The sequence below is a fragment of the Bacteroides sp. HPS0048 genome, assembly GCF_964240755.1.
Taxonomy (GTDB): domain Bacteria; phylum Bacteroidota; class Bacteroidia; order Bacteroidales; family Bacteroidaceae; genus Bacteroides; species Bacteroides nordii.
The window spans coordinates 1-57,671 of record NZ_CAXSVC010000030.1 but is presented as its reverse complement, the minus strand read 5'-3'; the positions used below and the strand labels follow the sequence as shown (position 1 = coordinate 57,671).

The following is a 57,671-nucleotide window of genomic DNA, read 5'->3' as shown; positions in this document are numbered from 1 at the left end:
TGTAGCCTAAAACTTGGTTGGATTGGTTTAGGAACAAGACTTTAAAATATTCCTTGTAACAGATTGTACCCTCCTTATAGGTAGGAAGCAAGTATTTATAAGCATCCTCTGAACTGACTACCTTATATATATTCTTGAATTTGGGTTTGTAGGATAGTTCCACTTCACCCACAGTATAATCTATATTCATAATGTCAAGTATTAGAATGGTCTATCTCCGTATTCATAAACGAGAATAGAATTACAAACTCTGTCATAGAATGAGAATCCACAGCAAGTATGGAAGTAGCTTTCATAAACTGTCGCATATTCACCATGCTGTCTGCTGTTCCTATCCAAAAATGAATCAAACTTATGTAGCCAATGTTTCAATGCTTGTAATCTCTTTATATATTGCAGATTGTTTTCTGCACAACATAATCTCTCCTGTAAAGTGGTTATGTGGTTAATTGCGTTCTCAATATCTTTAGTGTTCATAATGTATAATCTTTAGTAGTTAGTAGAAATAAAGAAAGGACACCAACTTAATGATGTCCCTTCCTCTTTCAATCAACAATCCACTCAGCCCAAGAACCAAGCGTATTCACTATCTCCTAATTTGGCACGTTGAATGCCTTGTACAAACTCTGTACAGTTAAGATTCCTCTCCAAAAAGTTATCTATGTAACTTGACTTTACAGAACCATTGAGCAGGTTTAAGAGCTGCCAACCAGTAATGCTGTCCCCTGTACTCTTGAAGTTCGCATCAGAAACGAATGCTCTGCAAGCTGCATTAATCTGACTGTCTCCTAATAATAGACGAGGTAAGCGTTTCTGTTGGTTGGGTGTAAGAGCTTGATATAATCTCATCCTGCCTATTATCTGACAAAACTCGCTTGTGTAGATTGACATCTGCCCAAGTGTTCTTAACAGGTGCAGGTCTTTGGATGGGTTGTAAGCGTGGAACAGATTCAATGCTGCTGCATATAGTTCCTGTACGCTTAGGACTTCTATCTTATCCTGTAAACCGTCAGTAGTAAGCATTAAATTTGAGCACACACGATTACGAAAGCCTATGAAGATTTTAAATCTCTCCACAGATTTCTTACTGTACAGATTAATCTCGTTATATGCTCTCACTCCACCAATGGATAATGCTAAACGATTACCGTATTCATCGTGTACAATGGATGGAATTTCAAAGCAGAAGCACATTCTCTGATAGAACAAAGTTTTCTCTTCATCAGTCAGTTCAGAAGCCTTCTTACCTAATGCACTTGGTATTCTACCATTGATAGGGTGTGAGATTCTAATCTCTGGCATATCAAACTGCTCTCCATGAAAGTAATCTTTAGCTGCATCCACTACTGCACCTATAAAGGATTGGTGGCTAATGGTTTCTTCCATTGATGCAAAACTTGGAATGATGCAGTCTTGTTGTAGATGCTGCAAGGTTACTTCCTGTGTATTTGCTTCAATGAAATGATTTACTCTTTTGGGTGCTGCAACTTCTTCTACAATGATTGCTTCTTCTGCAAACTCACCCATGTTTAATGATTCTCTACGCTGTGCCATAGCTGGCATAATTACTAAATCTCTCATAATGAAATTGAATTAAATGGTTATTGATTGAATGGATTTAACAAGAACAAACCCAAAACACAAGTGAATTACTTCGCTTGCATCTTAGGCTGTTCTATGTCTTTCCCTAAAGATTCTTTCAAAGGAAATGAGGAGCATTAGTAAATTAATGGTTGGCTATGGTAATAGTGCATCGTGCCTGCTCTCAGATTAAAAAGAATGCTTATTTCTGTCAGCAGTCAGACTGCATTGTTAAAGCATTCTTTTTTATTTAAGAGCTATAAGGGGGTGTTTATGTGGGTAGGGGTATCTCGCTTATAATTCAGTTAGATTAATTGGAGATATTATCTTTAAAGAACGAATCGTACTTTTCATTACCCATGTTTAGAATGAATAGATTGACTTGTGCCCTTGTTATTGCAGTGTATATGAGTTCTACAGATTCATTGTTACTATTTGATTTATCTTCTGGTTCTATGATAAGAATTACAGTATGAGATTCCCAACCTTTGTAACTATGGATAGATGATAGTTTAACAGTTCCTGTTTTCATCCAGAAATGATTCTTCTTATTGCGTCTGATATTTTCAATCTTTGTTTTAAACTCTAAATCGTTTTCTTGATAGGATGCCTTACATTTTTCATATTCTTCTTTTGTCTCAAAGGTGGTAGTTGTATTTTCTTTTAGTTGAGTGTTGATGTGATATTCAATATCTCTTAGAATTTCAATTTTAGATGATAGGAAAGTTACATCTGAAGGATGAATGTTGAATTTTCTAACACTTTCTACATATATTTTATATATTGAAAGGGCATTAGAATTAGCCCCTATATTTGCATATTTAATATGTTCTTGTTCAAAATTTAATGTAGGATTTTCTAGAATTTGCATTTCGTCTATCGTGTATTTTTGTTCTAAAAAATAGTGTTGAAAACTCATTGCTAAACGTCCTATTTTATTTGTAAATCTTCTGGATGTATTCAGTGACTTATTCCATTTTCCTTTAATGCCAATAGTCTTAGGTTCTTTATCATCATCCAATGGTCTGTTATATATATTTTGTTTCTCATCTCCAAAAACAACAAATTCTCCATTCTCTTCAAGGAAGTATGTGTGAATTATCTCCAACCACTCGGTTTTATAGTCTTGCACTTCATCAATAAGGATGACTTTGTATCTTTTTATTTGTCTTTTCACAGGCTCAAAGAATTTGGTATCAATGAAAGGTAATAGGCTCTTAACTTCCAGTCCATAATTATTTGCTTCTGCTTTAAAGAATTGGTGATAATTGGTGATATAGAATTTATCCCAAGGATAGTTCTCTCTGACATCATTTATTCTGTCATGTATATAATTTTTCAAGGAAAGGTTGTAGGTGAGAATTAATATAGTACTTTCAGTTCTTAAATAAGCATTAACAGCTCTTCTTGCTAAAACCAAAGTCTTGCCACTTCCTGCTATTCCTTTGATTTTTCTTCTTGGATTACTTTCACTTCTGATTAATTCAGTTTGTTCTTTTGAATAGACAATAGTCTTTCCTTCCTCTATTTGGTGATAAGGAGGAAGAAGATAACGTTTGAAACTTAGATATAGAGATTCGTCAAATAAAGTTAATGGTTTGTTTAATCTTATTTTCTCTAAATAGTTGTATAGCTTTTTAAAAGTTAGCGAATCCTTTCCCCAACACTCGATGTATTTTATGAAATTTCGATATCTCTTGTATCTATTTTTTGTATCTTGGGGTAAATCTTCTCTGTCTTCAAATTGTTCAAGCAAGAAGTTGGTAATTTGCTGTTCACTCTCATTATGGAAATAAACTATTGTGCTAATAGTATTTCTATAGTACCAGTTATTTAAGGTTTTAGATAGTAATGTATCTATATGCAGGTCTATAATATTGTCTCTATATTTTTTGACTTGTGATAAAGGAGAAAGGATTGGACAATCATTTTTATAAAGATGCCAATTGGTGTCTTCATCAATATAATAATTCTCTAAATTCCAGTCTTTCACTTCAATTATGATAGCACCACCATTCTTTTTTAGAATTACAATGTCTGGTCTATCGCCATTAATGAATGGTTGAAAGTATATCTCAAACTCTGGATTTAAATTCTTTTGTAAGAAGTCCAGTAATGCTAATTCTCCTTCTGTTGCTGGTTGGTGGAGATGTTGGATTGTATAAAAGTCTGGATATAATTGTGCCATGCTATTATTATATAAGGTTATATTGCAAAAATAGGATTTATGTGGGATTAGAAGAAAAAACTCCAAACTTTTTTAGTGGCTTGGAGCTTTTATTGCCTTATTTTTATAGAATAATGTCTGGAAGTTCCTCCTTGTCTTTTACTTTCTGCTTCCTGCCTACCAATCCACTTGATAATGATTTCATAAGAGCGTGCATATCCTTAACTCCCTCAAAGTTATTCTCCTTGTACTTCTTATAAATCATGCACTCCCTTGAAATGGGGTTTCCTCTGCTCTCGTTAAATGCTATCATGTGTTCAAAGTCAGCTTTCACTTCCTCCACATATTTATCTTTGGGTAGGTCTATAAGCAAACCTTTAGCCTTTAATATGATTGAATCTCCAACTTCATCTAACAAGTCCATATCCCTTAGTTGTTCTATGTGGTTAGAAATAGTACCATGTCCCATGTGGATTAGTTCTTTCAGTTTTCTTACAGATAAGGTAATTGTATGACTGTGTGGCTCTGCTGCACTGAATAGTTTGAGTATAAATCCTCTGAGCTTTAAATCCAGTGTACTGTTATATGAATCGTAGAACTCTCTGTTGATTCTTCTGTAATGCCCAAAGCTGACTGGAGAGAATATATAATCAGTCCAAGTCCTGTCATTCCTGCCACTGTCCTTATTCTGTATGGCAACTTCCCATGTGGCTCTTAACTTGTCATTGAATGATTTAGAACTCTTACCACTTTTATAGTTGGCAGGTTTATCACCAACAAATGATGCAAGTTGGTCTATCGTGGTGTCAGTAATCAATGTATTTTTGTCTGCTGTCAATAGTAACACGTATGTCCTGTAAACATCAGCACAACCTAACTTCTGAATCAGATTGTTGCTCATTACTGTATATTCCTTGAATGGTAGCTTCTCGTAACTCATAAGGCAATCGCTCAATATGCTTAATTAAAATGATTTGGTTGGTCTTTAATAAGAATCTCATTTTAGAGGAACTTAATTTGTTTGACTTCCTAAGTTCACTCAGCTTGTTATAGAAATGATTGTTATAAATCCACATATCATTGATTTTAGTCACTCCCAGCTTACAGATTACCTGTGCGGTGTCCGCAAGGACATTGCATAGGTCTTATTGGAATGTAGCGTAGGAGTGTAGAGAGGGGGTGTTTAGACACGCAGTAAAAAGTGAATAAGCACACCTCCCAAATTTGACAATATGAATCTCTCAGTTTCAATTTTTATCTTGTCAGTAAGCCAACTTCTGTAATGCGATATAATAAGTAGAAACCTTTCCATTCTTCTTTCTCCTTGTCTTTAGATAGTTGTTAAGATTAGCCCACAATCCAATGTGAACCTTGTTATCTTTTATTCCTTGTTTAAGAGCCTTAGTCCTTATCTGCTCATAAGTAAATTCTTCCATTTTAGATATTCTGAATAGTTTGTAAGTCCGTCAATCTGTGTGGTGGGATTATCTGTCTGTGGTACTGTAAAGATAGTAATTTCATGAGTGGGGAACTAATGATAAGACCACAATTCAGAAGTATTAAGTAGGCAGGGAAACCTCTCACATTTCCCTGCTTTTTGTCAATCCTCCTTGTCATGTTCAAAACATAGGACTAAGTGTATAATTCCATTCTCATTCTTAAAAGCTATTCTTGGATTATTAACTTCCTTATATGTAATGGAAGTTATAATAATGGGGAACAGTTCATTCTCATTATAAAGTTTGAGGCTATTTGCAATATATTCATTAGAACTATATTCTGGGAGAATGAAACTGAACAGATAGAGCTTGACATCATTATATTGCTGCATTTTAGCTCTTAGTATTTCTTGCTTAGCAATTATTGCTTCGTAGATAGTGCTTAGATATAAGCTGGATTGTATGATATATGGATTCATTGTTTTATTATTTAATTGGTTAAGAATTAAGCCCACCTGTCACATGGGCTTTGCTGTTAGTGGCTTATGCAGCCTGTTCTTCTTTAATCACTCCATGATTCTTTAGATATTGGGTAAGCATCTCAGAATAAATGGTATTCACATGGTCTGACTTTACTTCATTTATAATTTTAATGCTGCTCTCATTCAATGTCTTTATGGTACTTAAAGTTTCATCCAACCCAATCTTCTTGTTTTCACCGTTCGGTGCGTAATTGGCAAGCTGGGTAATTGCATCAATCATGTAGCGATGTCTTATAGTGTCCTTAGAAATCTTCATGTTGCTTAAAGTCTTGATAATTGTATCTCCTATTGTCAAGTCATATTCTTCAAGTTTGGCTTCACAAACTCCCTGCATGGCACTATTCCAGACTTTCAAACTTAGTGTCTTACCAAAATTATAGTATTTGGTGATTACGCTGATGTTTGCTTTCAATTCCAATGCCTTTTGGAACACTCTGTTAAAGAACTCCTGTTGAGTGGCTAATGCTGCATTACCAGCCTTCTCCAATCCATTGAAACCTCTGCTCAACACATTGTTCACTCCTCTGTACTTGCCAAACTCCTGTAAAGAATCAAACTTTTTAATTCTTACATTCTCTATGGTCAGTTTGGTGTCGTCCTTGACTATGGCATTAAGGTTGTGTTCATGGTAGCTTGCCCATTGCCAATATCCGTTTGCTGTATCAACAGGTACGTAAACATTGGGAGTGCCTTTAGGTACAATGTTTCCGTTAAGGTCTTTCAGCTCAATGTCTGCATTGTAAAACAGGGCGGCTTCTGTAATGTAGAGAGGAACTTTATCAAAATGTTCATTGGTTATCAAATCCTTACCACATTCAAGGTTTACCTTACTTACTGCCATGCTGTAAACAGATGTAGCGATGATGATTTCCTTTTCCTCTTTAGTAAAGACTACCTGTTTGTTTGTGTTCTTGCTTTCATTCCACAATTCTACTTTAGCAGTTGGTAGTTCTACCTTTTTAAGTGCTTCAAGATATGCAGTTTCAGCCTTGCCTACATTAACCAGTGCAGATTTCTTAATATTGGCTTCTGCATCCTTATTGGCTTCAAGCACGCTCTTGGCTTTCATCAAATTCTGACGGGCTTCTTCTACTGCTTGTAACTTAGTCTCTGCGGTTGTCATTTTTACTTCTTCCATGATTTCATTCTGATTTAAAGATTCAATTTCATTATTAATTTTCTCAGCTTTTACATTTACTAATTCGTTCATAGTTTTAATCTTTTAAGTTGTTGTTATTCATTTAGTGTAACCCTCAAACCTATGTACACTTGGTTATCTGATTACGTTGCAAAACTACTTGCTTCTGGGCTGATTAAAAGAGAGAAATTAATGAGTGGTTTTACTTTCCCTCTTAATTGGTAGCTCGTCCGCTATCGTTTTGACGGTGCAAAGATGGGATATAATGGCAGGATTAAAAGAGAGAAAAAAAGTCCTGCTTTCATGTACCCTCTTAATGGTATGAAGCAGGACTGTATTAATTATCAGATGTTTATTAGAAATATATGCTGTTCGCAGTATCAATTCTCTTGTCTTTATATTGCTTGATGTAGCCTTTTAAAACATCTTCATCATCTGAGAATTTACTATGTTTGGATAGTTTGGTGAAGTAGATAAGCTTTGATATGAGCAATGTCTTACTAAGTGATATGGTGCTTCCTTTCTTCTGTCTGACATTAAACTGCTTGTTATATGGAGATAGATTGAAGAAGTCATTGAACATCTTATAGAACAGCCATATCTGAACGGACTCCTTTTCTTCTGCATGGGTGCTTATGCTGACTTGTTGGCTCTGCATCCAAGGGTGTTCCTCTATCTCTTTTAGGTTATTGGCGATGGTAGTAGCTAAGTAACCTATTGCATTGGCATTATCAATTACTATCTGATGCTTACCCTCTACCTTTACAGATATAGTGATAGGTTTCTTAAAACTTACTCCAAATTGGTTAATCTCCTTATGGTTGTCAGCTATGGCTGTGGTGAATTTGGTGAGCTGTTCTATTCCAATGCCTGTAGCTTTCATTCCATCCAAGCACGTGCCACATGTATAATCAAAGATGAACAGAAGTAGAAACCAGAACTTGTCTATATCAACTCCCAAACCTTTTAAAGTATTTTGTATGTCCTCATTGGCTATATAATCTCCGTATGTGAAGTTGCCATATAGTTTATTCTGATTGTATCTTCTTATGAATAGAGGTAAGGCGGTAGTGCCACAGACGTATCTTTCTCCTGTGGCTGGGTCTATATCTACGTCTGGAACATATTTAACGGCTATGGCTTCCATGTATTCCAAACGGGTGTCAATGTTTATATAATCTTCCTTTAGCTTCTCCATAATCATTAGTTTAAGGCAAAGTTAAAAAATAATCCTCACCTGCATTTGCTGCAAGTGAGGAATTTGTGGATAGGATATGCCTTAGTAATTAGAATCTCCTGTGAACGTATCCATAAGTTTATCCATTTGTTCACCTATGCACTTGTCTATTAGCTTTGCATAGTGGGCAGTCATTCGTGTATTGGTATGTCCCAACATCTTAGAAACGACTTCCAGAGATATGTTATTAGCTAAAGTAACGGTACTTGCGAATGTGTGCCTACTTGTGTGAAAGCAAATCCGTTTATTGATTCCACAAAGTATAGCTATATCCTTTAGATATTTGTTGATGTCCGCAGGGTCTTGAATAGGGAGTAGTTTCTCTCCACCCTTGTACTTATCCAATATCAGTTTGGCGATAGGGAGTAGGGGGATGCGTGATAGAACTCCTGTTTTAACTCTACGCTTCTTAATCCATATTCTGCCTGTACTGTCTTTCTCAAAGTGCTCTGGTGTCAAGGTCTTAATGTCAATGTAACTAAGCCCAGTGAAGCACCCAAAGAGGAACATATCTTTAGCACGCTCCAATCGTGGCAGAGGAGTATCAAAGTTAATAATCTTCCTCAATTCTTCTTCATCCAAGAAATCCACTTCTACGGGTTCACGTTCTACTTTATAAGCATTTACAGGATTGTAGGATATATAAGAGTTGGCGACAGCTAAATTTAGTAACTTCTTTAAGAACTTTAAATGCTTGGTGCAGGAGTTTTGTCCCATCTTCTTCTCTCCTAAAAGGTAAGCATGGAATCCTTGAATGAAACCTAAGTTTATCTCTCTTAAATATAAGTCCTTACGTTCATATTTTTTCTGAATAAACTCTTTGAATAGTCTGCCTGTATATTCAAACACCCAATAAGTGGCAGGGGCAACAGTTTTACCTACCATTGCTTTGCGCTCTGTATTATGTTCATTCAGAACATCCAATAAAGTCTTCTCGTTCAGAGCTTCCACCTTATCTGTGATAGCTTCTTTTAATAGTTCAGCAGTGATAAGATAACCCTTTTGGAGTAGCTCAATTTCTTTTTGATATATCTTATTCCGTAGTTGAATCAGATAACCGTTGATTAGCTGCGCTTCTTCACTCTTGCCTTTTACAGCTTGCTTCTCTTTGTTCCAGTCAGCAGCAGGTACGTGTTTACCTGTACTAAAGTAGATTCTCTTTCCGTTAGTGGTGATTGAAACCTCAATAGGTGATAGACCTTTTTTGTTTTGCTTACTTTCTCTTAATGAAAAGTAAACCATTGTACAATGTTTCTCCATTTTAAATTGAATGTTATATGGAGTGTATCGCATTGTATTATAGTTGATTATGCCAATTCTTGCAGCCGTTTTTTAAGAATGGCAAATTCGGCTGCAAATCGGCTGCAAAAGTAACCTGTTTATGGCTTGATTTGAGGGGTAATTGGCTACTCTTTACATGAGTTGTTTGGACTTAAATAAAGCAGGATTTATCTTGTTATCTCCTTACTGATTCACCATTCATTCACTCTGAATAATGAGTGATGCAAGGTGCTTCAATCTGTTATCTAAGTCAAGTTACCATAAATAAAAAACTCCTGCAACCACAAGGATTACAGGAGCTTATCTATATTAAGTAACTTAAATTACTTGCTCAAGGCAGTAGCCACGTCAACCGCACAAGCCACTGTACATCCTACCATCGGGTTGTTACCAATTCCCAGGAATCCCATCATTTCTACGTGAGCAGGAACTGATGAAGAACCAGCGAACTGTGCATCAGAGTGCATACGACCCATCGTATCTGTCATACCATAAGAAGCAGGACCGGCAGCCATATTGTCCGGGTGAAGTGTACGACCTGTACCACCACCTGAAGCTACTGAGAAGTAAGGCTTACCTGCCAGTGTGCGTTCTTTTTTGTATGTACCTGCAACTGGGTGTTGGAAACGAGTAGGGTTAGTAGAGTTACCTGTGATAGATACGTCTACGCCTTCTTTCCACATGATAGCTACACCTTCGCGAACATCATCAGCACCGTAGCATTTTACTTTTGCACGTTCGCCATCAGAGTAAGCGATTTCGCGAACTACTTTCAATTCGCTTGTATAGTAATCAAACTGAGTCTGAACATAAGTAAAGCCATTGATACGAGAGATGATCTGAGCAGCGTCTTTTCCAAGACCGTTCAGGATACAGCGCAATGGTTCTTTACGTACTTTGTCAGCTTTTGCTGCAATTTTGATTGCACCTTCGGCAGCAGCGAATGATTCGTGACCTGCCAGGAATGCGAAACATTTAGTTTCTTCGCGCAACAACATAGCAGCCAGGTTACCATGACCGATACCAACCTTACGATCGTCGGCTACTGAACCCGGGATACAGAATGCCTGCAAACCGATACCGATAGCTTCGGCAGCATCAGCAGCATTTTTGCAACCTTTTTTGAGAGCGATAGCAACACCTACTACGTAAGCCCACTTTGCATTCTCAAAACAGATCGGCTGAGTTTCTTCACACGTTTTATAAGGATCAAGTCCGGCAGCTTCGCAGATTGCGTTAGCTTCCTCGATGTCTTTGATGCCGTTAGCGTTCAAGGCTTCAATGATACCTTTGATACGACGGTCTTGACTTTCAAATTTTACTTCTCTAATCATAGTTTCTTTTCCTCCTTATATTATTCGTGACGTGGATCAATGTGTTTAACTGCTCCCTGTTCTGCTGTTACGCGTCCGTATGTACCGGTTACTTTTTTCAAAGCTTCGTTAGCATCGGTTCCTTTTTTGATTTCGTCCATGAACTTACCCATGTGTACGAATTCATATCCGCAGATTTCATCGTTCTTATCCAAGAAAATATTCTTGATATAACCTTCAGCCATTTCAAGGTAACGAGGACCTTTAGCCAATGTACCATACAAAGTACCTACCTGGCTACGAAGACCTTTACCCAAATCTTCCAGACCGGCACCGATGATCAGACCACCTTCTGAGAAAGCTGACTGAGTACGTCCGTAAACAATCTGTAAGAAAAGTTCGCGCATAGCAGTATTGATTGCGTCGCAAACAAGGTCGGTATTCAATGCTTCGAGGATCGTTTTTCCCGGAAGAATTTCAGCAGCCATAGCAGCTGAGTGAGTCATACCCGAACATCCGATAGTTTCAACCAGAGCTTCCTGGATTACACCTTCTTTTACGTTCAGAGTAAGTTTACAAGCACCCTGCTGAGGAGCACACCAACCTACACCGTGTGTCAGACCTGAAATATCAACAATTTCTTTTGATTTTACCCATTTTCCTTCTTCGGGTATGGGAGCCGGTCCGTGGTTAGGACCCTTCTTTACAACACACATGTGTTCCACTTCGTGTGAATAAGTCATAATTAGCTCTTTTTTAAGTGATATAATTAAAAATACGTAGTCACGATTCTCAAATCGCACGCAAAGGTACTCGTTTTATTGGTTTTTGCAAATCGGCTTTTATTACTTTTTTATGAAAAGAATGAAATAGAAGAGACGGGGTTCGTATATTGTAATGTGGAGATTACATTTTAATATCTGAACTATTCCTCCAAGAGTTTGTTGTTTTTTGAAAAATGTAATTATGGAACTTAATCAGATAGATACACACTATTTAATAGCAGCCATTTCTGTTATAACAGCTGCTTTGGTTTTCTACACGATAGGAGTGTGGGGAGAACATGTGCAGGGGAAACTTAAATTCTGGCACATACTATTTTTTCTTTTCGGGCTGGTAGCAGATACCGTAGGAACGGGATTGATGAAGAGTATTGCTCATATGACTCATTTGCATGATGAGATACATACCGTGACAGGTATTATTGCCATTCTATTGATGCTGGTACACGCTATGTGGGCTATCTGGACTTATACGAAGGGATCTGCTGCGGCGAAGGCTCATTTCAACAGGTTCAGCATTTTTGTATGGTGTATCTGGTTGATTCCTTATTTTATTGGAATGTACTTAGGTATGTCGCTACATCATTAAGCTAAAATGTATTCTTTTTCGGATGACGGATAGTTGTCAAAAAAGTAATTATCTGCTGTCGAACGGAATAAAGAAGAACGATGGACTATCGTTCGTTTCTGTGTAACACATTGATTCTTAGCTTACAAACTATACTATTCTTTGAGTGTAAAAGTACGTATTTAATAGGATGTTAAATGCGTACTTTATGTATATAAACTATCGTATTTTTAGGATATAAAAGCACGTATTCTTGTCTGATAAAGATAGGAATGTGGATTCTTGTGTTAATAGTGTTAAAGGATTTACGATTGGACGATTGACTATTTACGATTGAAATTACTTTATTTGTAATTAAGAGTAACTCTTCAATCGTAAATAGTCAATCGTCCAATCGTAAATCCCTTAGTCCCTCATTAAAGGACTTTAAAACTTTTTGTTTGCCTGCTATCAGTTACTCTGATAATAGCAGGCTGAAGGAGAGTGAACTCTTGTAGTGTGCTGTTACTTGTCTGTGAACTTTGAAACCGTCCCATCAGATCATAAATCTCGATGATACTTTTTCCTTCTAATCCTGAAATTACAATCTTATTGCCTTCTTTATGGAGAGACAGGCCGGGGAGGCCTGTCGTTTTTTCTATCCCTGTTGGTGTTCCTTTTAACCCGAAGTCATCTTTGCTTGGCGACGATTCGGCATTTTCATATCCGGCTTTCATGAGTTCGTCTACCAGGCTGTTGATATATAGTTCCAGATAACAGTATCCGGTTTCAGGATCAATATCTTTGTAGGTCTTTCCTTTTGGAAGATATTTCGCTGCCCAATCATCGGGAATTCCGTCATTGTTACTGTCTGCAGGCTTAGCTGTCGAATGATATGTGATGTAACCTTCACTATTGGTTTGTGAATCAATGAGTCCGTTACTGCTCCCATTAGAACCTTCGAAAGTATAATTTCCATTTCTGACATCAGAGATAACACGAGCATCTATTACATCGCGTTTCAGACTTGCCCCGACATAGGCCAGTACTTTTTCATAGGCTGCGATTGCAGTATGGGTAGTGGTAGAAGCTGTTTCAAACTCTACGGGACTTTTGATATTTTCAATGTTTCCCCCAGGTAATGCACCATTGTTAGTGTTTGGATGAATGCCTACCCAATTGTCTGCATTTGTCTTGGCAATATTTGTTTTTGATTTACTGCTTAGCTTAGAACAGCTATCATCGAAATAGTTTCCTGATACATAGAATACTCCCCATACACCGGGCGCATTGGTTTGTGTCCCGTCGTCGGCATTCGGTGAAAAGATGCGGTAAGTTATATTGTCTTTAGTTGCTGTTGAAGGCCCCGGCTTATAGTAGTTATTGATGAAATTATAGTTACCTCCTTCTCCGGCATATCCGCCATTGGTAGGTCCCCAGTTATAAAATACGTTATTACGTAAATCTACCATTTCGTCATCTGGTCTTCCTGTATAACGACTACCACAAAGTCTGGGTACACGACTTTTATGATGTGCCAATAAGTTGTGGTGGAATGATGCTCCTTCGCCTCCCCAAATGCCACCGTATCCATGACTACCCTTACCGTGTACCGAATTAGTGAGGCTCTCGCTTAAAATGCACCATTGCATGGTGAAATTTTTGTTTCCGTAGAAAGAAGAACATTCGTCGGTACTCCAGCTCATAGTACAATGGTCTATGATTACATTACTCTGATTGCGTCCCCACATCGCATCATCTTCTGTTTTTTTCTCATCGCCCATTCGGCAACGAATGAAGCGGATGATTACATTGCTGGCTTTTATTACTACGGAATAGTTCTTGATACAAATACCATCTCCTGGAGCTGTTTGTCCGGCAATGGTTATATTATTATTTTTTATTTCGAGCGTACTTTCCAGAGCGATAGTTCCTGATACATCAAAAACAATAATACGGTTGCTACTTTTAAGTCCTTCCCGGAGTGATCCTGCTCCGCTATCGTTCAGGTTGGTAACGCGATAAACTGTTCCTCCTCGTCCACCTGTGGTGGTATACCGGGCAAATCCTTCTGCTCCTGGGAAAGCAGGTGTGTTTTGTGCATGGAGTCCACAGCTGGCTACCACTGCCATAACTAATATGGAAAATAGAGTAATGATTCGTTTCATAACTGATTAATACTTTTGTTTTCTGCAAAAATCGGCATTATTTCTTTTTTGTATGTGGATATATTATTCTTCTATGTGTAAGTTTTGGCTTTTGTAAGCAAAAAGCCAATATATGTAATGCTCCGTAACAATATATGTGGCAGAGCATTACATATATTGATGTGCGCCATTACATCTGCATCCTATTACCGATAACTTGAATATTCTTATAATAAAATCCCCGTGTAATTAATAGAGGGTAGGGTACCCTACCCTCTATTAATTACACGGGGATTATTCTTTTAAAAAAAGAAGAAAATACGCCTGCGCGCGTATGTAATAATGTGAATATAAAATTTATGGACAAAAAAAGGTATTTCATTGATAAAGTTCGTAACTTTGCAACATTATATAAACAGGAACACATTTATGATAGAAGTAACAGATGCTGCTCTGCAAAAAGCTGCGGGTGAAGGGATGGATGAGTTTATCCAGGTATTTACTGATAAATATAAAGAAGTGATAGGGGGTGAGCTGACTGCCGAAACGATGGCTTTGCTTACAGGTGAACAACATTCGCTGTTGGCCTATCAGATTTTTCGTGATGAGATTATGACGGGAGGTTTTTGCCAATTGATACAGAATGGTTATGGGGGATATATTTTTGATAATCCTTTTGCCAAAGTGATGCGTCTGTGGGGGGCTGAAGAATTTTCCAAATTGATTTACCGGGCGAAAAAGGTATATGATGCTCACCGTGCTGATCTTGAAAAAGAGCGAACCGAGGATGAATTCATGGCAATGTATGAGCAGTATGAAGCTTTTGACGAACTTGAAGAAGAATATTTTGAAATGGAAGAACAGGTAACTGCGACAGTAGCAGGGTATTTGGATGATCATTTGGAGTTATTTGCAAAAATAATAAAGTAGTCGGTGCAGTATTTTTTAAGTATCTGCATTTACTTATTGTGAATTGGAATTTATATCTTTGCAAACTCTAATAATAGATTTATGAAACAAGTGAAAATTTTGATGTTAGCCCTGGTTGTATTGATGGGCGTTGGTTTTACTTCATGTATGAATGGAGAGAATGATACTACGGTAAGGGAAGATGCTTTCGTTAAAGTTGTTTCTTATATGGGAAGTACTTGGTTTGAAGACACTAACGGATTTAGGTATTATCCTACTGACGCTTCTTTGGCTGCGATGAAGACTCAAATGGGCTTTGAACCGGTTAATGGTGGCATGGCATATGTGATCTATCAGTATGACTCAGCTACACAGACTAAAACGGCAACCTCAACTTCTTTGAAAGATTTGCAATTGTTGTATGCAACGAAGTTGGATGCTACTGTAGAATCAGTACAGCATAAACCTGAAGAAGGAGAGGAACCACTATCGAATGATTCAATAGCAAAAGCCCCTATCAGAGGTTTGGAGGGAACAATTAGTACTTCTTATGGAAATATTACGTACAAACCTATTATGTTTGATGAGAGTACATTATTGCTTCAGATTGATTACTTTATGGGACCGGAAGGTTTGTTATCTCACTATTTTACACTTGTTCATTATCGGGATGAGTCTGTTGATGAGAATACTATAAAGTTGTATTTGCGTCATAATAATGGAAAAGATACTTCTACCAGTTATACCAGCGTAAACTACTTAAATCAATATCCATTTGTATTCTATAAGGCATTCAATCTAAGAAAACTCGATGGGTCTATTAATGAAAATACAAAAATTATTATTGAGGTACAGGAGAATAATACCAATATAGATTTGGAGAGTGAGCAGACTAAAACTAAAACATATACAGTACAAATTAAGGCTAAAGAATAAATTTGGATTACAAAGAGTTATTTAAAATAGCAATGTCATTAATTTCCTCTCCGGCCAAGGCCTGGGAGGAAATTCGTTTGGAAGAGGATAGGCGAAAAGTCTTTGTGGCTTTTGTCTATCCTATGATTGGTTTATGCGGTCTCGCTGTCTTTATCGGTTCTTTATTGGCCAATGGATGGGGAGGTCCGCAAAGTTTTCAGATAGCCATGACGCAATGCTGTGCTGTGGCTGTAGCCTTGTTCGGTGGCTACTTTTTGGCGGCTTATGCCATCAACCAACTGAGGGTACAGATGTTTGGAATGTCAGATGATATCCCTCTGACTCAGCAGTTTGCAGGATACGCACTGGTTGTCAGTTTCCTGTTGAAAATAATTACCGGGCTGTTGCCTGATTTTAGCATCATCGGCTGGTTGTTGCAGTTCTATATCGTTTATGTGGTGTGGGAAGGTGCGCCGATTGTGATGCAGGTTGAAGAAAAGAACCGATTACGATTCACCATTTTGTCGTCTTTGTTGTTAATACTATGTCCGGCAGTGATTCAATTTGTGTTCAATAAACTAACAGCAATATTAAATTAAGAAAATAATGAAACTGGCTCCTGTAAATATAAAGAATAAACGTGCTACATTTGACTATGAGTTACTGGATACTTATACTGCGGGTATTGTGCTCACCGGAACGGAGATAAAGTCTATTCGCCTGGGAAAGGCAAGTCTGGTAGATACGTTTTGTTACTTTGCAAAAGGTGAGTTGTGGGTGAAGAATATGCACATTGCCGAATATTTCTATGGCTCGTACAATAATCATGCAGCCCGTAGAGACAGGAAGCTATTACTCAATAAGAAGGAGTTGAAGAAACTGGAACGGGGAACGAAGGAAACAGGATTTACCATTGTGCCCGTTCGTATGTTTGTCAACGAAAAAGGATTGGCTAAAGTTGTTGTGGCTTTGGCTAAAGGTAAAAAGCAATATGACAAACGTGAGTCTTTGAAGGAAAAAGATGATCGTCGTGATATGGACCGGATGTTTAAGAGATAGGGGATAAGGTTATAAAATTATAGGGTTATAATAGGGCTATAAAGGTTATAGAGGTATAAAAAGAGATGGCGAAAGCAACTATTCCACAATTAATATCCCAACGCATCCTTATATTGGATGGGGCGATGGGAACTATGATTCAGCAATACAACTTAAAGGAAGAAGATTTCCGTGGCGAACGTTTTGCACACATTCCCGGACAACTGAAAGGGAACAATGATTTGTTGTGCCTGACCCGTCCGGATGTAATTCAGGATATTCACCGTAAATACCTGGAGGCAGGTGCCGATATCATCGAAACCAATACCTTTAGTTCGACTACGGTTTCTATGGCCGATTATCACGTAGAAGAGTATGTACGTGAGATCAACCTTGCTGCTGTGAAACTGGCACGTGAAGTGGCGGATGAATATACTGCAAAGAATCCGCAAAAGCCTCGTTTTGTGGCAGGTTCGGTAGGGCCTACCAATAAGACCTGCTCTATGAGTCCTGATGTGAATAATCCGGCCTTTCGTGCATTAAGCTATGATGGATTGGCTACCGCTTATCAGCAGCAAATGGAAGCTATGCTCGAAGGAGGAGTGGATGCCATTCTGATTGAAACTATCTTTGATACGCTGAATGCCAAGGCAGCTATCTATGCAGCAGAACAGGCGATGAAAAAGACAGGTGTTGAAGTCCCCATTATGCTGTCTGTTACTGTTTCCGATACGGGTGGACGTACACTTTCGGGGCAGACATTAGATGCTTTCCTGGCTTCTGTGCAACATGCCAATATACTTTCGGTGGGACTGAATTGCTCGTTTGGTGCCAAACAATTAAAGCCATTTCTTGAGCAGCTTGCCAACCGTGCACCTTATTACATCAGTGCTTATCCGAATGCCGGACTTCCTAATAGTCTGGGTAAATATGATCAGACCCCGGCCGATATGGCTCATGAAGTAAAAGAATACATCCATGAAGGATTGATAAATATCATTGGTGGCTGTTGTGGTACTACTGATGCTTATATCGCAGAATATCCGGCCTTAATAGAAGGAGCAAAGCCCCATGTACCTGCTCCTAAGCCTGATTGTCTCTGGCTTTCGGGGTTGGAATTGCTGGAGGTGAAACCGGAAATCAATTTCGTAAATATCGGTGAGCGTTGCAATGTAGCCGGTTCGCGTAAGTTCTTGCGGCTTATTAATGAGAAGAAATATGATGAAGCACTTTCCATAGCCCGTCAGCAAGTAGAAGATGGTGCGTTGATCATTGACGTAAATATGGATGATGGGTTGTTGGATGCACGTCAGGAGATGACAACTTTCCTCAATCTGATAGCTTCGGAGCCTGATATAGCTCGTGTGCCTGTAATGATTGACTCTTCTAAGTGGGAGGTCATTGAAGCCGGACTGAAATGCCTGCAAGGTAAATCGGTAGTGAATTCTATCTCTTTAAAAGAAGGAGAAGAGAAGTTCTTAGAGCATGCCCGCATTATTAAACAATATGGTGCTGCTACTGTGGTAATGGCTTTCGACGAAAAAGGACAGGCAGATACTGCTGCCCGTAAAATAGAAGTCTGCGAGCGGGCTTACCGTTTGTTGGTTGATAAGATAGGATTCAATCCGCATGATATTATTTTTGACCCGAATGTTCTTGCTGTAGCTACGGGCATCGAAGAACACAATAATTACGCTGTCGACTTTATCAATGCAACCGGCTGGATTCGTAAAAATCTTCCCGGTGCACATGTGAGTGGTGGTATTAGTAATCTTTCATTCTCTTTCCGCGGAAACAATTACATCCGCGAAGCAATGCATGCTGTCTTTCTTTATCATGCTATTCAGCAAGGGATGGATATGGGAATTGTCAATCCGGCTACTTCCGTACTCTATACGGATATTCCGGCCGATGTGCTCGAAAAGATAGAGGATGTTGTTCTGAATCGTCGTCCTGATGCTGCCGAACGTCTGATCGAACTTGCCGAAGCATTAAAAGCTGAAAAGAACGGTGAACTTTCAACTCCCAACTCTCAGGTTTCAACTCATTTAGCCTGGAGAGAGGGTACTGTGCAGGAACGTTTGCAGTACGCATTAGTGAAGGGTATTGGTGACTTTCTGGAAGAAGATCTGGCGGAAGCATTGCCACTGTATGATAAGGCGGTGGATGTGATTGAGGGACCATTGATGGAGGGTATGAATCATGTAGGCGAACTGTTTGGAGCGGGGAAAATGTTTTTACCCCAAGTTGTGAAAACTGCACGTACCATGAAAAAGGCAGTGGCTATTTTACAACCGATTATTGAATCGGAGAAACAGGAAGGTGCTTCTACAGCCGGTAAGGTGCTGCTCGCTACTGTCAAAGGAGATGTGCATGATATCGGTAAGAATATTGTATCTGTAGTGATGGCTTGTAACGGTTATGATATTGTAGATTTAGGGGTAATGGTACCTGCCGAAACCATTGTACAGCATGCTATTGAAGAGAAAGTGGATATGATCGGTCTGAGCGGACTGATTACTCCTTCTTTGGAGGAGATGGTTCATGTAGCTATGGAATTGGAAAAAGCAGGTTTGGATATTCCTTTGTTGATTGGTGGCGCTACGACTTCGAAGATGCATACGGCTTTGAAAATAGCTCCTGTTTATCATGCTCCGGTAGTGCATTTGAAGGATGCATCTCAAAATGCCGGTGTAGCAGCACGGTTGCTTAATCCAAAGGCAAAAGAGGAACTGGTGGCAGAATTGGCAAAAGAATACAAGGATTTGCGTGATAAAAGCGGTATGAAGCGTCGTGAGACAGTATCGCTTGAAGAAGCACAAAAGAATAAACTGAATCTGTTTTAATTGATATGGACGTAAGAAAGATCTATTTTTTGTTGTTATCGACAGTTGTCCTACTGACTACTGTTTTTTCTTGCTCTTCTGTTTCGCAAAAAACAGAGTCTGTTTCTGCTAACGCTGCTTTGGATAATATCTTTGCGCGTAAGAGTGTGCGTACTTACTTGAACAAAGGAGTTGAAGAGGAAAAGATAGACTTGATGCTTCGTGCCGGTATGGCTGCTCCTTCGGGTAAAGATTTGCGTCCTTGGGAGTTTATTGTTGTAACCAAACGTGCTTCCCTTGATTCTATGGCTGCAGCTTTGCCTTATGCTAAGATGCTTACCGAAGCTCGTTATGCTATTGTTGTCTGTGGTGACTCTACCCGATCTTCTTATTGGTATTTGGATTGTTCGGCTGCTGCGCAAAATATTCTTTTAGCTGCCGAAAGTTTGGGATTAGGTGCTGTATGGACTGCTGCTTATCCTTATGAGGATCGTATGGAAGTAGTACGCAAGTATACTGCTCTTCCCAAAAACATTTTACCACTATGTGTCATACCTTTCGGATATCCTGCTATTCAACAGCAACCGAAGCAAAAGTATGACGCAAAGAAAATACATTATCAGTAAATATTGTAAATTCTCGTTGTTAGCTGTTTTTTTATATTGTTTTCTGTCTTAAAAAAAGGTAAGACCATTTGTTGTATGGACTAATTTTGAAAAACAGACTGATGAAAATAAATATTAAGGGTAAATATGAAGACCATTTAGCTTTGTTTTTCTATAAAAAAAGGAAAATATGAATAGAAACACTTGATTTATGGATAGTATTTATACGATATAAGCTACTAAATTTGTGCTTATTTATCGTATGAGCATTATGAAAAGATTACTATTCATTTTTTCTTTTTTCTACCTATCGGTTACGAGTGGAAGTGCACAAGATACTTTGACACTTGAAAACTGTCTTGAAATGGGTATAGAAAATAATCTGTCTTTACAGAGTAAGCGCAATGAAATACAGAAAGGTAGATATGGTATTTCTGAAAACCGCGCTAAGCTACTTCCACAAATTAATGGTTTCGCCAATTATAATGATAACATTGATCCGCCTGTATCTGTAACCGATGGTTCTGTATATGGTACCCCTTACAATGTAACTCATACTTTGCGGTATAATGCCAATGCTGGATTGCAGTTACAAATGCCACTCTATAATCAAACTCTTTATACTACTTTATCTATTGCCAGGACAATGGATGAGATGAATCGCCTTTCTTACGAAAAGGCGAGGGAAGACCTTATCCTGCAAATCTGTAAAATGTATTATTTGGGACAAGTTACTGCAGAGCAAATTGTACTGGTAAAAGCCAATATCATCCGTCTTGAAGAGTTAAAGGATATTACACAGGCATTTTACGATAACGGGATGGCTATGGAAGTAGATGTGAAACGGGTGAATATCAATTTGGAAAACTTGAAAGTACAGTATGACAACGCCCAGGCAATGTTAGAACAACAACTGAATCTTTTGAAATATATCATTGATTATCCGGCTGAGAAAAATATTGCATTGACACCTGTCAATACCGACAACATCATTCCGGTTGCTCTGACCGGTTTGTCAGAAAACCTCTATGAACTGCAGTTGCTACAATCTCAAAAGCAACTGGCTGAGCAACAGAAAAAGATGATCGGCTATGGTTATATGCCCTCACTGAACCTTACAGGCAGTTGGATGTTTTCGGCTTACACAGACAAAGCTTATCACTGGTTCCATTCCGGACCTTCCAATCATTGGTTTCGTTCGTATGGTTTGGGTTTGTCTTTGCGTGTACCAATATTCGACGGATTTGATAAACGCTATAAAAGTCGTAAAGCAGCTATTGATATTGAAAATATGAAGATAGCACAAGAAAATACCCGAAAGAATCTGCAAGTCCAATATTTGAATGCCACAAATGATTTGATGAACAATCAGCGTAATTTCAAAAAACAAAAGGACAATTATCTATTGGCTGAGGATGTTTATGCAGTCACTATGAATCGTTACCGGGAAGGGATTACTTCGATGACCGAAGTATTGCAGGATGAGATGCGCATGAGTGAAGCGCAAAATAACTATATAAGTGCACATTATAATTACCGTATCACTACTTTAATGTTACTTAAGCTTACCGGACGGATAGATTCCTTGGTAAATGATTAATTAAACAAGAATATTAAAACAATACAAAAGATATGAGAACAAAAGAAAACGACAGTGTAGCAAGTATACATCAGGAGAAAGCAAAAAAACTGAAAAAACTACGCCGTTGGCAAATAGTAGTCAGTATGTTGGGAATCGTGATCATTGCGTGGGGGATAATTCAGGTGGTGTGCCTTTTTCTGAATTACAAAAGTTGTGAGACCAGTAACGATGCTCAAATAGAGCAATATATATCCCCTATCAATTTGCGGGCATCGGGGTATATTAAAAAGATTTGTTTCACCGAACATCAGGAAATACATAAAGGGGATACATTATTGGTACTTGACGACCGTGAATACAAAATACGGGTAATGGAGGCCGAAGCAGCACTGAAAGACGCATTGGCAGGTGCTACTGTTATTGGAGCAACTTTGCAAACTACCCAAACCACAGCCTCTGTTTATGACGCTTCCATTGCAGAGATAGAAATACGTCTTGTCAAATTGGAGAAAGACCGTCAACGGTATCAGAACCTGGTTAAAAGAAATGCAGCTACTCCCATACAATTGGAGCAGATAGAAACGGAATATGAAGCAACTCATAAAAAACTTGAAGCAGTAAAGCGACAACAAAAGGCGGCTCTATCAGGAGTAAATGAAGTTTCACACCGTCGTGAGAATACAGAGGCTGCTATTCAACGAGCAACGGCAGCCCTCGAAATGGCAAAACTTAATCTCTCGTATACGGTAGTAACAGCTCCTTGTGACGGTAAGTTGGGGCGTCGTACTTTAGAAGAAGGACAGTTTATTACAGCAGGACAAACGATTACTTATATTCTTCCTGATACTCAAAAATGGATTATTGCCAACTATAAAGAGACTCAGATAGAGAACCTGCATCTGGGACAGGAGGTTATTGTTACAGTGGATGCCATCAGTGATAAAAAATTTACCGGAAAAATAACGGCGATTTCCGGTGCTACAGGATCCAAATATTCTTTGGTTCCCACGGATAATTCTGCCGGAAACTTCGTAAAAATACAACAACGTATACCGGTACGTATTGATTTTACTAATTTATCTAAAGAAGACAATGAGAGGTTGGCAGCAGGTATGATGGTAGTTGTAAAAGTAAAACTCTGAAGCTATGCCATCGTACCCTAAAAATTATCCTTTCTACAATTGGGTGCCGAAACCGGTAGGCATCATTATCCTAATATTGTTTTTCCTTCCGATACTTACGGTAGGAGGGACTTATTCGGTAAACAGTACTGAGATGATGAACGGATTGGGGATTATTTCCGAACATATCCAGTTCACTAATTTCGCCACTTCTATAGGTATGGCAGCTTTCTGTCCTTTTTTATATAGATTAGTACTCATTCGCAGAGAGAAAATGATGTGCATTGCCGGTTTCTCGTTGATGTACATATTCAGCTATATCTGCGCTAAGACAGACAGTGTATTTCTGTTGGCGCTTTGTAGTCTGTTTACGGGATTTCTCCGGATGGTATTGATGATGGTTAATCTTTTTACACTTATCAAGTATGCAGGGCATATTGAAGCTTATGAGAAAATCACTCCTGGTAATGAACCGGCAACCGGAGAAGGATGGGATAAACTGGATATCGAACGAAGTGCTGCACAGCCGGCCATTTACCTGTTCTTTATGATATTGGGACAAATAGGGACCTCGCTTACTGCATGGCTTGCTTTTGAATATGAATGGCAATATGTTTACTATTTCATGATGGGGCTGTTGTTACTTTGTATTCTCATTACATTTATTACGATGCCTTATCATAAATATGTTACACGGCGGTTCCCTATTAATTTCAAACAGTTCGGTAATGCTTCTATATTTAGTATTATGTTGCTCTGTATCACTTATATACTGACTTACGGTAAGGTGCTTGACTGGTATGATAATCCTACCATACAATGGGCTACGGTCGGTGCTATCATTACAGGGGGCATATTCATTTACATAGAAGCCACTCAGCGCAATCCTTACTATCAACTGGATGTATTCAAATTACGCACTATTCGTATTGGTTTTCTGCTATACTTTCTGTTGATGGTGTTGAATTCCAGTGCTATGTTTGTCAATGTATTTACAGGGATAAGCATGAAACTGGATAACTTCCAAAATGCTACATTGGGCAATTGGAGTATGTTGGGGTACTTTATTGGTGGTATTGTAACTATCTGGCTTAGTGTAAAAGGAGTGCATTTCAAATATTTATTTGCCGCTGGTTTTCTTTTATTGGGACTGTCTGCTATGTTTATGTATTTTGAAGTCCAAGGTGCCGGATTGTATGAACGTATGAAGTATCCGGTTATAATCCGTTCCACAGGTATGATGCTACTTTATTCGTTGATACCTACATTTGCAACCCAGCGCATGCCTTATAAGTTTCTGTCTTCTTGGATTTGTACTATGCTTACCGTACGTATGGTACTGGCCCCATCCATCGGTACGGCTCTCTATACTAATATATTGCAGGAAAGACAGCAATACTACATCACACGTTATGCACAGAATGTGGATATGTTACATCCCGAAGCATCCTCCTCTTTTATTCAGACCATGAAAGGAATGCAATATCAAGGAAAAAGCAGGACTGAATCTATAAACATGGCTGCCATATCCACTAAAGGGCGTATTCAAGTACAAGCCACGCTCTCGGCCGTAAAAGAGATGGCTGGCTGGACATTATATGCCTGCCTTATTTGTATGATATTTGCGGTTGTGATACCTTATCCTAAGCGAAAATTACTAACTTAGCACAGTTTTAATGTGAATCGGTAATTTTTATATGATGAATATTTTGCAAGAACGCTTATCCCGTCTTAATTATGCACTACTGAACAAGGAGAATATTTGCAGCTCGAAAGGTATGCTCCATACCTTTCCTGCTTCTTTAAAAGAGCCATTTCTTATTAATGGTGTAGGGTTGGTAATTTGCCGTCAGGGGAGTTTTATGTTTTCCCTCAATCAGAAAATTTATTCAGCAAAAGCTGGAGAAACTCTTTTTATACCGGAAGATTCTCTTTTTCAGGTGCTTCAGGAATCTGAGAATGTAGAACTGTTTATTCTCGTTTATCAGATAGAGCCGATACGGGATATTATAGGTAATTCTGTAGCTTCCATGTATTTGTACTCACAGCTCAGGACAGAGCCGTGTTATGTCTGGAATACTGGAGATGAAGAGGAAGTATTGAAATACATGTCCTTATTGGATAGTACTTTGGAAATGGAAGACAATACCTTCAGCCGGTACGAACAGAAGCTTCTGCTCTTAGGATTGACATACCGGATATGTTCCATTTATAATCGTAAACCCATTAATTTGAAATCTTCAGTAGGACGTAAGTATGAAATTTTTATTAAATTGATTCAGTTGATAGATGAGTATTATACAGAACAGCGTGGTGTAGAGTTTTATGCAGGTAAGCTCTGTTTATCCCCTAAATACATTTCTGTATTATCTAAGTCCATCTGTGGCTATACGGTACAGGAATTAATATTCAGGTCTATTACCCGAAAAAGTATTTCACTGCTTAAAAATACTCAAAAAAGTATTCAAGAGATTTCCGATTACTTCAATTTTCCGAATGCTTCTTATTTTGGTACATTTTTTAAAAAACAAACAGGACAGTCGCCACAACAATACCGTAAAGGATAGGTCTTAAATGATTATTCTTTTATTTTTTTCTTATATGACTCATACCTTGACATAATATCTTTCACGAAGTTATATGTTTCTATTCCACGGAAGTAACCGTTTTTACAAACGGGATCGGTAAAGTATTCTTCATTACTTTTCAGCAGGATATAGTTTTCTACATTGTTGTCCCATATATTTTTATTTTTTCCATACTTATCAGCCAGTGCAATGGCATCGTATACATGTCCTAATCCGGCATTGTAGGAAGCAAGAATGAACTTAATGCGTTCTTGTTTATCGGGAATCATTCTAAGACTCCTGTCAGTGCTTGCTATATACTTCACAGCTGCTTTAATGCTTTCTTCCGGATTTTGTTCTTTGCCGGGAGGTATTCCCATAGCACGTGCTGTTTGGGGCATAAGCTGCATCAAGCCTTTGGCTCCTGCCCATGATACAGCTGTTGTATCAAAGTTAGATTCCGTGTAGGCCAGTGATGCCAGTAAACGCCAGTCCCAATCTATCTCTTTTGCATACTTTTTAAATAGTTTATCGTAATGAGAAATTTTTCCTTCACGTAATGAGAGAATAGGGGAGTGAGGAACTGCCTTACTGATTTCAAAATATCGCTTCATACTGGCACTATAAGCCGGTGAAGTCATATTATCTTCGTGCCATTTGTCTGCGGCAGCAGCCAGTTGAGGGCAGTCTTTCCGTACAGCCCATGATGCCCGCTGATCAAAACTGATAGAGAGTTTGATATTCAGATTCGGATAATAAGTGGTGTTTAACTTTGCCAAATCGTTATCTGCCACTGTGTAGGGGATTTTTCCTTGTGCTACTTGCGTGATAAGATCTTCGGTTGTGATACTGTCACCTGTTATCTTGTGAATCTGTATGCCGCCTCCCAGTTCGCTGTTCAGATTGACGAGCCTGTCGTAATATTTACCGGGTTTTACATATACATCTTTACCGATAAGTTCCGTTACATCGGTTATTGGTTTTGTTTTACCATTGTTTCGCTGTACAATTACCTGATGTGTAATAACTTCCTCTCCACAATAGATCAGGCTATCTTTCAATTCTTTGGTGATAGGAAGATTGTATGCGATAAGATCACCCTCACCAGCCAGAAGCTTTTCAATTAGTTCAGATACATTTCGTGCTACTTCAATGCGTAACTTTACACCCAGGCTTTTGGCAAATTGTTCGCTCAACTCATATTGGAACCCCATTTCCTGGCCGCGGTAAATGAAATAGGTGGTTGAACTGTATAATGTCAGTACAACCAGTTCACCACTGTCTTTAATCTGTGCCAAATCATATTCTCCCACTTCTTCTGTCGGGTGGTGTCTGTGTCTACAGGCCAATACAGAAAAGAGGATGATGAGGAAGAAAGGCAGTATGGAGCGCCGGACTGTCATTCTTATTTCAAATGTTTCTTAATATACATTGTCAGGATATTAATTGCCACATTGTTGTTGCCTCCTTCGGGTACAATAAGATCGGCATATCTCTTACAAGGTTCGATAAACTGCTGATGCATTGGTTTTAATATACGCGTATAACGTTCCATAACAGCTTCAGCTGTACGTCCGCGTTCCACTACATCCCGTTGTATTACACGTATCAGACGTTCATCCGGATCGGCATCTACAAAAATTTTAAGATCCATCATATTGCGCAGTTTTTTATCGCAAAGGGCAAGAATCCCTTCAATAATAACCACTTCACGCGGTTCAATATGGATGGTTTCAGATTGGCGGGTACAAGTAAGATAGGAATAAGTAGGCTGTTCTATGCTTTTACCTTCCTTCAACATAGAAACATGTTTTGAGAGCAGGCTCCATTCAAATGCATCCGGATGGTCAAAGTTGATATTCTGTCGTTCCTCAACAGGGACATGGCTACTGTCTTTGTAATATGAATCCTGTGGAAGCAATACAACTTCACCGGCTGGGAGACTTTCAATAATTTTCCGTACGACGGTGGTCTTTCCCGAACCTGTTCCGCCTGCTATTCCTATTATTAACATCTGTTCATAGTGTATATTTAAAACAAATAGAGTAATTTTGCATTGAAAAGATAATGCAGCTTCGGCTGACAAATATATAAACAATAAATTAAAATAGCAACGTTATGGTGAAACACATTGTATTATTTAAGTTAAAGGATGAAGTGCCGGAAGCCGAGAAGCTGGTTGTGATGAATAAATTTAAGGAGGCGATAGAAGCTCTTCCTGCTGTAATTCCTGTTATTCGTAAAATCGAAGTGGGACTAAATACCAATCCGGGTGAGACGTGGCATATTGCATTATATAGTGAGTTTGATAACTTGGATGACGTGAAGTTCTATGCTACTCATCCTCTTCATGTAGCTGCCGGCAAAATCATAGCTGAGGCAAAAGAGAGCCGTGCCTGTGTGGACTATGAATAAGTAAGTGAACCAGAGCGTTTGCATAACTGTTATAATTTAAAATACTGAATAGAGAATGAGAAAATTATGTTCTTTTTTGTTGCTGATGTTTGTTGTCCTGGCGGCTCATGCACAGATTCAAGATCCTGTAAAGTTTAAGACAGAGTTGAAAGCACTGTCTGACACTGAGGGTGAAATAATATTTACTGCCGCCATTGATCCGGGATGGCATGTATATTCTACTAATTTAGGTGATGGCGGGCCTATCTCGGCAACATTCAATGTTGATAAAAAGAATGGTTTGGAATTGGTTGGCAAGCTGAAGCCGGTAGGAAATGAGATCTCAACATTTGATAAACTTTTCCAAATGAAAGTGCGCTATTTTGAGAGTACTGCACAGTTTGTTCAGAAGATAAAGTTTATTGCCAGTACATATACTATTGAAGGATATCTGGAATATGGGGCATGTGATGACGAAAGTTGTTTACCACCGACACAGGTTCCGTTTAATTTATCAGGCAAAACTACCTTAAAGGCTACAGAACCGGTAGCAGAGTCTAAAGTTGAGCTTCAAAAAGAGGTGGAGATTGAACCTGAAACAGTTGCTACATCTGCAGACACTGCTGCAGTTGTAAAACCGGCTGTTTCTGCTGACATCCTTTGGAAACCGGTAATTGACGATTTACAAGCTTATGGCGAAGAACATTCTCAGGAAGATATGTCATGGATTTATATCTTTATTACCGGATTCTTGGGAGGGTTGCTTGCACTGTTCACTCCTTGTGTATGGCCTATTATCCCGATGACCGTAAGTTTCTTCCTGAAACGTAGTAAAGATAGAAAGAAAGGTATCCGTGATGCTTGGACATATGGTGCTTCTATCGTTGTGATTTACGTTACATTGGGACTTGCTATTACGGCTATCTTTGGTGCGAGTGCATTGAACGCTTTGTCTACCAATGCTGTCTTTAATATTCTTTTCTGTTTGATGCTGATTGTATTTGCAGCTTCTTTCTTTGGTGCATTTGAGATTACGCTTCCTTCAAAATGGAGTAATGCAGTGGATAGTAAGGCAGAAGCTACAGGAGGTCTGATTAGTATCTTTTTGATGGCATTCACTCTGTCACTGGTATCTTTCTCTTGTACAGGTCCTATTATTGGATTTTTATTAGTACAGGTATCTACCACAGGTAGTGTGATAGCTCCTGCTATCGGCATGCTTGGTTTTGCCATTGCTTTGGCACTTCCGTTTACACTGTTTGCTCTTTTCCCATCCTGGTTGAAGTCTATGCCGAAGTCTGGTGGCTGGATGAATGTGATAAAAGTAACACTTGGTTTCCTCGAATTGGCTTTTGCTTTGAAGTTTTTATCTGTCGCCGATCTGGCTTACGGATGGAGAATTCTTGATCGCGAAACATTCCTGGCTTTGTGGATTGTGATATTTGCGTTACTTGGTTTCTACTTGTTGGGTAAGATTAAATTTCCTCACGATGATGATGATACCAAAATAGGCGTATCCCGTTTCTTTATGGCGCTCGTATCACTTGCTTTTGCAGTATATATGGTACCCGGTTTATGGGGAGCACCGTTGAAAGCCGTTAGTGCATTTGCTCCACCTATGAAAACGCAGGATTTCAATCTGTATACAAATGAGGTACATGCTAAATTTGATGATTATGATTTGGGGATGGAGTATGCCAGATTGCACAATAAGCCGGTCATGCTTGACTTTACAGGTTATGGTTGTGTTAACTGCCGTAAAATGGAGCTTGCTGTGTGGACTGATCCGACAGTAAGTAAAATTATTAATGATGACTATGTATTGATTACTCTGTATGTAGACAACAAGACTCCGCTTTCTGAACCGGTGAAGATTATGGAGAACGGAACGGAACGTACTTTGCGTACCGTAGGGGATAAATGGAGCTATCTGCAACGTGTGAAGTTTGGTGCCAATGCCCAACCCTTCTATGTGTTGATAGATAATGAAGGAAAGCCTTTGAATAAGTCTTATGCTTATAATGAAGATATTCCTAAATACATCGAATTCCTGAGAACTGGGCTTGAAAACTATCGGAAGGAAAAATAATATGCTGATTATTCGATATATGCCGATTGAATAATTTATTAATAGTGGAATCAGTAATTTCCTCTGATTCCACTATTAGGTAAGATCAGATAAATGAATATGATGGCAATTTTTCCCATCTAAATTTTAGCTCTTTTTGAAAGTCATAAATTAGAATAGTGAGTAAATTTGTTATTCTAAATATACTGACTTTCAATTCACCAAAAAGAGATGAATGAGATAGCTGAATAATAATGTTTTAACTTATTAAATCAGCAAATGATTTACGATTACTGATTAGCATTAACAATATAAAGAATGTCAACCTTTGAATCTTATAATGAACTGGACTTATGGAAATTGTTTCTTGAAGGGGATAAGGAAGCCTTTTCTGTCTTCTATCGTCACAATTATAGAAAACTCTATTCTTATGGTATAAGTTTAGGTATGGACAGTGAATTAATTGATGATATTATACAAGAATTATTTGTTAAACTTTATACTCGTCCTCAATTAATAAAAGATTTTTCTACCATTCAGGCATTTCTTTATGCAGCTATGAGAAATGCCTTTGTTAATCATGAAAAACAAAGGAAAAAGTATTTGTATCTGGATGAATTTGAAAACTTTGAACTACCTTATTTTGTTGAAAACACCCAAATTGAAGATGAAGAAGAATTAAAGGCTTTAAAGGAAAAGATACATAGAATAATTAATAGCTTGACTCCTCGACAAAAAGAAATCATTTATTTACGATTTTTACATCAAAAAGAATATGAAGAAATAGCCCAGATTATGGATATGTCTGAACAGGCCGCGCGCAATCTGACATATAGAGCTATGGAAAAGATCAGAAAAGAAAATAATGATTTCTTCGTATTACTATTCATGATCGCTTTGTTCTCGGACTATCATTTCTAATGAGAAAATAATCTCTTTTAAAAAACAATTTTATTTTTAATTGTATTAAGTTTATTTGCTGATAATAAGGTGATTAAATGATATATTTGTGCCTGTGGAAGATATTTTTGTAGTATAGCTATAAAAAATGTCTTGTATAGTGATTACAAAATAAAGATAGAATTGTACTACTAATAGAAATAAAGATAGAATGGAAAATAGAAACAACATAGAGTTTTGGATTTTTGATGAGAAACTTATCAATATTGCTAAGGAAAATGATCAAGAAGCCTTGAAGCAGATGATGCACCTTCATCCTGAGCAATGTGAAGTCATTGAAAATGCATTTCTTTTATTGCAGAATATGAAGGTTGAAGAAGCTGTTGTTTCTGATTTGCAAGTTGAACGTAGTCTTAAAGGTTTCTGGGATCGGGTTGATCGTAGAAAAAACAGAAGAAGGCTATATTGGATTTCAACGGCATGTGCTGCTTGTATATCCGTTATATTGGTAGTATCGTCATTATTATTAATAGGAAGAGATTATGTTGGTAATAAAGAAGAGGTATTAGCTTTGCTTGACTCAATACAAAGTACATCCAATGAAATTCTTATTATTTCGGGTGGTTTAAGAACTACTATTCCAAATAATGAAGTCATTAATCAGACGGCACAAGGAGATTTTGTTGTAGGCACTGAGAAGAAAATGAAATTTTCTGATTTGCAGGGAGAGATGATTCAGTTGGTTGTACCGGTGGGCAAACGTACTGCTATCAGATTTAATGATGGTACGGTTGCCTGGCTTAATGCCGGTAGTAAGTTGTTGTATCCGAAGACCTTTTTAGAAGACAGACGTGATATATATATAGAAGGAGAGACGTATCTGGAAGTAGAAAAAGATCAATCCCGTCCATTTTTTGTACATACAAAAGATTTTGATGTTTCTGTTTTAGGAACGAAGTTTAATGTGAGTGCGTATAAAGAAGATCTTCAAAAGTCTGTGGTATTAGTAGAAGGTAGTGTTGAAGTGGGACCGGATAATAACAAGTATAAATTGATTCCTAAGGAGGGCTTCTTTTATGCAAAGAATTCTTCGGTTGTAAAAAAGGTTGATACCTACGCTTATACCTGTTGGAAAGATGGTATTATGCAAATTCAGAATGAACCGTTGGAGCATATCTTTACCCGTTTAGAGAAATACTATGGAGTGAAAATTATATTTGATAGTTCCGTATCGAAAAAGAAATATATTGGGAATCTTAATCTTTACGATTCTATTAGTGAAGTATTACATAATTTGTCACATTCAACGCCCTTTACATTTGAATATAATAAAGAAACAAATGTTGTGAAGGTGTATCAGAAAAAGAAACGCTATAGCAAATAAATAACATCTAATTAATTTATTATTATTATGAGAAACTATCGTCTACCACCTTAGTATAGGGGATCGTATGCTTCTTTTGAAGCTTTTTTAGAGCTGTGATTTGAATTTATAAAATAAAAGCATAGATAACTATGAGGACACAAGTAAGTATTTATAAATGTAATTCCATTAAAAAATATATTGGATTTCAATTGCTCTGTTTCGTAATTAGTATTATAGGAAACACATTGAATGCACAAAACACTCTTTCCCAAACTAATATTTCACTACAAGTACGTGATATTACTATTAAAGAATTATTTTCTACCATAGAAAAACATACAAATTATGTAATTCTGTATGAGGAAGATGTCCCTGTGAAAGAAAGAGTATCTGTATTTGCTGAGAATAAAAGTGTAGAAAGTATTTTGAATGAAGTTTTAACTCCCCGTGGTATTAAATATTATTTGAACGGAAAGCAGATTATCGTAACGGTAGATAAGACTAAGCAGCAATCCAGGCAAAGTAATGCTAAGAAATCATGGGTTAGTGGTACGGTTGTTGATATTGCCGGTGAAGCTATGATTGGGGTGACCATTGCTGTACAGGGCGCTCAAACCGGTACAGTAACTGATGCGGATGGTAAATATAGAATTGAAGCCCAGCCGGGTGATATACTTGTATTTTCATTTGTCGGCATGAAAAAACAGGAAGTAACTTTTAACGGTAAAAAACAGGTTATTGATATAGTAATGGATGAGGAAACCAATTTGATGGATGAGGTTGTAGTTGTTGGTTTCGGAACTCAGAAAAAGGTAAATCTAACAGGTGCCGTAGGAGTGATAGAATCTAAATCTTTGGAGGCTCGTCCGGTAGGAAATGCAGTACAGGCTTTGCAGGGGTTACTTCCGGGACTTAATATTACTACTTCGAATAATGGTGCCGAATTAAATGCTACGCCTTCTATTAATATACGTGGAACGGCAACTATTGGTTCGACATCGAGTGGTAGTCCATTGGTGCTTATTGATGGTATGGAGGGGAGTCTTTCGAATATCAATCCGCAGGACATTGATAATATTTCAGTGTTGAAGGATGCGGCCGCTTCATCAATTTATGGTTCCAGAGCACCATTTGGTGTAATTTTGGTAACTACTAAATCCGGGAAGAAAGGTAAGTCTACTGTGAATTATAGCAATAACTTCCGTTTTAAAACTCCTGTAATGTTGCCAAAGATGGCTAGTTCATGGGATTATATAAATTATTTCAATGATGCCAATTTTAATAATGCCGGTGCTTATCTTTATGATGATACTCAGGTACAAAATGTTTGGGATTATATGCACGGTACATTGAATGATGGAGGCATTCAACCGAATAGTAATGGAAAGTGGGATACTGGTACAGCTTATGCCAATGTGGATTGGTTGAGAGAGTATTATAAGGATTGGTCACCATCTCAGGAGCATAATCTGAGTGTAAGTGGTGGAACAGATAAGCTGACATATTATGTGTCGGTTAATTATCAGACTCAAGATGGATTTTTGCGTTATGGCACTGATAATCAGAAACGATTTGCAACAACAGGTAAGATTTCATCTCAGGTAACAGATTTTATTAAGATGGATTATACAACCCGTTTTTCACGTACTGATTATGGGCGTCCGAGTCAGATGTCCAGTAATTTCTATAATGAAGTACTTCGTCGTTCGGTTCCGTTGATTCCGGTAACTGATCCGAATGGATATCGATTGGCAGATGTGACATATACAGAGCATTTAGAGAATGGAGGTAGAAGACAGGAGCAGAATGATGATTTATATCAGCAATTGAAACTGACAATTACTCCGGTTAAGAATTGGAATATAATGGCGGAAATGAATGCGCGTATTACCAATGACTGGCAACATGAAGTTTGGAATCTGGTATACGGGCATTATGCGACAGAGCCTTTGAAGACTTATGTATCCAATTTGAGCCAGAAGAAGAGTCGTGTATATGAGTATGCATATCGCGCTACTCACTTGACCCCTAATTTTTATTCTAATTATAATATTACGTTAGGAGAGCATAATCTGGCAGCAATGGTAGGATTCCAGTTAGAGTCTTATAAAAATCGTATGCTTAGCGGACAGCGCAATGATTTAATATCCGATGATATTCCGGTTTTAGATCAAACTACTGATGTTGAGAATGCTACGCTGAAAGGTAACTATAATGAATGGTGTACAGTAGGTTTCTTTGGCCGTGTTAATTATGATTATAAAGAGCGTTATCTACTGGAAGTAAATGTGCGTAGAGATGGTAGTTCGCGTTATCGTCGTGATAAACGCTGGATAACTTCTCCTTCTGCTTCTTTAGGTTGGAATATAGCGCGAGAAGAGTTTATGAAGGGTACGGCTGATTATATTCAACTGTTGAAGTTGAGAGCTTCTTATGGTGTTTTGGCCAATCAGAATGCTAAAAGTTATTACCCTACTTACCTCACAATGACAACCGCCGCAGGAAAGGGAGATTGGTTAATTGACGGTTTACGTCCTAATACAGCGGCTGCTCCAGGATTAATATCTACTTCTTTAACTTGGGAAAAGATTAAAACGTTGAACTTTGGTCTTGATTGGGGAGTACTAAATAATCGTTTGACAGGTTCTTTTGATATCTACAGCCGTACTACAAAAGATATGATGGGACCTGGAGTAGACCTACCCGGAACATTGGGAACAAGTGCTCCTGCAACCAATAACACAGATTTAGTAACTAAAGGTTGGGAATTGCAGATTGGCTGGAAAGATCGTATTAATGAGTTTCAATATGGAGTGTCATTCAATTTATCAGACAGTAGAACGAAAATATTGAAATATCCGAATCTGACAGGTTCATTGAGTACTTATTATGAAGGACAAATTCTGGGAGATATTTTTGGATATGAAACGATTGGAATAGCAAAAACCGATGAGGAGATGGAAGCACATTTAGCCTCATTACCCAATGGTGGACAAAATGCGTTAGGCAGTAAGTGGGCTGCCGGTGATATTATGTATGCCGATACTAACGGTGACGGAAAGGTAAGTAATGGCTCAAATACAATCTATGATATGGGTGATTTGAGGAAAATAGGGAATAGTACTCCGCGTTTCCGTACAGGCATTAGTTTGGATGCTTCCTGGCGAGGTTTTGCAATTTCAATGTTCTGGCAAGGAGTATTAAAGCGGGATTACTATCCGGACGCAAAGGTCGGTTCTGCATCTACTGATTTGAATTTTGTATTTTGGGGAGCAACATCAGGTGGAAAATCCTGGTCTGTCGTTTTTGATGAGCATATGAATTATTTCCGTGATGAAGATAGTCGTTTAGGGGCTAATTATGATGCGTATTATCCACGGCCTTTGTGGGCTAATAAGAATAAATCCACTCAGACACGCTATTTGCAGAATGCTTCGTATATGCGTTTGAAAAACTTGCAACTATCGTATACTTTCCCTGCAAAATGGATGAGGCGGGCATATATTCAAAATCTGCGTTTATTTGTCTCTGGTGAGAATCTGCTTACATTTACTAAACTGTCTAAGACTATGGATCCTGAAACTGCCGGCATCGGTCTTAAGGGTGGTATGGTATATCCGTTGTCAAAGACCTATTCATTTGGCTTAAGTGTGACCTTTTAATAGAATATAAACCAGAAAATTTACAAATATGAAAAATATATATAGTTCTATTGCGAAGATAATAGCAGTCAATACTTTATTGTTTGCTATGGTTGGATGTGATGATTTCCTGGATGTAACTCCTCCATCTACTATATCTCCTGAGAAATATTTATGGGAAGAATCGCATCTTGCTGCATATACGATTAATTACTATACAAAGCTGGATAGCTATACAGGTAATCCTGCTGATTCTCCTTATTGGAGTGATATATGTACGGACAATGCCGTAGGACGTAATGGGGATAACAAATTTATGCCAGGACAGATTAAAGTTGGTTCAACAGGAGGTTCATGGAGTTTTACAGATATCAGACCTTTGAATTTTTATTTGGAGACGGTTGTTCCTCGTTATGAGAAAGGGGAGTTGAAAGGAGATCCGGCCAATGTTAAACATTATATAGGTGAGGGATATTTTTTAAGAGCCTATGAATATTTTAAAAAATTGAAAGCTTTAGGAGATTTTCCTATAATAACGACTACTTTGCCGGATGATTTGGAAACATTGACAGAAGTTTCCAAACGTAGACCACGTAATGAAGTAGCCAGGTTTATTCTGAGCGATTTGGATAAGGCGATTGATATGATGAAAAATACAGCTCCGCAAGGAGGTCGTACACGTTTGAATAAAAATGCGGCTCTGATAATGAAATCCAGAGTAGCACTATTTGAAGGTACCTGGCTGAAACATCATAAAGGAACGGCACATGTGCCTCTGGGACCTAATTGGCCCGGTAACCAAAAAGAGTATCTGAAGGATTATCAATATCCAAGTGGCAGTATTGATGCGGAAATAGATTTTTTTCTGGACGCAGCGATGGATGCAGCTCAACAAGTAGCTGATAAAGTAACATTGACTGCCAACAATAAGACAATCAGAGAGTCTGCTTCTCAAGCTGTTAATCCTTACTATGATTTATTTGCAAGTAAAGATCCCGCAGCATATCCGGAAGCTGTGATGTACCGGACTTATTCCATTGATTTGGCAACTCCGGTGAAACATGGATACAATGGTGGAGTTTATTATGGTTATTCTGTAGGATATACCCAGCAGTTTGCCGATGTCTTTTTAATGGAGAATGGCCTTCCATATTATGCTACTGGCAGTAATTATAAAGGCGACGATTACATAGCTGATACTAAAGTGAACCGTGACTGGCGTTGGCGTTTGTTTATGAAGGCTCCGGGAGAGGTGCGTGTATTGGAGAATATGTTGGTTGAACATGATGAGTTTCCAAGTCCTGCTGAGATTTATAGTAAAGATTATACGAAATCTACAACGACCGGTTATCTGTTGGGTAAAGGACAATCTCATGATTTCAATATGGTGTCCAGTGATATAACAGCTTTCGTTGTATTCCGTGCTGTTGAGGCTTATTTGAACTATATGGAAGCCTGTTATGAGAAGACTGGAAGAATTGATGCTAAAGCGGAGAAATATTGGAAAGATATTCGTAGACGTGCGGGAGTTGATGTGAATTATCAGAATACCATTGACCATACTAATATGAATATTGAAGCTCAGAATGATTGGGGAGCTTATTCCCATGGAGTTCTTGTGGATAAGACATTGTATAATATTCGTCGGGAGAGGCGTTGTGAATTTATAGGAGAAGGACGTCGTTATGAAGATTTAATCCGTTGGAGAGCATTAGACCAATTAAATCAGAACCCTTGTCTTCTGAAAGGCTGTAAGGTATGGGGACCGATGCAATCGCTATATACATCAAAACAATTATTGCATGATCAGGCTGCTGATAGTAAGAATATTATGTCGTCTCCAAGTTTGAGTGATTACTTAATACCATTGTCTGTTACTAAAACCAATAATTTATTCTTTGATGGTTTACGTTATTGTAGTGCTCATTATCTGGACCCGATTGCAAGAAAGCACTTCTTGTTGACATCACCGGATTCTCAAACGGCAGAAAACTCGGTTATTTATCAAAATCCGGGATGGTCTTTAGAGGCCGGAGAAGGGCCATTAGACCTGTAATCTCTTTTTTAAAACAAGATAGGGCATCAGGCCCTATCTTATCTGATTTTATTTGCCAAACGGGAGGATACCTGTTATTGGTATCCCCCAATATATCCATATTTGAAGATGAATTACTTAAAACGAATATTAATATTTCTATTTGTTGGATTGAGTTGTATAAACCTGAATGCAAAAAAAAGTGATCCTAAGACGATATTGGTTGTCTCGGGGTGGCAGGATGTGAATATAGGTGATATTGCTCACACTCCGGGGCTACTACATATATTGGAAACCTATCTCCCGGACGCAAATATCATTGTTTGGGAAAAGAATGTTGGTAAAGAGGTGGAAGAATTCTTATATAAAAACTTTCCAAGAATAAGAATTGTGCATGGGACTGTTGATAAGAATGCACAAGTGGATGCGCAGGAAGTTCTTAAAGCATTTCAAACGGCAGATTTAATGATACATAGTTCGGGGCCTTATGTTGTGGGGCAGTATCATTTGGAAGCCTGGGTGAAATATACGAATGGAAAACCTTTTGGCATTTTCGGAACAACTATTCCCAAGGTAGATAACCGTTTAAAGAATCTTTTGGAACAGGCTGATTTTATTTATACCCGTGAGACGGCTTCCATAGATGTATTAAAGCAGGCGGGTATCACAGGTACTCATATCCGCTTTGTACCGGATGCTACATTTTTCTTTAATCTGCATGATAAGAAAAAAGGAAATGCTTTTTTGAAAGCAAATGGTCTGGAAAAGGGCAAATTTATCTGTGCCGTACCACGTTTACGCCGTACACCTTATTACCGGATAAAAAACAGGCATTTGTGGAGTGAAGCCAAAATATGCGAAGTGGAAGCATATAATAATAAATATAAAGAAGAAGATCATTCAAAATTGAGAGAAGCCATTATCAGTTGGGTACGTGAGACGAAAAATAAAGTGCTGGTTTGCCCTGAAATGACTTATCAGGTTGATTTTATGGATGAATTACTGATTGATTCTCTACCTGCTGATGTAAAACCATATGTTGTGAAAAGAGGATATTGGTTGCCGGATGAGGCTGCTTCTGTCTATGCTGCATCTTTTGCGGTATTAAGTTTTGAATGTCATTCTCCTATAATAGCGGCTGCTAATGGGATACCCTTCTTTTATTTAAGGCAACCGGATGATACCATTAAAGGACAAATGTATTATGATTTAGGATATTCGGATTGGATATTTGAAATAGAAGAGACAACCGGAACTCAAATAGCCAATCGATTGACTGAAGTAGAAATCCATTATCCCGATGCAAAAAGAAAAGTTATAACCAGCCAGCAAGAGATCTCGGATATATATAAGAAAGCATGTATGTCGATTAGAAATCTATTGTATCAGTGAATAATAACACAAAACACATCTATATATAATTGGTAATTTGAAGAATAAAAAATAAGGGGAATGAAAAGACGGGAATTCTTAAATATTGGTTTGTTGACTTTGGGTGGTGTATTGGTTGGAAGGAATTTTGCTTTTGCCGATGCACTTACTGAAACTCAGGAAGTGTTTCGGAAAGCCGATCCTGTGTCGTCATATGATATGATCATAAATGGAGCCGGTTTATGTGGCTTTTTTATTGCTTTGGAAGCTGTAAAAAAAGGGTTGAAAGTATTAATTGTAGATAAACGTACTTCTCCGGGATTTGATATTGCAGCCAAAAGAAAACTTTGGTTATCAGCAGAAGGGCTTGAAGAGTGGGATAAGAGTCTGCTTGATCTTTTTTTTCCGACAGATGAACAGGAAGAGAGTTTGAACAATACTTTGGAATCTCCGCGCAAGAGTCGTTCCGGAAACGAACTTCTTTTGTTTGCCGGTAGTATAAAGAAAGGCATGCTTCGTTCTTTACTGGTTAACCAGGTGGATGTGTTGCTAATGAATGATGTATGTGGTATATTAACGAATGACAGAAGTGAGACTTCCGGAGTGTTGGTTGCTTCCAAACATGGAGTTTTTTCTATTCCATGCAGGAGTTTTGTTGATGCTACTGATGGGGTTTTATTTACCCGGGAATTATTTGCTCAGAAATACCAGATACGTGAGGCCGGATTTGTTCTCGAAATGGATTCTGTTCACAAAAACTCACTTGGCAAACTACATTTATCAGGGCTTAATCTGTTAAATGATACTGTAAGTGTACATGCAGGTAAAAAGGACAAAGATCAATATTTCGTAGAATATCGGTTTGCTACGGAAGATAATGATTTAAGTCATATTGAACAACGGGCCCGCCTACTCTCAGCAATGGTAAGTAAGCAAATCCGGGAAGCGGACCCGGCTTTTTCTAAAGCACGAACGCGATATGCCGCATTAGAATGTTCTTTAAATATTGAAGGGGAAATAGATTCTCGAAAGATAGGGATAAAGAACTACTACTATATGGAAAATTCATCGGAATTTTATACCTGTAAGACTGTTTGTGGTATAAAGGAACAGGCGAAATCTTTAGTAGAAAAAATCGAAAAATCACCTGATATGAATTCTGTCTCTCAGGTTTATTATATTGGAGGGAAAGCCGAGTGCAATGTAGTACCCGAATGTTATAAAGAAAATGGGTTTATGACTCCGTTATCTCCCTTTCCGGTAGATATTCTGAAGTTGGATAAACACAAAACTGTATTATTGGTGGCAGGAGCCGGAACGGCAGGTGCAATGGCTGCTCTTTCAGCTTCTCAAAAACAGATTCAGACAGTTGTAGTTGAATATTTTAATGAACTTGGGGGAACCAAAACAGTAGCAGGAGTAAATGGTTATTATCGAGGATATCAGGAACATAAGTTTATAAAAGAGTTAGAGCAAAAAATTAAGACTGTAGCTGCTGAAACGAATTTAGTGACAACTTTACCGCGGAGTTACTACTATTTGCAATCGCTTTTGGAACATAAATGCAAAATCATCAATGGTGCCATATTATGTGCGGCAGAAGTTGATAAGACTAAACTTAAAAGTGTAACGGTTTGCCAGAATGGCAGGCTATATAAGATTTTGGCCGAGTTGACTATTGATGCAACAGGCGATGGAGATGTTGCTTATTTTGCAGGAGAAAATTATAGTGTAGGAGATTCGCGGATGGGAATTACCCAGAATTATAGTCATTGGGACATTCCTTTTAAACCTAAAATAAAGGATTATAACCGTGATTATGATATTATTAATAACTGTGAGATACTGGAGACTCAACGTGGTTTGTATTTATCTCATTATGAATCTCATTTTTATGATTTCTATCCTATGTTGGCTATCCGTGAGTCGCGTAGAATAAATGCCGTGTACAATCTTAGTACCAGAGATATTATTTCCGATACATGTTATGAAGATACGATTGCACAGGCAAGGAGTGATTATGACCCTCATTATTTTTCAAGTTCAGAGTCATCACGTTGTGGTTTTATGTTGCCTCATTTTGATAATATGTCCATGGTGAATATTCCTTATAGATCGATTGTGCCACGGAAAATAGATGGATTATTGCTTTCCGGAAAATCAATCGGACAGTCATATAAGGCTTTACAATTTACGCGTATGTCTGCTGATATAACTGTATTGGGATATGTGACTGGCATGCTTGCTGCTCAGATTTTAAAAAAGAAATGTAATGCGCGTGAACTTGATATAACTCCTGTACAAAAAGAATTAATAGCAAGCTCTTATTTACCAGCCGATGCAACAGTTGCCAGAAAAGTCGATTTACAGGATATAGTGGATAAACTGAGTACTGGAGACGAAACGGTTTTATTTAAATGTTGCATGCAGGAAAAAAAACTGATTCTTCCTCTTTTGCAAGCCGCTTTCGAAAAGAGACCGGAAGTATTTCTGGCAAAGGCATTGGCATGGTTTGGTGACACGTCGGGAAGTAACTATATTATTGATGAATTGAAGACACTCTATAGACAGGAACAGCAAGAAGGACATGCTTCGAGTTATTTTGAAAAATATGATGATAAGTTACTTTATTGGCAAATTAATAAAGACATAGCTTTGTTGGGAATGATGCCTGCCACAGAGGATGGCAATGAGATGATAAACTATATACTGGAAGAAACTAAGTCAGGAGGAGAAATGGTTGTATCCGATGATGCTTATACCAAGGGGCGTATTGATTTGCAATTAATCCCATATTATAACCGGATTGTGAATCTGTGTTTCTATCTGGAACGTAATCCGGATGTCAAGTTTATAGAGAATCTCGAGAAGCTGATGGATGATCCTAATATCAAAGGATATAAAACAAGCGAATACAATCAGACGCGCTGGCGAATATACGGAGCCAATTTGGAACTTTTATTAGCTGTTGCTGCTATCCGTTGCGGTTCAATGAAAGGAACCGAGTGTCTAATTAGCTATTTGGAAGATATCCACTCAAACTTCCGGTATTTTTCAAGAAATGAACTGTGTAGTGTTTACGGAAAAGACGGTGGGTATGATAGGGCTGCATGGCGTAAGTTGGTCAAGGATAAAAAGTCGCTCAAAGTATCACCCCTAAAGAAATCAATTGAAGTATAATAGACAAACTAATAAAAAACATGAAACGAATTATATGGGTGTTTTTTTTCACCTTGGTGGCTTTTCAGCTTTCGGCAAAGAAATTCTATCATATAGAATCACCGGATAAGATGATCTCTCTGAAAGTGTATATTACTGATAAGGTGGAATATACAGTTTCTCATGGTGAGGATACCGTTTTGGAGAAATCACCGGTGGCTATGTCATTGACGGATGGAACTGGTTTTGGGGTGAATCCTGTTCTCAGGAAAGCCGAGATCAAGACGGTCAAAGAATACATAGACGCTCCAATTTATAAAAAGAAGGTCGTTGCGGATATTTACAATGGATTGCTTCTTAAATTCAGGGGAGATTATGCTCTGGAATTCCGGGTATATGATGATGGGGTAGCTTATCGGTTCATTTCTGAAAAGAAAGTGTCTTTTTGTGTACAAAATGAACAGGCTGTTTTCAATTTTCCGAAACAATCCAAGGCGTATGTGGCTTATGTCAGAGAGAATGGATACCATGCTGATAACAGAGGGAATAAAGGAACTTTTGAGGAGCAGTTTTTTAAGTCATTCGTGAATACGTACTCTTACATGAATTTATCAGACTGGAATCCGAAACGTCTTGCTTTTATGCCTTTATTGGTAGAACTGGGGCATGGAAAGAAGGTTTGCCTGACTGAAGCTGACTTATTGAACTATCCGGGTATGTATCTAAATAATTCAGGAGATTCTGATACTTTGGAAGGTGTTTTTGCTCCTTATCCCCGTACTGTGAAACAAGGGGGAGTTGAGAATATGCAGGAAGTTGTATTGACACGTGAAAACTATATAGCCAAGTGTGAAGGACGTACGAATTTTCCATGGCGTACTCTGATTGTTTCCGTAAAAGATGCTGAGTTGGCAAATAGTGATATGGTATATCGTCTTTCAACACCTAATCAGTTGGGAGATCTTTCTTGGATAAAGCCTGGTAAGGCTGCATGGGAGTGGTGGAATAGTTGTAGTCTTTATGGAGTAGATTTTATTGCTGGTATCAATAATGAAACTTATAAGTATTATATCCGGTTTGCAGCCGATAACAATTTAGAGTATATCGTCATAGATGCCGGATGGTATAAAGGTACTGATATCCTGGATGTGGTAGATGAACTGAATTTGAAAGAGCTGGTCGAATATGGAAGAGAGCGTAATGTCGGTATCGTCCTTTGGACGGGTTCTTACCCGTTTATGCAGGATATTGAAAAAGTCTGTAAGCACTATTCTGCGATTGGAATAAAGGGTTTTAAAATTGATTTTATGGATCGGGATGATCAGTCTATGGTTAATTTTCATTATAGTGCAGCAAAGACTGCCGCAAAATATAACCTTATCATTGATTTTCATGGGACTTATAAACCAACCGGATTGAACCGGACCTGTCCGAATGTATTGACTTTTGAAGCTGTTCAGGGGCTTGAACACATGAAATGGGCGGCTCCTAATGTCGATCAGGTCACTTATGATGTGACTATGCCGTATATACGTATGGTTGCAGGTCCTTTGGATTATACTCAGGGCACAATGCGTAATGCGAGCAAGCAAAATTATCGTCCGGTGAACAGTGAACCTATGAGTCAGGGAACAAGATGTCGGCAGTTAGCTGAGTATGTTATTTTTGAATCTCCTTTCAGTATGCTTTGTGATTCACCTTCTGCTTATATGAAGGAAACGGAATGTACCGATTTTATTGCCGGAATTCCTGTTGTATGGGATACTACCCTCACTTTGAATGGAGAAATAACGAAGTTTTTGACTTTGGCCCGTAAAAAAGAGAATGTTTGGTATGTCGCGTCGATTAATAACTGGGATATACGTAGCATAGAACTGGATTTGAGCTTTTTAGGTGAAGGCAACTTTAAGGCTGAGATATTTCGGGACGGATTAAATGCCGATAAAGTAGCGCGAGACTATAAACGGGAAGTAGTAGATATACCTTCTGAACGAAAGTTGTCGTTTACAATGGCTCCGGGTGGCGGATATATAATGAAAATATTTAAAGATTAGAAAGCCGGATGAGAGGAATTAATATTATTTCTATGTTAATTGGTTTTTGGGGATTTAACATATTTCCCATATTGGCACAAACACAAGTAAAACCGGAAAGTATCGATAATCTGATATGCTTCTGGAGTTTTATGGAAGAGAGTGGGACCGAAAGAATCTCTTCCGGACGTTGTCAATATGCCTTACGAGAAGGAACTCCTTTTATAGAAAGAGTAAAAGAGGGTGTTTTTGGTGAATATTCTGCCCGGATAAAAGAGGGAGAATGGTTTTATATACCTCGTGCTCAATGTCCTGCATTGAACATTCATGGAAAGGATGGAGAGGTGACTGTTGTTGCATGGATTAAGCGTGATGTGAAACAATACAGCCAATGTGAAGCGGTTGCCGGGATGTGGGATGAAACCCGGAAAAAGAGACAATATTGTTTGTTTCTGGATTTACGGATATGGGGCAGTAGTCAGCAAGCAGGAGGACATGTGTCCGGAACGGGAGGTGCTACCGAAGGATATAAATATTGTATGGACGCTGCGATTGGTAAAAGTAAGATTCCGTATTCCGAATGGGAATGTATCGGATTTACTTATGATACGAAAAAAGTCAGCGTTTATGTAAACGGATATCTGGATGTACGAAAAGAGCGTAATCCTTATCAGTATGATTTGGGATTATTTGACGGAGGTTATCTGGGAAGTGATTTTACGGTTGGTGCGGTCAACCGTTCCGGGGAAATGGGAAATTTTTTTGTGGGACAAATCGGTGGACTGGCTGTATATGACCGTGCTTTGACGAAGGAAGAAATGCGCTATTTATCTTCAAATATAAATAAATAATTATTATGATACGGAAAATTCAATTATTGTTGGTTATCTCTTTTTTTTATGGGGTTAATGTATGGAGTCAAGAGAAACTTCCGGTTTATCTGGATGATTCAAAGAGTATAGAACAACGGGTAGAAGATGCTTTGTCCCGGATGACTTTGGAAGAAAAAGTGGCTATGATTCATGCGCAGTCTAAATTCAGTACACCTGGTTGTCCGCGTTTGGGTATCCCGGAACTTTGGATGAGTGATGGTCCTCACGGAATAAGAGCAGAAATCAGTTGGGACAGTTGGGGGCATGCCGGTTGGACAAATGATTCTTGTACGGCATTTCCGGCGTTAACTTGTCTGGCGGCAACCTTTAACCCTGCATTATCATTAGAATATGGAAAAGCTATAGGAGAAGAAGCACGGTTTCGGAAAAAAGAAGTATTACTGGGACCAGGTGTGAATATTTACCGAACTCCATTGAATGGACGAAATTTTGAATATATGGGTGAAGATCCATATCTGGCTTCTCAAATGGTGGTTCCTTATATTCATGGAGTGCAACAGAATGGGGTATCAGCTTGTCTGAAACATTTTGCTGCTAATAATCAGGAACTTTGGCGTAAACGTATCAATGTTATAGTCAGTGAAAGAGCTTTGCGTGAAATTTATTTTCCCGCTTTTAAAGCAGGAGTCGAAAAGGGACATGTATGGTCTGTAATGGGGTCTTATAATAAATATGAGAATCAATATTGTACACACAACGACTGGCTGGTTAATAAGGTATTGAAAGGAGAGTGGGGATTCGATGGAGTGTTTGTATCCGACTGGGGAAGTACTCATGATACGGATGAGGCAGCATCCAATGGATTGGATATTGAGATGGGAACCCGTACTGATGGATTGAATTATACAGAGAAAATGGCATATGATAATTATTATCTGGCAAAACCATATCTGGTAAAGTTACGAAACGGAGAGCTACCCATGAAAGATCTTAATGATAAAGTACGGCGTGTTTTAAGATTAAATTTCCGTACCAATATGAATCGTAATCGTGGTTATGGTAGTTTTAGTACTCCTGAACATCGTAACGTAGCACGTCGTATTGCCGAGGAAGGGGTGGTTTTATTAAAGAATCAAGCTGATTTCTTTCCGATACCGGTCGGGAAGTATCAGAAGATAGCAGTGATTGGGGATAATGCAGTGCGTTCTTTGACTTTAGGAGGCGGTTCTTCCGAATTAAAAGTAAAAAAAGAAATATCTCCTTTAGAAGGATTGAAGGCACTTTATGGAGATGATAAAATTATTTATTCTGTCGGGTATACTTCCGGACCCAGTAAGTTCCATCCGCATCTGTTACCTCAACAGAAGGCTGATTCGTTAATTCAGGCAGCAGTCAATGTAGCAAAAGATGCGGATATTGTATTGTACTTTGGTGGATTGAATAAAAATCTGTATCAGGACTGTGAAGAGGTAGATCGTTTGGATTATAATCTACCTTATAGACAAGATGAGTTGCTAACAGCACTTTTGAATGTCAATAAGAATGTCGGTGTAATAATAATCAGTGGCAATGCGGTAGCCATGCCTTGGGTTAATAAAGTTCCGGCATTGATTCAATCGTGGTATCTTGGCTCGGAAGCCGGTCATGCCATTGCTGATATAATAGCAGGAAACGTAATTCCAACAGGTAAGCTACCTTTCAGTATACCTGAAAAGTTGGCAGATAACGGCGCTCATTATTATGGACAAAAATCTTATCCCGGTGATACACTGAATGTGGTTTATCAGGAAGATATCTTGGTTGGGTATCGCTGGCATGATACGAAAAGAATTCCGGCATTATTCCCATTCGGTTATGGCTTGTCTTATACCACTTTTGAATATGGAAAAGTAACAACCGATAAGAAGGAATATTTTTCAGGTGATACAGTCCGAATCTGTTTTACTTTGACTAATACGGGTAAATCGGAAGGATCAGAAGTTGTTCAGTTATATGTAGGACAGAATAAGCCTTCTGTTTTACGTCCGGTGAAGGAATTGAAAGCGTTTGATAAAATAAGGCTTCTTCCCGGAGAAAGTAAGGAAGTATCTCTTGCAATACCAGTGAAAGAATTTGCCTATTTCGATGATGTTAGAAAGGCCTGGGTTGTAGAACCAGATTACTATACTTTATATTGTGGTGCTTCTTCAAGGGATATAAAGAGTATAATAAAGATAAAAGTAAGGCAATGAAATTTCTTGTATGTTTTATCGGGCTGTTGCTTGGGTTAGGAAATAAAGCCGATGCGCAGCAATGTGCTTCTATGGCAGATATAAAAAAAGTGCATGATTTCATTGCGGCTTCATGGAATAAAACGGTCCGTTTCAGCCCTGAAGATACGGGAACCCTGATTGGATTACCATATCGTTATACCGTTCCGAGCATGAATGACTCTTTTCAGGAAATGTACTATTGGGATACTTTTTTTACGGGGGAAGGATTGATAGCAGATGGTTATGGTGATTTGGCTCAGTCGAATGTAGAGAATATGCTTTATATGGTTGAGCGCTATGGGAAGATGTTGAACGGAAACCGGACTTTTTTTGAAAACCGTTCTCAACCCCCATATCTGAGCAAGATGATAGAACATATTTATCTGAAGACTCATGATAAAGAATGGTTGAAAAAAGTACTTCCAGGTTTGAAAAAAGAATATTTCTTTTGGATGACACGACGTCTCACTCCTATTGGATTGAACCGATATTCAAACGAAGCAACCACTTCTGATAAAAAGAGAATCCTTTCTGTTTTACAAAGGCGTTTGGGTGATGGCTTTCGTGATAAAATAGAACGAATGAGTGATGGAGAACGTATGGAAGTGGCCTCTCACTATATTGCTGAGTGTGAATCCGGATGGGATTTCAGTCCCCGCTTTCAGACACGTTGTGAACATTTTTGTCCGATAGACTTGAATGCCAACCTTTATGGATATGAAAAGAACTTTGAATTTTTTGCAAAAGAATTAGGTTTTGGAGAAGAAGCACGGCAATGGCACCAGAAAGCGGAGCAACGTAAGGCATTGATACGGAAATATTGTAGGGATGAGAATAGCGGACTCTATTATGATTATGATTTTTTCAATGAGAAGCGTTCCGATGTTCTTTCGGCAGCTGTATTCAGCCTTTTATTTAATGGAGTTTTGTCCGATGAAGAGGCGCGTCGGCTGATTCCTGCGATATTATGTCTATTGGAGTTCAGGTATGGTATATCTGCATGTGAGAATAAAGAGTATGGGATTGTTTATCAATGGTCGTATCCTAATGGGTGGGCACCACTGAATTATCTGGCAGTAAATGGGCTCGATCGATATGGTTATAAGGAAGAAGCATTCCGTATTGCCCGAAAATATCAAATGGCTGTTGTGAATATTTATAAGGCAACGGGTAATCTATGGGAGAAATATAATGTGAATGAAGGTAATGTGAATGTTACAAACGAGTATAAGCTGCCTGCAATGCTTGGTTGGACAGCCGGAACATTTGTCTGGGTTTCCCAATATTTAGCTTCAGACAAATGATGATCGGGATGATTTGCCCGGATTGATTACAAAAGCCTTTATTGTTTGTAATACATATATAAAGGGAAAAACACTTTAAAGATTTATCCAAAATGAAACACGCTTTATTATTTTTGGTTGGGTTACTATTTTCTTCTTTTTGTCAGGGGACGATTGATGAAAGGTATCTGGACCCGTCACTTCCGATAGATAAACGAGTACGTATTCTGATGCGGCAAATGACGTTGGAAGAGAAGGTTGCTCAATTGTGCCAGTACGTAGGATTACAATACGGACGCAAAGACAAACCGATTGCATTTGAAAGCACCGATCCGGATACTCTTATTCGGAGTTTGTTGGAATCCAATGGGATAGCCCGAAATATATCTTTGGGTAAAGTAGGGGCATGTTTACATGTATATAGTGTTGAAGAAGCGAATATCCTGCAGATGATAGCCCGAAAGAGCCGTCTGAGAATTCCTTTATTGATAGCTATCGATGCCATTCATGGAAATTGTATGCATAGAGGTTGTACGGTTTACCCTACTTCCATTGGAATGGCTTCTTCTTTTAACCCGGTTTTGCTGAAAGAAATAGGTCGGCAAACTGCTGTTGAAATGCGCTCTTCAGGAGTACACTGGACTTTTAACCCTAATATTGAATTGGCTCGTGATGCCCGTTGGGGGCGTGTAGGAGAGACCTTTGGAGAGGATACTTATCTGGTGACACAGATGGGGACGGCACTGATTCTCGGATTACAGGGAGAGAATGGTTTTGATGGTTCCGGAGTATTGGCTTGTGCCAAGCATTTTGTAGGTGGAGGAGAACCTGCCGGTGGAATCAATGCTGCACCTATGGATATGTCTGAACAGAAATTACGCGATTTGTATTTGTCCCCTTTTGCCGAGGCTATCAATAAAGCTTATGTGGCTACGGTTATGCCGGCTCACAATGAATTGAATGGCGTTCCTTGTCATGCCAATCATTATCTGTTACAAGAAATTCTGCGAAATGAATTAGGCTTTCAAGGATTTGTGATAAGTGACTGGATGGATATCGAACGTTTGCATGAGATGCATCATTATGCTCCTTCCCAAGAAGAAGCGTTTCGTATGGCCGTGAAAGCAGGAGTTGATATGCACATGCAGGGAGATGGCTTCTTGGAAGCGATTATAGAGGCAGTCAGGAATAAATATATTCCGGAAACAAGAATAGATTTAACAGTTTATAAAATCTTAGAGGCTAAATTCCGGTTGGGATTGTTTGAGAATCCGTTGGTTGATATTCCGGCTTCCCGTTCTCTTATCTATACAGAGGATCATCAGGCTACTGCATTAGAAGCAGCAAGACAATCAATTGTTTTGTTGAAGAATGATGATTGTTTACTTCCGTTGAAACAAGAGCGGTATAAAAAGATTCTTGTTACAGGACCCAATGCCAATAGTCCGACGATAATGGGAGATTGGACTACGCGACAGCCGGAAGAAAATGTGATAACTGTGTTGGCAGGAATACAACAACAGGTACCGGATGCTGTAATTGATACGGTTTGTTTTTCCAATAAAATAAGGAAAATGGATCGTTCATTGATTAAGACTGCTGCACAGAAAGCTGTTGAAGCGGATATTAATATTGTCGTGGTAGGAGAGAATTCTGAACGGTATAACAGTGATCGTACTTGTGGAGAAAATTGTGACCGTGATAATCTGGAATTACCTACTCATCAACAGGAATTATTGGAAGCTGTATATGCTTCGGGTAAACCTGTTATTTTGGTTCTTCTTAATGGGCGACCATTGAGTGTTACATGGGCACAGCAACATATACCGGCCATTGTCGAGGCTTGGGAACCCGGAGGAATGGGTGGACAGGCTATAGCCGAAATATTGTTCGGAAAGGTTAATCCAAGCGGAAAGTTACCCATCACTTTTCCCCGCAGCGTCGGGCAGATTCAGACTGTATACAACCATAAAGCATCTCAATATTCCCGTAAATTCGCATTGACTACTACCGGCCCATTATATCATTTCGGATATGGGCTTAGTTACACAACATTTGAATATGGAAATCCGGTTTTGTCAAAAGATACCATACATACCAATGAAGCAGTTACCGTATCTTTTGAATTAGCCAATACAGGTCTTTGTCAGGGTACGGAGATTGCTCAACTGTATATACAGGATGAGTATGGAACGGTTACTCGTCCGGTGAAGGAGTTGAAAGGGTTTCAGCGAATAACTTTAAACCCGGGAGAAAAGAAACGGGTGAGTTTCTTAATCACTCCTGATAAGTTAGCTTTTTTTACGTCGAGAAAGAAATATGAGGTTGAACCTGGTAGTTTTAAAATAATGGTGGGAGCCTCTTCGCGGGAGCAAGACTTAAAAACTGTTTCATTAATGGTCAAATGATAATAACTTAAACAATTATTATATGAAGAAATATGCAAAATCTATATGGGTATGGATCATTTGGGGGATATTCCTTCCGGTATGTCATGCTCAGGAGTGTCTTACAAAGTTTCCCGAAGAATGTAATCCGGAACGGATTGGTTTAAAACTTGCCGAACGTTTTTTGGCGAGTGGGCATATGAGTCCGAGATTAATATCCTATCCGGAAGTCTGTACCTGGTATGGAGCTTTGAGATTTGCTGATGTGACGAATAATAAGGAATTACAAGATCGTTTGGAAGCACGTTTTCAACCACTTTATACGACAGAAAAACATTTATTTCCAAAGAAGAATCATGTTGATTTTAATATGTTTGGTAGTCTCCCTCTTGAATTGTATAATTTGACGAAAAATGTGAAATACTACGATTTAGGTATATCTTACGCCGATGCACAATGGGAACTTCCGGAAGATGCTACTCCTGAACAAAGAGCTTATGCCGCGAGGGGGCTTTCCTGGCAGACACGTATGTGGATTGATGATATGTATATGATTACCATTTTACAGTCAAAAGCTTATCAGGTGACGGGTGATTCTAAATACATGGATCGTGCTGCCAAAGAGATGGTAGCCTATTTAGATAGCATTCAGCAGCCTAATGGTCTGTTTTATCATGCTCCGGATGTTCCGTTTTATTGGGCACGTGGTAATGGTTGGTTTGCTGTAGGCCTGGCTGAGATGTTGTCTTATTTACCTGAAAAACATCCTGATAGGCCCCGGATTCTGAAAGGATACCTGAAGATGATGGAAACGCTAAAGAATTATCAGAATCCCCAGGGTACATGGTATCAGCTGATTGATAAGCCGGATATCTGGGTTGAAACATCGGGTTCAGCCATGTTCGTATATGCTATGATCCAAGGTGTAAGAAATGGTTGGTTGGATGTAAACGTGTATGGGAGTGTGGCTCGTAAAGGTTGGACCGGGCTGGTTCCTTACATCAATGCCGACGGGGATGTAACTGAAGTATGTAAAGGTACAGGTAAGAAGAATGATGAACAGTATTATTACGATCGTCCTCGTATTGTTGGTGATTTTCATGGTCAGGCACCTATGCTATGGTGTGCATACTCTTTGACTGAAGTAAACAGATAAGAATTTATTTTACTTTTTTATCTGCTATTCTAAGTAATATCTTTCTAATTACAATTTAATTCGTTGATTATGAAATTATTAAAGGTAGAGTGTTTGTTGATGCTTTTTTGTTTTACTACAGGACTGTCTGCTTGCGGAGGAGATGAAGATGAACCGATCAAGAATGATGTTCCTATACCGGAACTTTATGGACCTAAGCATGGTACGGGGTGGGTGGAACATACGTATGATTATTATATTCAAAAGCCCTGGAATTTAAATCTGGAAGAGAGATACACGTATGATAAAGAGAATGACGAACATACATTTAAAATAATCAAGGGGGATGAACCTTTTAAGCAAGGTGATCATACTTCTCCCCGTTGTGAACTCCGTATGCGAAATGATTATACAGAAGGCAATCATCAATTTGAAGCCGATTATTATGTAGTGGAAGGAACACATCGTACCGCAGTGATGCAAATATTTGGTTATCCTGTTGCTATTAATATTAAAGCTTATGAAGAGAATGGAGGAACATTGAAGTGGCATGATTCTCATGATATTGTTTCTCCTGTCTACAATAAGTGGGTACATCTGAATGTAGTGCATATGTTTACAGAACGTCAGATTTATGTTTATGTGGATGGTAAATTAATCCGTTCTTTTAGAGTGAAGGAAGATGCTCCTTCTTATTATTTTAAATGTGGGGTTTATTCAACGGTAAGTGAAGTAAGCGAGGTAAAAATAAAGAATATCAAATATTATTTCAAACCATAATAGAGGTAATTAAACTGCATAAATAAGAAGATGATGAAAATGATTGTTGTGAGATTTTTGTTGCTTGTGCTGGGATGTGTAATCGTACCGAATAATATGTGGGGATTTGAGTTAGTGAGTACATCTACTCCGCTGACGGTATATCATTCACAGAATGAGGCCGATGTAGTTCATACTGCTGTAAATTTATTTATTGATGATATGGAAGCCGTGTCCGGACAACTACCGGTAAAGACTGATTTGTTGAGGAATGCCCGGCTTCTGATTGGGACTTTGGGGCAAGAATCTTCTTTTGACTGCTATTTGTCCGACTGGAATATTCCCACAGATGATATTGCAGGTAAATGGGAAGCTTTTAAAATAAAAGTAGTGGAACGAAAAGACGTACAATATTTACTTGTATTAGGAAGTGATGCTCGTGGGACAGCCTATGGAGTTTTAGAGCTATCACGTATTATGGGTGTTTCTCCCTGGTATTGGTGGGCTGATGTATCTATTGAGAAGCGTAAATCGTGTGTACTTCCTGCCGGATATGAAAATGTACAGTCTCCTTCGGTTCAGTTTCGAGGTTTCTTTATTAATGACGAAGATTGGGGATTAGTTCCCTGGAGTACGAAAAATTTTGATCCTCAACCTCATACTACACTTGGGACAAAAACGTATGAAAAAGTTTTTGAATTATTGCTTCGTTTGCGGGCAAACACTTTATGGCCGGCAATGCATGGTTGTTCCACTCCTTTTTACTTTATCGACGGTGCCAGAGAGATGGCTGATAAATATGGCATCGTAATGGGGACTTCCCATTGTGAGCCATTGATGCGAAACACAAATGGTGAATGGGATAAAACCCGGAGAGAAGCATATAATTATGTGACTAACAAGGAAGAAGTACAAACCTTTTGGATGGAACGTCTGAATGAGTTGAAGCATTCGGAAAATATATATACTATCGGGATGCGTGGAGTTCATGATGGTAAAATGCAGGGTACCGGGAGCTTGGACGAACAGACACAGGTATTGTCCCAGGTGATAGCTGACCAGAGAACTTTGCTTACTCAATCTTTGGAAACCGATATTACCCGGATTCCTCAGGCTTTCATGCCCTATAAAGAGGTGCTTGATATATATAATAACGGTCTTAAAGTACCGGAAGATGTAACGATTGTGTGGTGTGATGATAATTATGGTTATATAACCCGGCTGAATGATAAAGAAGAACAAAAAAGAAAGGGAGGAGCCGGCATCTATTATCACATTTCTTATTTTGGAAAACCCCATGATTATTTGTGGCTATATAGTACGCAACCGGCATTAATATATAAAGAAATGCGACAAGCCTGGGATTATGGAGTACGTAAGTTGTGGATATTAAATGCCGGTGATATAAAACCAGCCGAATATGGTATCGAATTTTTTCTTGATATGGCATGGAATATTAATAGTATTTGTCCAAATACAATTTCGGAACATATGACTCAATGGTTGAATCGTGAGTTCGGAAAGTCACTGGCCGGGCCATTGACAAAAGTCTTTGAAGAGTATTTTCATTTGGCAGGTATTCGTAAACCGGAATTTATGGGCTGGAGTAAAGTACAGGAGTATCAAAAAGCTAAACGTAAAGGGGGAATGACCGAAGTGCAGGATAGCGAATTTAATCCTTTTATGTTTGGAGACGAGCTTCAAAGTAGAGTGGACTGTTATGAAACTATGGTGCAATCCGTACTTGCATGTGCCGGACAGGTGCCTTTATCCCGTAAAGATGCTTACTTTGAACTGGTACAATATCCGGTTCTTGCTGCATCGGCAATGAATCGTAAACATTTGTATGCTCAAAAAGCCCGTTTATTTGCAACATATTACTATCCGGCGGCCAATGAATATGCCCGTAAAAGCCGTGAAGCATACAATGAAATAGCAGCTTTGACAAGGACATATAATAAAGATATTCAGAATGGGAAATGGGATGGAATGATGGACATGGCTCCTCGTAAACTACCTGTTTTTGAAGCGCCGCTCTTACCGGATGAAGTAAAGAGGAATCATTTGCTTCCGGCAGAAATCTGGATGGATGGGCACATAGGACCTTTGGTGCCGGATAGGGTAACAGAACTTCCTCTATGGAGTTTGGGACGGGATACAGAGTTACTTTTTTCCTTATTCAGCCGGGGAAACCGGAAGATTGACTGGAAAGTCATTGAACAACCGGTATGGCTGGATATTATAGAGAAAGAGCGGGATTTACTATATGAAAAGACTCTGGCATTGAAGGTGAAAGAGGAGAAAGTGCAACTATTGAAAAACACAAAACAGAAATTCCGTTTACAGGTGGACGGGCAAACTTATGATTTTAATATATCGTTTGCTCGGTTACCTGACGGAGTAAAAGTTGAGACACGGGGAATGATTGCATGGAATGCGTCGGATTACAACGGAGAACCGGATGCTCAAATAATAAAAGGACTTGGACACAGCCAGTCGGCCGTACTGCTTCCAAAAGGTAAAACATTGACTTACGAAGTGTATACTGCATCTTCTGGTAACGCAGTATTGCGTACTGCTTTATTACCCGGACATGCTGTGAATGGAGGTCATCTGCGATATTCGGTTTCTGTGGATGAACTACCTTCCCGGATTGTAGTCTATGATGCTGTAATAGGGACCGGAGAGTGGAAATCAAATGTTCTGAGAGGGCAAACCTTGAAAGAAACTTTCTTTCAGCTTGATACTCCCGGAAGACACATCATTCGTATCAAGGCATTGGATAATGATGTAGTTATTGACCAGTTAATGTTAGATTTTGATGTGGAACGAAAATTTTATCAGTTTCCTGTCAGATAGAGTGCTAAATACAAATTTAAAATAATGAACGATGAAAAGAAGAACTTACCGTACTCATCTGATTGGTTGTATTTTGATGGCATGTGTGCTTTTGTTGGGGATTATTTCTTGTGGGAATGATGATAATACTTTGGACGAAGCAGATCCGGAGTGCTCTGTATTGCCCGAAGTTGATTGGGAACACGATTCTTTTAAAATACTTAAAGGAGTAAATATTAGTGGCTGGTTGTCACAAACTTCTACGCGGAAAGTGGGGGTAGATGCTTTCTTTACTAAAAAAGATGCGCAGAAGTTGGCAGGCTGGGGATTCGACCATATCCGTTTACCGGTAGACGAGGTTGAGATCTTTACGGAAAAGGGGGAATGGAAAGAAAAAGAACGTGGGTTGATTCATAAAGCTGTTGAGTGGTGTAAAGATTTGAATATGCGTGTTATTCTCGACTTTCATATTCTTCGTTCTCATTATTTTAATGATACGGAAAATATGACTTTGTGGAGTAGTAAAGCTGAGCAGGATAAACTATCCGATATGTGGAAAAAACTGTCTGCAGAATTTAATCAATACCCCAACAGCCTTTTGGCATATGAACTTCTGAATGAACCGGTTCCGGATACTCCCGGACAATGGAATAAACTGTCTTCCCGGCTGATAAATGAATTGCGCGTATTGGAACCGGATCGGATGATTGTGCTTGATGCAAGTAGTCATAGTTCGATAGGGGCATTGAGTACACTTGAAATTCCCCAGAATGATCCGAATATTATACTTTCAGTACATTTTTATACTCCTCATTTATTAACGCACTATCAGGCAGGATGGTGGCCGGCATTAAAACGATTGACTATCAAATTACATTATCCGGGACAATTGGTATCCCATCAGGATGTGGATACCATCCGGGACTCTGAAAATCTTCGGGTCGTAAATTATTATAATGGATATTATGATAAGGCTATTTTGACGGAAAAGATACAAATTGCATTAGATAAATCGAAAGAAACTGGATTACAGATACATATTGGCGAAGTGGGCTGTATAGAGAATACAGATCCTATGGTAAGACTGAACTGGATGAGTGATGTGGCAGCCATCTGTAAAGAACATAATGTTGCATTTTCCGTATGGGGATATAAAGCTGGATTTGGTATAATGAATGATAATGGTACGGCTAAAGACCAGCGTGTGATAGATGTATTAACCCAATAAATAAGGAAGAGTAAACGAAGATAGCAGATTTATATACTTTCTCACTACAATTGAATAATACTCTGCCGATATTCGTCTCTAGGTATTGGCCTCACAACACCCGGATGTTTTATATAATAACACCCGGATGTTGTTGTACAAAACATCCGGATGTTGTGAGGGTAAAGAAGTATACTTTCAGGGCCGACGCATTAAATAAATTACTATTGCATATGTACTTTTCTTATTGTTATTTAATTGAATATTAATTGTT

The 57,671-nt window shown here is 38.6% G+C and carries 40 protein-coding genes and 2 pseudogenes (1 of these 42 running past the window's edge); 29 read left to right on the top strand and 13 right to left on the bottom strand.

Going from position 1 to position 57,671, the window contains the following annotated elements:
- The 10 genes from ACESQI_RS18960 to ACESQI_RS18915 all read right to left on the bottom strand — a co-directional run.
- Positions 1 to 190, bottom strand: the 5' end (the start) of a protein-coding gene (locus tag ACESQI_RS18960; RefSeq protein WP_014299179.1) for a RadC family protein. It extends 257 nt beyond the left edge of the window; 190 of the gene's 447 nt are visible here — the first part of the coding sequence; the start codon lies at positions 188 to 190; the stop codon falls past the left edge of the window.
- An 11-nt stretch (positions 191 to 201) separates the two neighbouring features.
- The gene (locus ACESQI_RS18955) at positions 202 to 477 is read right to left on the bottom strand and encodes a hypothetical protein (RefSeq protein ID WP_014299178.1); all 276 of its coding nucleotides are present in this window, start codon (positions 475 to 477) and stop codon (positions 202 to 204) included.
- An 84-nt stretch (positions 478 to 561) separates the two neighbouring features.
- Positions 562 to 1,581: a DUF3871 family protein gene (locus tag ACESQI_RS18950; RefSeq protein WP_041161406.1), complete on the bottom strand. Its 1,020-nt coding sequence runs from the start codon at positions 1,579 to 1,581 to the stop codon at positions 562 to 564.
- 310 nt (positions 1,582 to 1,891) lie between these two features.
- Complete coding sequence (locus tag ACESQI_RS18945) at positions 1,892 to 3,769, bottom strand: UvrD-helicase domain-containing protein (RefSeq protein ID WP_373126778.1); 1,878 nt, start codon at positions 3,767 to 3,769, stop codon at positions 1,892 to 1,894.
- 103 nt (positions 3,770 to 3,872) lie between these two features.
- On the bottom strand, positions 3,873 to 4,688 hold the full coding sequence (locus ACESQI_RS18940) for a hypothetical protein (RefSeq protein WP_041161405.1): 816 nt from the start codon (positions 4,686 to 4,688) through the stop codon (positions 3,873 to 3,875).
- A 1,042-nt stretch (positions 4,689 to 5,730) separates the two neighbouring features.
- Positions 5,731 to 6,939: a hypothetical protein gene (locus tag ACESQI_RS18935; RefSeq protein ID WP_181757180.1), complete on the bottom strand. Its 1,209-nt coding sequence runs from the start codon at positions 6,937 to 6,939 to the stop codon at positions 5,731 to 5,733.
- 283 nt (positions 6,940 to 7,222) lie between these two features.
- Positions 7,223 to 8,065: a hypothetical protein gene (locus tag ACESQI_RS18930; protein WP_181757179.1), complete on the bottom strand. Its 843-nt coding sequence runs from the start codon at positions 8,063 to 8,065 to the stop codon at positions 7,223 to 7,225.
- An 81-nt stretch (positions 8,066 to 8,146) separates the two neighbouring features.
- A complete protein-coding gene (locus tag ACESQI_RS18925) occupies positions 8,147 to 9,364 on the bottom strand; it encodes a phage integrase SAM-like domain-containing protein (protein ID WP_373126776.1) in 1,218 nt (405 codons plus the stop codon).
- Positions 9,365 to 9,708: 344 nt separating this feature from the next.
- Positions 9,709 to 10,719, bottom strand: a complete 1,011-nt coding sequence (locus ACESQI_RS18920; protein WP_373126774.1) for a GGGtGRT protein — start codon at positions 10,717 to 10,719, stop codon at positions 9,709 to 9,711.
- Positions 10,720 to 10,739: 20 nt separating this feature from the next.
- Positions 10,740 to 11,441 carry an iron-sulfur cluster assembly scaffold protein gene (locus ACESQI_RS18915; protein WP_002561828.1) on the bottom strand — a complete coding sequence of 234 codons (702 nt, stop codon included), beginning with the start codon at positions 11,439 to 11,441 and terminating at the stop codon, positions 10,740 to 10,742.
- A 223-nt stretch (positions 11,442 to 11,664) separates the two neighbouring features.
- Here ACESQI_RS18915 and ACESQI_RS18910 point away from each other — a divergent pair, with 223 nt between their 5' ends.
- Positions 11,665 to 12,069 (top strand): HsmA family protein, encoded by a 405-nt coding sequence (locus ACESQI_RS18910; RefSeq protein ID WP_007484827.1) that lies wholly within the window; start codon positions 11,665 to 11,667, stop codon positions 12,067 to 12,069.
- A gap of 395 nt (positions 12,070 to 12,464) precedes the next feature.
- Here the strand turns inward: ACESQI_RS18910 and ACESQI_RS18905 are convergent, their stop codons facing one another.
- Complete coding sequence (locus ACESQI_RS18905) at positions 12,465 to 14,195, bottom strand: pectate lyase (RefSeq protein WP_373126772.1); 1,731 nt, start codon at positions 14,193 to 14,195, stop codon at positions 12,465 to 12,467.
- 408 nt (positions 14,196 to 14,603) lie between these two features.
- Between ACESQI_RS18905 and ACESQI_RS18900 the strand changes: the two genes are divergently transcribed.
- The 10 genes from ACESQI_RS18900 (at position 14,604) to ACESQI_RS18855 (ending at position 25,736) form a co-directional block, all read left to right on the top strand.
- A complete protein-coding gene (locus ACESQI_RS18900; RefSeq protein ID WP_025868003.1) occupies positions 14,604 to 15,104 on the top strand; it encodes a DMP19 family protein in 501 nt (166 codons plus the stop codon).
- Positions 15,105 to 15,185: 81 nt separating this feature from the next.
- Positions 15,186 to 16,019 (top strand): NigD-like C-terminal domain-containing protein, encoded by an 834-nt coding sequence (locus ACESQI_RS18895; protein ID WP_122201915.1) that lies wholly within the window; start codon positions 15,186 to 15,188, stop codon positions 16,017 to 16,019.
- Between the two features lie 32 nt (positions 16,020 to 16,051).
- Positions 16,052 to 16,597, top strand: coding sequence for a Yip1 family protein (locus ACESQI_RS18890; RefSeq protein WP_002561822.1), 546 nt, complete (start codon positions 16,052 to 16,054; stop codon positions 16,595 to 16,597).
- A 7-nt stretch (positions 16,598 to 16,604) separates the two neighbouring features.
- Complete coding sequence (gene smpB, locus ACESQI_RS18885; RefSeq protein ID WP_002561821.1) at positions 16,605 to 17,057, top strand: SsrA-binding protein; 453 nt, start codon at positions 16,605 to 16,607, stop codon at positions 17,055 to 17,057.
- Positions 17,058 to 17,122: 65 nt separating this feature from the next.
- Positions 17,123 to 19,882, top strand: coding sequence for a methionine synthase (gene metH, locus ACESQI_RS18880; protein ID WP_373126769.1), 2,760 nt, complete (start codon positions 17,123 to 17,125; stop codon positions 19,880 to 19,882).
- Positions 19,883 to 19,887: 5 nt separating this feature from the next.
- Complete coding sequence (locus ACESQI_RS18875; RefSeq protein ID WP_007484833.1) at positions 19,888 to 20,487, top strand: nitroreductase family protein; 600 nt, start codon at positions 19,888 to 19,890, stop codon at positions 20,485 to 20,487.
- 250 nt (positions 20,488 to 20,737) lie between these two features.
- Positions 20,738 to 22,066: a TolC family protein gene (locus tag ACESQI_RS18870; RefSeq protein WP_044166203.1), complete on the top strand. Its 1,329-nt coding sequence runs from the start codon at positions 20,738 to 20,740 to the stop codon at positions 22,064 to 22,066.
- A gap of 32 nt (positions 22,067 to 22,098) precedes the next feature.
- Positions 22,099 to 23,190: an HlyD family secretion protein gene (locus ACESQI_RS18865; RefSeq protein WP_122201917.1), complete on the top strand. Its 1,092-nt coding sequence runs from the start codon at positions 22,099 to 22,101 to the stop codon at positions 23,188 to 23,190.
- A 4-nt stretch (positions 23,191 to 23,194) separates the two neighbouring features.
- Entirely contained in the window at positions 23,195 to 24,835 is a 1,641-nt protein-coding gene (locus tag ACESQI_RS18860; RefSeq protein WP_007484839.1) for an MFS transporter, read from the top strand.
- A gap of 34 nt (positions 24,836 to 24,869) precedes the next feature.
- Positions 24,870 to 25,736, top strand: a complete 867-nt coding sequence (locus ACESQI_RS18855) for an AraC family transcriptional regulator (protein ID WP_195660782.1) — start codon at positions 24,870 to 24,872, stop codon at positions 25,734 to 25,736.
- Between the two features lie 11 nt (positions 25,737 to 25,747).
- Here the strand turns inward: ACESQI_RS18855 and ACESQI_RS18850 are convergent, their stop codons facing one another.
- Together ACESQI_RS18850 and udk are read right to left on the bottom strand one after the other, a co-directional pair.
- The gene (locus ACESQI_RS18850; protein ID WP_007484841.1) at positions 25,748 to 27,139 is read right to left on the bottom strand and encodes a transglycosylase SLT domain-containing protein; all 1,392 of its coding nucleotides are present in this window, start codon (positions 27,137 to 27,139) and stop codon (positions 25,748 to 25,750) included.
- 2 nt (positions 27,140 to 27,141) lie between these two features.
- Positions 27,142 to 27,750 carry a uridine kinase gene (gene udk / locus ACESQI_RS18845; RefSeq protein ID WP_007484842.1) on the bottom strand — a complete coding sequence of 203 codons (609 nt, stop codon included), beginning with the start codon at positions 27,748 to 27,750 and terminating at the stop codon, positions 27,142 to 27,144.
- 104 nt (positions 27,751 to 27,854) lie between these two features.
- On the opposite strand from udk, the gene ACESQI_RS18840 reads away from it, so the two are divergent.
- The 18 genes and pseudogenes from ACESQI_RS18840 (at position 27,855) to ACESQI_RS18755 (ending at position 57,418) form a co-directional block, all read left to right on the top strand.
- Positions 27,855 to 28,151, top strand: a complete 297-nt coding sequence (locus ACESQI_RS18840; RefSeq protein WP_007484843.1) for a Dabb family protein — start codon at positions 27,855 to 27,857, stop codon at positions 28,149 to 28,151.
- A gap of 55 nt (positions 28,152 to 28,206) precedes the next feature.
- Positions 28,207 to 28,660: pseudogene (locus tag ACESQI_RS18835) on the top strand (protein-disulfide reductase DsbD domain-containing protein); the annotation flags it as partial.
- Between the two features lie 125 nt (positions 28,661 to 28,785).
- Positions 28,786 to 30,219 (top strand): annotated as a pseudogene (locus ACESQI_RS18830) (protein-disulfide reductase DsbD family protein); the annotation flags it as partial.
- A 297-nt stretch (positions 30,220 to 30,516) separates the two neighbouring features.
- Positions 30,517 to 31,119: an RNA polymerase sigma factor gene (locus ACESQI_RS18825; protein ID WP_007484845.1), complete on the top strand. Its 603-nt coding sequence runs from the start codon at positions 30,517 to 30,519 to the stop codon at positions 31,117 to 31,119.
- Positions 31,120 to 31,309: 190 nt separating this feature from the next.
- Positions 31,310 to 32,482, top strand: coding sequence for a FecR family protein (locus ACESQI_RS18820; RefSeq protein WP_195351259.1), 1,173 nt, complete (start codon positions 31,310 to 31,312; stop codon positions 32,480 to 32,482).
- A 131-nt stretch (positions 32,483 to 32,613) separates the two neighbouring features.
- Positions 32,614 to 36,126, top strand: a complete 3,513-nt coding sequence (locus ACESQI_RS18815) for a SusC/RagA family TonB-linked outer membrane protein (protein ID WP_288507871.1) — start codon at positions 32,614 to 32,616, stop codon at positions 36,124 to 36,126.
- Positions 36,127 to 36,154: 28 nt separating this feature from the next.
- A complete protein-coding gene (locus ACESQI_RS18810; protein WP_195660765.1) occupies positions 36,155 to 38,161 on the top strand; it encodes a RagB/SusD family nutrient uptake outer membrane protein in 2,007 nt (668 codons plus the stop codon).
- 108 nt (positions 38,162 to 38,269) lie between these two features.
- Positions 38,270 to 39,532, top strand: a complete 1,263-nt coding sequence (locus ACESQI_RS18805; RefSeq protein ID WP_373126765.1) for a polysaccharide pyruvyl transferase family protein — start codon at positions 38,270 to 38,272, stop codon at positions 39,530 to 39,532.
- 60 nt (positions 39,533 to 39,592) lie between these two features.
- Positions 39,593 to 42,691, top strand: a complete 3,099-nt coding sequence (locus ACESQI_RS18800; protein WP_256143173.1) for an FAD-dependent oxidoreductase — start codon at positions 39,593 to 39,595, stop codon at positions 42,689 to 42,691.
- Positions 42,692 to 42,711: 20 nt separating this feature from the next.
- Positions 42,712 to 44,724 (top strand): glycoside hydrolase family 97 protein, encoded by a 2,013-nt coding sequence (locus ACESQI_RS18795; protein WP_373126763.1) that lies wholly within the window; start codon positions 42,712 to 42,714, stop codon positions 44,722 to 44,724.
- Between the two features lie 8 nt (positions 44,725 to 44,732).
- Positions 44,733 to 45,554, top strand: coding sequence for a LamG-like jellyroll fold domain-containing protein (locus ACESQI_RS18790; protein ID WP_195571177.1), 822 nt, complete (start codon positions 44,733 to 44,735; stop codon positions 45,552 to 45,554).
- Between the two features lie 5 nt (positions 45,555 to 45,559).
- The gene (locus ACESQI_RS18785) at positions 45,560 to 47,767 is read left to right on the top strand and encodes a glycoside hydrolase family 3 C-terminal domain-containing protein (protein WP_256143177.1); all 2,208 of its coding nucleotides are present in this window, start codon (positions 45,560 to 45,562) and stop codon (positions 47,765 to 47,767) included.
- The gene (locus ACESQI_RS18780) at positions 47,764 to 49,092 is read left to right on the top strand and encodes a trehalase family glycosidase (protein WP_223382048.1); all 1,329 of its coding nucleotides are present in this window, start codon (positions 47,764 to 47,766) and stop codon (positions 49,090 to 49,092) included. The genes ACESQI_RS18785 and ACESQI_RS18780 overlap by 4 nt, the downstream gene beginning before the upstream one ends.
- Before the next feature lie 92 nt (positions 49,093 to 49,184).
- Positions 49,185 to 51,479 (top strand): glycoside hydrolase family 3 N-terminal domain-containing protein, encoded by a 2,295-nt coding sequence (locus ACESQI_RS18775; RefSeq protein ID WP_373126761.1) that lies wholly within the window; start codon positions 49,185 to 49,187, stop codon positions 51,477 to 51,479.
- Between the two features lie 22 nt (positions 51,480 to 51,501).
- The gene (locus ACESQI_RS18770) at positions 51,502 to 52,614 is read left to right on the top strand and encodes a glycoside hydrolase family 105 protein (protein ID WP_025867989.1); all 1,113 of its coding nucleotides are present in this window, start codon (positions 51,502 to 51,504) and stop codon (positions 52,612 to 52,614) included.
- 69 nt (positions 52,615 to 52,683) lie between these two features.
- Positions 52,684 to 53,373 (top strand): polysaccharide lyase family 7 protein, encoded by a 690-nt coding sequence (locus ACESQI_RS18765; RefSeq protein WP_002561802.1) that lies wholly within the window; start codon positions 52,684 to 52,686, stop codon positions 53,371 to 53,373.
- Positions 53,374 to 53,403: 30 nt separating this feature from the next.
- On the top strand, positions 53,404 to 56,211 hold the full coding sequence (locus ACESQI_RS18760) for a glycosyl hydrolase 115 family protein (protein WP_373126759.1): 2,808 nt from the start codon (positions 53,404 to 53,406) through the stop codon (positions 56,209 to 56,211).
- 31 nt (positions 56,212 to 56,242) lie between these two features.
- On the top strand, positions 56,243 to 57,418 hold the full coding sequence (locus tag ACESQI_RS18755; protein WP_320935161.1) for a glycoside hydrolase family 5 protein: 1,176 nt from the start codon (positions 56,243 to 56,245) through the stop codon (positions 57,416 to 57,418).
- Positions 57,419 to 57,671 lie beyond the last annotated feature (253 nt).

Excerpts from the sequence above, each read along its gene's own strand:
- ACESQI_RS18820 (WP_195351259.1), top strand. The coding sequence starts at position 31,310 with ATGGAAAATAGAAACAACATAGAGTTTTGGATTTTTGATGAGAAACTT.
- ACESQI_RS18765 (WP_002561802.1), top strand. The coding sequence starts at position 52,684 with ATGAAATTATTAAAGGTAGAGTGTTTGTTGATGCTTTTTTGTTTTACT.
- ACESQI_RS18795 (WP_373126763.1), top strand. The coding sequence starts at position 42,712 with ATGAAACGAATTATATGGGTGTTTTTTTTCACCTTGGTGGCTTTTCAG.
- ACESQI_RS18860 (WP_007484839.1), top strand. The coding sequence starts at position 23,195 with ATGCCATCGTACCCTAAAAATTATCCTTTCTACAATTGGGTGCCGAAA.
- ACESQI_RS18840 (WP_007484843.1), top strand. The coding sequence starts at position 27,855 with ATGGTGAAACACATTGTATTATTTAAGTTAAAGGATGAAGTGCCGGAA.
- ACESQI_RS18775 (WP_373126761.1), top strand. The coding sequence starts at position 49,185 with ATGAAACACGCTTTATTATTTTTGGTTGGGTTACTATTTTCTTCTTTT.
- ACESQI_RS18790 (WP_195571177.1), top strand. The coding sequence starts at position 44,733 with ATGAGAGGAATTAATATTATTTCTATGTTAATTGGTTTTTGGGGATTT.
- ACESQI_RS18810 (WP_195660765.1), top strand. The coding sequence starts at position 36,155 with ATGAAAAATATATATAGTTCTATTGCGAAGATAATAGCAGTCAATACT.
- udk (WP_007484842.1), bottom strand. The coding sequence starts at position 27,750 with ATGTTAATAATAGGAATAGCAGGCGGAACAGGTTCGGGAAAGACCACC.
- ACESQI_RS18875 (WP_007484833.1), top strand. The coding sequence starts at position 19,888 with ATGGACGTAAGAAAGATCTATTTTTTGTTGTTATCGACAGTTGTCCTA.
- ACESQI_RS18950 (WP_041161406.1), bottom strand. The coding sequence starts at position 1,581 with ATGAGAGATTTAGTAATTATGCCAGCTATGGCACAGCGTAGAGAATCA.
- ACESQI_RS18925 (WP_373126776.1), bottom strand. The coding sequence starts at position 9,364 with ATGGAGAAACATTGTACAATGGTTTACTTTTCATTAAGAGAAAGTAAG.
- ACESQI_RS18850 (WP_007484841.1), bottom strand. The coding sequence starts at position 27,139 with ATGACAGTCCGGCGCTCCATACTGCCTTTCTTCCTCATCATCCTCTTT.
- ACESQI_RS18855 (WP_195660782.1), top strand. The coding sequence starts at position 24,870 with ATGAATATTTTGCAAGAACGCTTATCCCGTCTTAATTATGCACTACTG.
- ACESQI_RS18815 (WP_288507871.1), top strand. The coding sequence starts at position 32,614 with ATGAGGACACAAGTAAGTATTTATAAATGTAATTCCATTAAAAAATAT.
- ACESQI_RS18895 (WP_122201915.1), top strand. The coding sequence starts at position 15,186 with ATGAAACAAGTGAAAATTTTGATGTTAGCCCTGGTTGTATTGATGGGC.
- ACESQI_RS18800 (WP_256143173.1), top strand. The coding sequence starts at position 39,593 with ATGAAAAGACGGGAATTCTTAAATATTGGTTTGTTGACTTTGGGTGGT.
- ACESQI_RS18905 (WP_373126772.1), bottom strand. The coding sequence starts at position 14,195 with ATGAAACGAATCATTACTCTATTTTCCATATTAGTTATGGCAGTGGTA.
- ACESQI_RS18910 (WP_007484827.1), top strand. The coding sequence starts at position 11,665 with ATGGAACTTAATCAGATAGATACACACTATTTAATAGCAGCCATTTCT.
- ACESQI_RS18890 (WP_002561822.1), top strand. The coding sequence starts at position 16,052 with ATGTCATTAATTTCCTCTCCGGCCAAGGCCTGGGAGGAAATTCGTTTG.
- ACESQI_RS18920 (WP_373126774.1), bottom strand. The coding sequence starts at position 10,719 with ATGATTAGAGAAGTAAAATTTGAAAGTCAAGACCGTCGTATCAAAGGT.
- ACESQI_RS18900 (WP_025868003.1), top strand. The coding sequence starts at position 14,604 with ATGATAGAAGTAACAGATGCTGCTCTGCAAAAAGCTGCGGGTGAAGGG.
- ACESQI_RS18935 (WP_181757180.1), bottom strand. The coding sequence starts at position 6,939 with ATGAACGAATTAGTAAATGTAAAAGCTGAGAAAATTAATAATGAAATT.
- ACESQI_RS18825 (WP_007484845.1), top strand. The coding sequence starts at position 30,517 with ATGTCAACCTTTGAATCTTATAATGAACTGGACTTATGGAAATTGTTT.
- ACESQI_RS18760 (WP_373126759.1), top strand. The coding sequence starts at position 53,404 with ATGATGAAAATGATTGTTGTGAGATTTTTGTTGCTTGTGCTGGGATGT.
- ACESQI_RS18940 (WP_041161405.1), bottom strand. The coding sequence starts at position 4,688 with ATGAGTTACGAGAAGCTACCATTCAAGGAATATACAGTAATGAGCAAC.
- ACESQI_RS18930 (WP_181757179.1), bottom strand. The coding sequence starts at position 8,065 with ATGGAGAAGCTAAAGGAAGATTATATAAACATTGACACCCGTTTGGAA.
- ACESQI_RS18770 (WP_025867989.1), top strand. The coding sequence starts at position 51,502 with ATGAAGAAATATGCAAAATCTATATGGGTATGGATCATTTGGGGGATA.
- ACESQI_RS18915 (WP_002561828.1), bottom strand. The coding sequence starts at position 11,441 with ATGACTTATTCACACGAAGTGGAACACATGTGTGTTGTAAAGAAGGGT.
- ACESQI_RS18780 (WP_223382048.1), top strand. The coding sequence starts at position 47,764 with ATGAAATTTCTTGTATGTTTTATCGGGCTGTTGCTTGGGTTAGGAAAT.
- ACESQI_RS18945 (WP_373126778.1), bottom strand. The coding sequence starts at position 3,769 with ATGGCACAATTATATCCAGACTTTTATACAATCCAACATCTCCACCAA.
- ACESQI_RS18955 (WP_014299178.1), bottom strand. The coding sequence starts at position 477 with ATGAACACTAAAGATATTGAGAACGCAATTAACCACATAACCACTTTA.
- ACESQI_RS18870 (WP_044166203.1), top strand. The coding sequence starts at position 20,738 with ATGAAAAGATTACTATTCATTTTTTCTTTTTTCTACCTATCGGTTACG.
- ACESQI_RS18785 (WP_256143177.1), top strand. The coding sequence starts at position 45,560 with ATGATACGGAAAATTCAATTATTGTTGGTTATCTCTTTTTTTTATGGG.
- metH (WP_373126769.1), top strand. The coding sequence starts at position 17,123 with ATGGCGAAAGCAACTATTCCACAATTAATATCCCAACGCATCCTTATA.
- ACESQI_RS18805 (WP_373126765.1), top strand. The coding sequence starts at position 38,270 with ATGAATTACTTAAAACGAATATTAATATTTCTATTTGTTGGATTGAGT.
- ACESQI_RS18755 (WP_320935161.1), top strand. The coding sequence starts at position 56,243 with ATGAAAAGAAGAACTTACCGTACTCATCTGATTGGTTGTATTTTGATG.
- ACESQI_RS18865 (WP_122201917.1), top strand. The coding sequence starts at position 22,099 with ATGAGAACAAAAGAAAACGACAGTGTAGCAAGTATACATCAGGAGAAA.
- smpB (WP_002561821.1), top strand. The coding sequence starts at position 16,605 with ATGAAACTGGCTCCTGTAAATATAAAGAATAAACGTGCTACATTTGAC.